Origin of the sequence: Beijerinckia sp. 28-YEA-48, from assembly GCF_900104955.1 — a bacterium.
In the GTDB taxonomy this organism is placed as follows: Bacteria; Pseudomonadota; Alphaproteobacteria; order Rhizobiales; family Beijerinckiaceae; genus Terripilifer.
In genome coordinates, this window is record NZ_FNSI01000001.1 from 5,699,519 (window position 1) to 5,755,680 (window position 56,162).

The window sequence follows — 56,162 nt, forward strand, 5'->3', positions numbered from 1 at the left end:
GGCTTGGCCGATTCCGGAATCTCGCGGACGAGATCGACGTGGAGCAGGCCGTTCGCAAGGGACGCGGCTTGGACATGAACGTGATCGGCGAGCTGGAAGCGTCGCTCGAAGCTGCGGGCGGCGATGCCGCGATACAGGACTTCGTTACGGTCGGCTTCGTTCTCGTTAGAGGCTTCGCGCGATACTTCACGCCCACCACGGATCGTCAGCGTGTTTTCCTTGGTCTCGATCGACAGATCGGCTTCGCTGAAGCCAGCGACGGCGACCGTGATCCGGAAGGCGTTTTCGCCGGTCCGTTCGATATTATAGGGGGGATAGGTCGCCACATTCTCCGCGCCGTTCACCTGATCGAGCAGGGAGAACAAACGGTCGAAACCGACGGTGGAGCGGTAGAGCGGCGAAAAATCAAAGTGACGCATGTGCATATCCTCGCTTGAGCGACATGAATAACGACAACAGATGCCCAGCCTCCTCGGCCAGCCTTTGGGCTAAACCCTTGGCAGAGCGGAGCACTGGTCGTTGCGTGTCCCGAATGGGCCCACGCAGACAAGAGGTGGGGTTACAAACTAGGCTTTGCAAGGCCGAAACGGGAAAATCCCCGTGGCCGAAGGGCGGCAAAGGCTTTGGCTATGCAGTTGCGAGGAGCGGTATTACGATGCCGCTCAGGTTTCAGCCGCGAGAAGAGCCATGACCAGTATCTACGATTTTTCCGCACGCACGCTCGCGGGCGCCGATGTTTCGATCGCGGACTATCGGGACAAAGTCCTGTTGATTGTGAACACCGCGAGCAAGTGTGGGTTCACCCCGCAATATGAAGGGCTGGAAACGCTTTATCGCGATCTGCGCGAGCGTGGGCTTGTCGTGCTTGGCTTCCCTTGCAACCAGTTTGGCGCGCAGGAGCCGGGCGACGCCGACGAGATCGCCAGCTTTTGCAAGCTTACCTACGATGTCGATTTCCCGATGTTCGCCAAGATCGATGTGAACGGCCCGACGGCCAGTCCGCTTTTCGAATGGCTGAAGAACGAGGCTCCGGGGCTGCTCGGCAGCAAGGCGATCAAATGGAATTTCACCAAGTTCCTGGTCAACCGCGAAGGTCAGGTCGTCGGCCGTTTCGCGCCGACCACCAAGCCCGACGGCATGCGCGCGGATATTGAAGCGCTGCTTTGAACATTGACGCTTCTCATTGACGCTTCTCTTGGCGTGCGGTAGCGGCGGAATGGGCGAGGATCGAACAGGAGTTCAGCGATGGCCGATGATGTAGCGCAGGCGAAAGGCCCGCTGGTCTGGCTCGATATGGATCAGAAGGCGCTGGATGATGCCTATGATCAAACGGTCTGGGCGGCGAACCAGAGCCTCGTGCAGCGTCGGCGCGAGGCGGCCGCCAACGCCGCTTATGCCCGCCTGGCGCCGCGCCGCATGTCTTATGGCGAAACGCAGATCGAAGGGTTCGACTTCTATTCCTGCGGCCGCAAGGGCGCGCCGATCCTCTGTTTCATCCACGGCGGCGCCTGGCGATCGGGTACGTCGCGTGACTTTGCGCAGCTCGCCGAGCCTTATCTCGCCATCGGCGCCCATGTCGCCATTCTCGATTTCGTCAGCATCGATGCTGTGCATGGTGAATTGCCGGTGATGGTGGATCAGGTGCGCCGCGCTGTCGCCCATATCTATCGCCATGCGGCGGACTTTGGCGGTGATCAGGCGAAGATTTTCGTCGCCGGCCATTCGTCTGGCGGTCATCTCACTGGCTGTGTCGTTACCACTGATTGGGAGGCATACGGCTTGCCGAGGCGGATCCTGGCCGGGGCGGTGCTGATGTCGGGCATGTACGATCTGGAGCCCGTGCGCCGTTCCAAGCGCTCGCTTTATGTCCGGTTCACCGACGAGAACGTGCAGGCGTTGAGCGCCATCCGCCATCTCGACAAGATCAATTGCCCGCTGATCCTGGCCTATGGCAGCGAGGAATCGCCGGAATTCCAGCGCCAGACCTGTGCCTTCCACGACGCGGTGCAAGCCGCCGGCAAGCCGGTCGAGCTGCTGGTGCTCGAGGGCACCAATCACTTCGAAATGGTCGAATCCCTGGCCAATCCTTACGGCTTCATCGGCCGGGCGGCGCTAGCCCAGGTAAGAACGGCGGCGCATTGACTAGCTTATTGGAACCGTCACATTTTGTGTGACTTGGTGTATGACTGGGCTGTGCACGGCTTGATTATGAACGGTTTTGCAGTGCACGGCTTGAATATGGTCCCGCGCCGATTGGTTCGTTGATGGAATTCATTCAAACGCCTGATAATCCGTGTCCGCCCGGTGGGGTGGTCGCCGCCGTGCCGGCGGTCGATGGCAAAGTTTTGCGCGTGGCGCGCTGGCACCCGGCCGGCAAGCCCGTCGGCACCGTGCTGGTGTGTACTGGCCGGGCCGAGTTTATCGAGAAATATTTCGAGGTTGTCGGCGAACTGCTGGCGCGCCAGCTGGTCGTGGTCGTGTTCGATTGGCGCGGCCAGGGCCTGTCGGGGCGCGATCTCGACAATTCACGCAAGGGTCATATCGATGACTTCTCGCTTTACGGCCGCGATCTCGATGCCCTGCAGGAGCAGGTGCTGGTGCCTTTCTGTCCGGAACCGTGGTTTGCCTTGGGCCATTCCATGGGCGGCGCCATTTTGATCGAACAAGCGCGGGCTGGCCGCTCGCCGTTCGAGCGCATGGTCGTCACCGCGCCGATGATCGATCTGCACGGCCTGCGGATGCCGCGCTTCACCCGGGCGTTGGCGAGCGTGCTCGATTTCGCTGGCTTCGGCGGCACGTTCATTCCCGGCGGCGGCAGCACCACTATTTTAACGCGGCCGTTCGAAGGCAATGCGCTGACCTCTGATCCCAGGCGTTATGCGCGTAGCGCCAATATCGTTGCTGCCGCCGGCCACATCGCCATCGGTGATCCGACGATCGGCTGGGTCGATGCGGCCTTTGAAATGATGCGCCGTTTCGCTGATCCGGAATATCCGCGTCGTACCTTGACCCCGACGCTCGTCATCTGCGCCGGTTCCGACAAGGTGGTGTCCGTGGCGGCGGTGGAGCGCTTCGGCAACCGGCTGAAGGCCGGGCATGTGGTCACCATTCCTCATTCGCGCCATGAAATTCTCATGGAGACCGATGCGATCCGGCAGCAGTTCTGGGCGGCCTTTGATGCGTTCATCCCTGGCACGCGCGACGAACTGGTTGCTCTGGTGTCGGCGCAGGGCGCCATCGAGAACGCGCGCGGTCCTGTCACCGCGCCGCAATTTTAGAGCAGACGCTGAGCTTTAAGCGTTCAGCCGCTTCAGCGCTTCGGCGTGCACGCGCTTGTCGCCGGCGGCGACAACGGCGCCGCCCTTGGTCGCCGGGCTGCCATCCCAAGTGGTGATGACACCGCCGGCGCCTTCGATGATCGGGATCAGCGCGACGATGTCATAGGGCTTGAGGCCGCTCTCGATAACGAGATCGATCTGGCCAGCGGCGAGCATGCAATAGGAATAGCAATCGCCGCCGTATCGCGACAGGCGCACGTCCTTTTCGACGCGGCGGAAGGCTTCGTCCGTGCCGGGCGCCAGCAGAGCTGGGTGGGTGGTCATCAACGTTGCGGTGGCGAGGCTTTCGCACGGGCGGGTCCGCAGCTTGCGCTCCACGGCCTGGCCATTGATGCCCAGACCGCGCCACAGCGCGCTCGAACCATCGCCGGAAAAGCGTTCGCGGGTGAAGGGCTGATGCATCAACCCGTAACAGGCATGACCCTTGACGGTGAGGCCGATCAGCGTGCCCCAGACAGGCATGCCGGAAATGAAGCTCTTGGTGCCGTCGATCGGATCGAGCACCCAGCAATATTCCGCATCGGCGCTTTGGATGCCGAATTCTTCGCCGATGATGCCATGATCGGGAAAGTTCTGCGTGATCACCCGGCGCATGACCGCTTCGGCGGCGCGGTCGGCTTCGGTCACGGGATCGAAGACGCCGCCGCTTGATTTGTCGGTGGCGTGAATGGTTGTGCGGAAGAAGGGCAAGATGGTCTCGCCGGACAGACGTGCGAGCTCATCGACGAATGCCGCCAGATCGACGGGTTTCATGCCTTCTCCATGGTGCGGCGCTTCATAGCGTTTCATAGTTTGGCGGGACCGCCAAACGCCATGAAGGCGCGTCAAAAACAAAGACCCAGAGCAAATCGCGTTTCGATCAAAACGAGATTTGCTTTGGGAGGGGAGGTTTTTGCACGTCGCCTGAGGGAAGGAAATACCCCTGCGATAGGCAAAACGGTATGGTGGACGCGGGTGGGGTATAAATCACATGACGCAGTCGACATCCGAGGGAACAAACGGGCCAAACGAGGTCCGTTCGGGCGCTATTCTACTGGTTTGCGTGCTGATCGGCGGCTATGTGATCAGCCAGTTTTTCCGCAATTCGATCACGGTCATCGCGCCCGATCTGGCCCGTGAGTTGGCGTTGGAAGCAACGACGCTGAGCCTGCTCGCCTCGGTCTATTACCTGTCCTTTGCTTTGGTGCAGATCCCGCTTGGCATGGCGATTGATCGTTACGGCGCGCGCATCGCGATGATCGTCACTTTGCTGGTACTGATCGTCGGCACGTTCTGGTTTGTCTTCGCGCGTGGGTATGGCGATCTGGTTGCGGCGCGGCTTGTCATCGGCATTGGCTGTTCCAGCCTGTTGATGGCACCGCTGGCGATCTATGCCGAGCGGTTCCCGCCACGGCAGTTCGCCACCATGGCTGGCATTCACATTGGCGCCGGCAATATCGGGACGCTGATGGCGACGGCGCCGCTGGCGCATGGCGCGGCGACCATCGGCTGGCGCGGTTCCTTCTTCATCGCCGGCCTGTTCGCCTGTCTGATGACGGTGCTGATCTATTGTTTTGTCACTGAAAGTTCCACGGCGCGGCAGCAGCGCCGGGCGCGCGCCGAATCCTTGCCGCAGCTCCTTGCTGGCATCGGTGCTGTGATGCGCATTCCCCATTTCTGGATGATCTTCTGTGTGGCGGCGATGACCTATCCGTCCTTCGCCGCCATCCTGGCGCTGTGGGCGGGCCCCTGGATGGCGCATGTCTATGACATGCCGCTCGAGACGCGTGGCGGCTACCTGTTGGCCCTGGTAGCGGCGCAGATCGTCGGTCTGTTCGCCTGGGGCGGGACGGATCGATTGTTTCGCAGCTATTCCATCCCGGTGGCGCTTGGCCTGGTGCTGGGTGCCGTGATGCTGGCGATTCCGGCCCTTTTTGCGCTGCCGCGTGGCTGGCTCCTGGCCTATTTGGTGTTGTGCGGGCTGGCCTTCGGCTTCTCGCCGGTGCTGACCGCCCATGGTCGATCGCTTTTTCCACAGGCGCTGATCGGCAGGGGCTTGGCGCTCATCAATATCGGCTCGATTGGCGGGGTTTTCATCCAGCAGATGGTGACCGGCCTGGTCATGGCTCAGTTCGAGACCCGATTGGTTGACGGCGCGCAGGTCTATCCGGAGGTCGCATACCGCACTGCATTCGGCGTTTTGGCCGCCGAAGTGGCGTTTGCTCTCCTGCTTTATTGGCGGGTTAAGGATACTCATCCCGACAGAATTGCCTGATATTGCTGGCTTTATATGACTATATGCGGCAGGGTGTCGCGGATGATCCGGGCTGTGCGTTTACACTTGATATTTTGCAGTGCACACGGCATATTATTGCAGTGCGGCAACGATGTTGTCGCCATGCCCTCCTTGGGCGTTTCCTCCCTAGACTTGGGGCCGCCGTGGCAACACTGCGGCCTCCTTTCGTTTTGGGCCCCATTCAGCGCCGCATATCGCAACATGAAATATGTTGCATAAACAGCACATGGCCCGCCTTGTTTAGGCTATGGCGAGGCTTCCTCTTGCTTTTTTGGTGAGAAAGTCCATATGTGAACGTGCAGCGCTTGTCGCTGCAATGCCCTCCTTGGGCGTTTCCTCCCTAGACTTGGGGCCGCCGTGGCGACACAGCGGCCTCCTTTCTTTTCTAGGGGTCTCTGTCTCTTCAATGATGTTTGCTTGGCCGGGATCCGGGCCCGAAGCCGCTTTGATTATGAAGCCGCTCTGATTATTCGGCGGCGGCCGCGCCACTAGCGCCGGCGGCGAGGAAAGCGGCGAAACGCTCCATCACTTTGGCAATGTCGCGTGACAGTGCGTCGAAATTGTCCGCACGTGCGATGCGCGCCTCATCCATGTAGAGGCCGCGATTGAATTCCACCTGCAAGGCATGGCGTGCCATGGACGGCGCGCCGTAATGCTCGGTGATATAGCCGCCGGCATAGGGCTTGTTGCGCAAGACCCGATAGCCGAGCAGCCGTAATTCGTAGTCGATACAGTCAATGAAGCCCGGATCGCAGCTTGTGCCATAGCGGTCGCCAAGCACGACGTCGGCCTTGCCGCCGTTTTCCGACGGCAGATTGGTGGACGGCATGGAGTGGCAATCGATCAGCACGGCCATGCCGAAACGCTTGCGTGTGCGCTCCATCAGACCCTTCAGGGCGGCGTGATACGGCCGATGCAGGGCCTCGATCCGGGCGATGGCCTCGGCCACCGGCAGGCGGCCGGAATAGATTTCCTGCGCTTCGCCAACGATGCGGGCAATGGTGCCAAGGCCGCCGGCGACACGGATCGAGCGGGTGTTGGCGTGGGAGGGCAGGCGCCCTTCGAACATGCGCGGATCCAGCTCGAATGGCTCGCGATTGACGTCGAGATAGGCGCGCGGGAACCGGGCGCGCAGCATGGGTGCGCCAATGCTCAAGGCTGGGACGAACAATTCATCGACAAAGGCGTCTTCGGACCGGCGCAGGCTTAAGGGATCGAGCCGGGTGGCCTTGAGAAAATCGGCCGGGTAGATATTGCCGGAATGGGGCGAGGAGAAAACCACTGGACAGGCTTCGACCTCGGGTTCGATGATATCGAACGGCGGGTCCAGTTCGGGCAGGCGCGGGCAAGGGGTGCCCTCGCTGGCGCCCTTCAATCCGTAACCATTGTCCCGATCGCTCATCGCCCGTTCTGATGTCCTGGCCATCTGTGGCTGTCACATATCGCCAATGTGCCAAGGCGTTAAAGCCGTGTCCATCGGTTCATGTGGATTTAATGCTGATAAGTTCCGCAAATTCGCCATGTTTCAGGTAGCGTTCACTGGCAATTAACCGAACCGACTTCTTATGGGAACAGGTTCCTGACGAGGCTCTGATGAACGAGATTCCTGCTGCCGCCACACGGATTTTGCTGGCGGAAGATGACAACGACATGCGCCGGTTTCTGGTGAAAGCGCTCCAGAACGCCGGTTTTAACGTGTCCTCCTATGACAATGGGCTGTCGGCCTATAACCGACTGCGCGAAGAGCCATTCGAACTGCTTTTGACCGATATCGTCATGCCGGAGATGGACGGTATCGAGCTGGCCCGCCGGGCGACTGAGCTCGATCCCGATATCAAGGTGATGTTCATCACCGGTTTTGCCGCCGTGGCGCTGAATCCCGACAATAATGCCCCTAAGGACGCCAAGGTCCTGTCCAAGCCGTTCCACCTCAAGGATCTCGTCAACGAGGTGCAGCGCCTGCTGGCGGCGTGAGGCATTCCGCGGAATACGCTCTGGCGGCCGTTGTCGCACCCGATGACGTGGCTGCCCGTGCTGGTCAGGCGATTCTGATCGAAGGTGGCAATGCACTTGAAGCTGCGGTGGCCACCGCGGCTGTCGCTGCCGTGACCTCTCCCCATCTGAATGCCCTGGGTGGTGACGCCGCCTGGCTGGTGCGCCCGGCGAGTGGGCGCATGCGCGCCATCGAGGCCGTGGGACTGACCGGCGCGAAAGCGTCGATCCATGCCTATCGCGATCTTGGACAAGAGACGATCCCGCGTTTCGGTCCGTTGGCGGCAGCTACTGTGCCCGGTCTTGTCGGCGCCTGGTCGTTTGCTCTCGAGATGGCGCAGGCGCTTGGCGGCAAGTTGCCGCTTGATCTGCTGCTGTCGACTGCGATCACTACCGCGCGGACCGGTGCGCTGGTGAGCCCTGGCGAAGTTGAAGCACGGCTCGATCCGGCTCTGATTGAACAGCCAGGATTTGCGTCGGCCTATCTGAGCGATGGCAAGCCGATGCCGGCTGGAGCGCTGCGCAAGGCCGAGGCTTTGGCCGCGACCCTGGAACAATTGTCTCGGGCTGGTCTGAAGGATTTCTATCGCGGCGATGTGGCGCGCGAACTGGCCGCCGATATGGAGCAGCTCGGCGTGCCGGTGACGCGCGCGGATTTGCGCTCCTTTCAGCCGCGTTGGCGTGAGCCATTGCAGGTGGCGACGCGGGCCGGGTCCGTGTTCACGCTGCCGCCGCCATCGTCAGGGATCGCGGCGCTTGTCGCCTTTGGCATCGCCGAGCGGCTGGGCATCGATCGTCTCGACAATTTCGCATTTTTCCATGGCCTGATCGAGAGCGCGAAACGCGGTTTAGCCGCGCGCGACAAAGCTTTTGTGGATTTCGACGGTGTCGAGGTCGATCACGATGCGATGCTGGCGCCAGACAGTCTGCAAGCGCAAGCCGAAGCCGTGTCGATGACGCGTGCTGCAGCGTTCCATCCCAATGTGTCGCTGCCATCACGGGCGGCAGTGATCGCGGTCACAGATATGAACGGGTTGACTGTCGTGCTGGCACAGTCTTGCGGCACGGCTTTCGGATCGGGCTGTGTGATGCCGCGCACCGGTGTGCTGCTGGCCAATGGCGCAGGTGCCTTCTCGATGACAGAGCGCGCGCCTTTCGCACTGGCGCCTGGCCTGCGGCCGCGCACGACCTTGGCGCCGATGATCGCTACCTTTAAAGGTGGGTGTGTCGCCGCGTTTGGTGCTGCGGGGAGCGAGGCGCAGCCGCAAGCGGGTGCGCAGATCCTCGCGCGTCTTGCCGCCGGTCTCTCAGCCGTGGAGGCTTGCGAAGCGCCGATCTGCACGGTGTTTCGTAAAACCGCCGAGGAGCCGGCCTTCGTGCATGTGGATGAGCGTTTCGATGGCTCTATCGCGCGGCGTCTACGCAGCGCCGGTCACGAGGTGATGGAAGTGCCGGATATCGGCGTTTCCAGTCTCACAGCTGTGCTGCGCGTCGGCAACAAGATCGAAGTCGCAGCGGACGGCGCAAGCGCTGGGATTTAAGCGGCGCCGAGGGTGGCACCAAAGAACATGGCGACGCCCATCAAGAGCACTAAGCAGGCAGCGCCGAATTCAAACAAGCGCATCAGGGTGATCGAGCGCGACGAGTCCGGATTGGCGTAGCGCAGGGCCAGATTCTTGGCGAGCACGGCGATGGCGGCCAGCGCGCCGGTGGTCAATGCGGTGCCAATCGACATGGCGAAAGCGGCGGCGATACCAGCAGTGAAGATGCCCTGCGCCAGCGCGAAGACGAGCACCAGAATAGCACCGGAGCAGGGCCGCGACCCGGCCGCGACCACGGTGAGCAGCGCTGTGCCCCAGGAGAAATTGTCGCCAAGGGTTTTGGGATCGGGCGCATGAAAATGGCCGCAGTGTTCGTCGTGCACATGCTCGGGATGGCCGTGGGGCGCTGGATGAAGTGCGATGTCGTGCGCATGATTGTGCGTATGCGCCGTGTGATCGTGATGATCATGTCCATGGTCGTGATGATGCGTATGGTGGTCATGCGCGTGATCGTGGTGAGCCGCCTCTGCCGGCGTCGCCTCGCGTTTCGCGCCTAGAACCGCGAGCAGGGCCGCGCCTTTGCGCCACACCAGCCAGAGGCCAAGCACGGCGATGCCGGCATAGCTCGCCAGTTCGACGAAATTGGCGGTTTGGCGCATCTGCTGCGAGGTGGCGTTGAGGATAAGAGCCAGGACGCCGACGATGGCGATGGCGACGAGGCCCTGAAGCACGGCAGCAAAGAAAGAGATGGCGATGCCCCGGCGCAGCGCGCGCTCGTTCGCCAGCATATAGGAAGCGACCACCGCCTTGCCGTGGCCAGGCCCGGCGGCGTGAAACACGCCATAAGCGAAACTAATGCCGAGCAGGGTCCATAGCGCCGAGCCATCCGTCTTGATGGCGCGCACGGTGCCCGACAACATGCGCTCAAACGCAATCTGTTGCGCCATGATCCAGCCCATGATGCCCGTCGCGCGACCGCCACCTTCGGAAATGCCGACATTGAACGGATTGCGCGCCGGCGTTTGGGCGAAGAGATCGTGCGCGCTGGCGATCGAGATCAAGCCGACGACGGCGACGATCGCACCGGCCAGCAGCAGGACATTGCGCAGAGCGGTGGAGAGAGGTGAACGGAGCAAGAGCGGCGCTTTCACAGGCACATCATGGACAGGCGACAATGGCACGGCTCGCCATTTTGAAGCCGAAGTCCTGGCCGGGAGAATCATTGGTGTTGGCCACCTCTTCGAGCCGCTTCTGATCGGCGGCGGACAGGCCTTGTGGCGTGTTGACGTTCAGCGAGCAGCCCGCCGGGGCGTTCTCCATCGTCACGGCGCGCTCCTTGTCGAAGTCGAAGGCGACGAAATAGGTCGGGTCTGTCACCTGCATAATCAGCGCCCGGCCGGTGGTGGTCGGGTGTTTCAGCGGCACGGTGAAACTCAAGGTGACAATCTTGTCCTTGTCGAGGGAGATGGAATAGTCGGTGGCGGGGGAAAAGTCGGACTGCTTTTTTCCGCCGACGCGCAGGAAGGTGAAGAACGAAGCCTCTTCCAACTGCTCGACATTGACCTTGGCGAGTTCCTTCAAATCGCTGGCGAGTTTGGCTGGGTCCGGCCCAAGCCCCTGGGTGGCGAAGGCGGAATACATGTCGTCGAAGGTCCAGCTGTGCCGGATCGCAGCGATCTTGCCGTCCTGGCCGAAGACGACGACGCTTTTGACGATCACGAAGACATGCGGATGGGCGCTGGCGCTGCCGGCGAGGGCCAAAACCGTTCCGATGGCTAGAAAGCCTGTCGCCCAGAGACGGCGCAGGTGGGAACTGAGGCGCACGCGCATTCCTTTCGGCTTGATGGGGCAGGCTGTGTCGTTTGCAGTTAAACGCCATAAAGACGCGTCAAAACAAAGATCCCAGGCTCTGGACCGCCCGTTCGACCGAAGGCCTGATCAAACCCTGGTGATCCAGTCTGGCGAATCGCACCATATTGTGGCGACTTCGGGATCTGATGATACCGCCACGGGTTGAAAATGCGTGGTATCCGTACATAAATCAAAGGGTATCAGGCGGCCGAAAACGGCCACGGGACGCAGGGAGATGTCGATGTCGGGAGCCAAAGCGGTTCTTGAACACGGGCCGGTCAGCAAAACCGCTGATGGCAGCGTCTCGCTGGACGATAAATACGATCTTGGCCAAAAGCAGATTTTCGTGTCCGGCACGCAGGCGGTCGTGCGCCTGTTACTGCTGCAGAAGCAGCGCGACCTCGCCGCCGGTCTTAACACCGCCGGTTTCGTCACCGGCTATCGCGGCTCGCCATTGGGCGCCATCGACCAGCAGATGCACCGCGCTGGCAAAGTGTTTGGCCCGCTCAACATTGTTTTCAAGCCGGGCCTCAATGAGGATCTGGCGGCTACGGCCATCTGGGGCTCGCAGCAGGCGGAAATGCGCGGCGAGGGCAAGTACGATGGTGTCTTCGCCATGTGGTACGCCAAAGGGCCCGGAGTCGATCGTTCAGGCGACGTCTTTCGCCATGCCAATCTGGCCGGTACGTCGAAGTTTGGCGGTGTCGTCGCGCTGATGGGCGATGATCATACGGCCGAGTCCTCGACCACGGCGCATCAGTCGGAATTTCATTTCCTCGATGTGATGATGCCGGTGCTCAATCCGGCCGGCGTGCAGGAAATTCTCGACTACGGCCTCTATGGCTGGGCGCTGAGCCGTTATGCCGGCGTCTGGGTCGGACTCAAATGCGTCAAGGACACAATCGAGTCGACCGCTTCGATTGATGCGTCGGCCGACCGGGTGAAGCCGGTGATCCCGACAGACTATCAATTGCCTGAAGGCGGCCTCAATATCCGGCCGCGCGATCCGGTGCTGGCACAGGAAGCGCGCCTGCAAGATTATAAGCGCGATGCCATCGTCGCCTGGCTGCGCGCCAACAAGCTCAACAAGATCATCACCAGCGGCGGCCCGAACGCCAAGATCGGCGTCATCACCACCGGTAAGTCCTACCTCGACGTGCGCCAGGCGATGGATGATCTGGGTATCGACGAGACGCGCGCCAATGATCTCGGCCTGCGGGTTTACAAAATTGCCTGTCCCTGGCCGATCGAGCCGGAAGGCCTGAAGGAATTCGCGCGTGGGCTCGACCTCATCATCGTGGTGGAGGAAAAGCGCTCGCTGATCGAAGTACAGGTGCGCGAGGAGCTTTACGGCACGGCGAACCAGCCGGTCTGCATCGGCAAACGCGATGAAACTGGCGCTTGGCTCTTCCCCGTGAAAGGCGCGCTCGATCCAAACGATGTCGCCATTACCATCGCTGACCGTCTGCTCAAATATGGCAACGATGCCGATCTGGCCAAACGGCTTGTCGATCTCAAGGCAGCGCAACGCATGCTGGCTGAGACGCCCGATGCGGCGCAGCGCATTCCGTATTTCTGCTCCGGCTGCCCGCACAATTCCTCGACCGTCGTGCCCGACGGCATGCGCGCCTATGCTGGCATCGGCTGCCACTACATGGTGCAGTGGATGGATCGTGGCACCGAAGGTTTCACCCAGATGGGCGGCGAAGGCGCCAACTGGATCGGCGAAGCGCCGTTCTCGACGCGCAACCATGTGTTCCAGAATCTTGGTGACGGCACCTACAATCATTCCGGCGTGATGGCGTTGCGCTGGGCTGTCGATACCGGCACCAACATCACCTATAAAATTCTCTTCAACGATGCGGTGGCGATGACCGGCGGCCAGGCGCATGAGGGCAATCTCTCGGTGCCGATGATCGCGCGCCAGGTGGCGGCTGAAGGCGTCAAGCGTATCGCCGTCGTCACGGATGAACCGGATAAATATGCCCCCGGCGAGAATTGGCCGGCCGGCATGACGATCCACAACCGGCTCGATCTCGAGAAAGTGCAGCGGGAGATGGCGGAAGAGCCTGGCTGCACTGTTTTGATCTTCGATCAGACCTGCGCGGCGGAAAAACGCCGGCGGCGTAAACGCGGCACCTTCCCCGATCCCGACAAGCGGGTGATGATCAACACGCTGGTATGCGAAGGCTGCGGCGATTGCGGCGTCAAATCCAATTGCGTGTCGGTGCAGCCGCTCGATACGGAGTTTGGCCGCAAGCGCACCATCGATCAATCTTCGTGCAATAAGGATTTCTCCTGCGTCAACGGCTTCTGCCCGTCCTTCGTGACGGTGCATGGAGCGCGGATAAAGAAGCTGGTGTCGTCAACGGCGCCGCTGCGCCAGGTTGATCCGTCGGGTACGTTGCCGGAACCGCAGCGGCCCGAATTGGGCAAAACCCCTTATGGCATCATGATCACGGGTGTCGGTGGCACCGGCGTCGTGACCATCGGCGCCATTCTCGGCATGGCGGCGCATATGGAGGGCAAGGGCTGCGGGCTGATCGATATGGCCGGCCTCGCCCAGAAGGGCGGCGCCGTTTACTGCCATGTGAAGTTGGCGGCCCATCCTGACGACATCCACGCCATCCGCGTCGCCGCTGGCCATGCTGATCTGGTGCTCGGTTGCGATCTCGTTGTCTCCGGCACCAAGAAGGTGCTGGCGGCGGTGCGGCCCGGCAAGACCGGTGTGGTGGTCAATACGGCGGAAGTCTATCCAGGCGACTTCACCCACAATGCCGACTATTTCCTGCCGACCGAACGTATCAAGCGCGCCATCCGCGATCATGGCGGCGCCGATCTGTCGTTTGTCGATGCGTCGAGTATCGCGACGCGCCTGCTCGGCAATTCCATCGCGGCCAATATGTTCATGCTCGGCTTTGCCTATCAGAAGGGCTTCGTGCCGTTGGCCGGCGCTTCTATCGAACAGGCGATCCGGCTCAACGGTGAAGCGGTGGACATGAATCTCGCCGCCTTCGCGCTCGGCCGCGATTATGCCCATGCGCCGCGCGCCATCGACGCGTTGCTGCCGGCCAAGGGCGATGCAAAAGACGGTGGCGCTGCTGAGGCTGAGACGCTTGACGTTCTCATCGCGCGCCGTGTCGCCTTCCTGACGGCCTATCAGAATGCCGCCTATGCGCGCCGCTATGAGACGGCGGTACGCGCGATCGAGAAGCTTGAGAAAACCAAGACACCCGGCAAGACCGGTCTTGCCGAGGCTGTGGCCCGCTATCTGTTCAAACTGATGGCGGTGAAGGACGAATATGAGGTGGCGCGGCTCTATACCGATGGCTCGTTTCAGAAGCAGTTGGCGGCGACTTTCGAAGGCGATCTGCGTCTCGAGTTCCATCTCGCCCCGCCGATCCTGGGGCGCAAGGATGCGGCGGGACACCCCCGTAAAACCACGTTCGGCCCGTGGATGATGACCGGCTTCCGTTTGCTCGCGGCGCTGAAGGGACTGCGCGGCACGGTCTTCGATGTGTTCGGCTACAGCACCGAGCGGCGGATGGAACAGCAGCTCATCGCCGACTATCTGGCATTGCTGGAAGAATTAGGCCCAGGCCTGACCTCGGCCAATCATGCCACCGCCGTGGCGCTCGCCAGCCTGCCCGAAAAAGTCCGTGGTTACGGCCATGTGAAGGACCGTCATGTTCTTGTCGTAAAACGTGAACAGGAAGTCCTGTTGCAGCGCTTTCGTGATCCGCAGAAGCCCCAGGCGCTGGCCGCCGAATAAGCCCATTCCCCAGCACTCTATTGTGGCGACGTCAGGCGCGGGCCGATGGATTTTTCTATCGGGTCAAATGTCGTTTGGCGGTTGACGGGTGCGCAATATGCTGGCACGGAGGCGCTGGATTTCGCTCTGTCCGCCTGTGCATCGCGCTCCATCGGGAGATGGCAGACAGAGGGTGTCCCTGCCAGAACCTGATGAGTAAACCACGGCTCGCTCCATGCCTGCCGAGAATGGGAAGAGCGGCATGCTGCGTGTCTACACTCGCGACAGCGATCACCTCGTTGCCCACTCCATCAATGTGAATGCCACAGAACAGCAGCCCTTTCCCGAGGGCGTGGCGCCCTGGCTCGATCTCCTTAATCCGACACCGGAAGAGGATCGCTATGTCGAGGCGGCGGTGGGCGTGTCGATCCCGACCCGCGAAGAAATGCAGGAGATCGAAGTCTCCTCCCGTCTCTATAACGAGAACGGCGCGGAATTCATGACGATGACCGCGGTGACGCGGATCGATACCGACGAACCGCAATTGACGCCGATCACCTTCGTTCTCAAGGGCTCGACCCTGGTGACGGTGCGTTATGCCGAGCCGCGTCCGTTCATGATGTTCGCCTTGCGGGTGCAGCGTGCCAATGCGGTATCCTGCGGTACCGGCGAGCAGGTGATGCTGAGCCTGATGGAGGCGCTCATCGACCGTATCGCTGACGCGCTGGAAAAGGTCGGCGCCAAGATCGATGCGATTTCGCGGGAAGTGTTCAAGCACGAGGATCCGCGCAAGAGAGCCTCGAAAACAGCGGACTTTCAGAAGATCATCGTCGATATCGGCCGGGAGGGCGATCTCGTGTCGATGGCGCGTGAAAGCCTGTTGTCGATGAACCGCGTGCTCACCTATCACACCGCTGTCACCGACGACAGCAAGCGCGCCCTCAAGGAAGTTCGCGGCCGGGTGCGCAGCTTGCAGCGCGACGTTAGCTCGCTGACCGACCATTCGACCTATCTGTCGACCAAGATCAATTTCCTGCTCGACGCCACGCTTGGCCTGATCAATCTCGAGCAGAACCAGATCATCAAAATCTTCTCGATCGCCGCCGTGGCGCTGATGCCGCCGACGCTGATCGCCTCGATCTACGGCATGAACTTCCGCAATCTGCCGGAGCTGCAGTTTGAGTACGGCTATCCCATGGCGATCGGACTGATGGTCGTCACCGCCATCCTGCCCGTCATTTTCTTCCGACGGCGCGGCTGGCTGTAAATTAGACTTCAATTCAGTTTTCTTGCAATTTCGCTAGCCGGTCCTGCAGGAAGCGGCGCACGGCGGGATCATGTTCGAGGCCGATGGCGCGGCCATAGGCCTGGCGGGCGGCGGCCGTATCGCCCGCCCGCAGGCATAGTTCCGCCCGGCCGGCCCAATAGGGCTGATAGCTTGCCAGGCGCGCATCCCCGGCCAGGGTATCGAGTTCCATCAGCGCCGCCCCAGCACCTGATGTTTCGGCCCGGGCCATGGCCCGATTGATGGCGACGACGGGCGAACCGGTCAGCGTCCACAGCACATCGTAGAGGGTGGCAATGGCCTCCCAGTCCGTCCGCCCGGTGAGCCGCCGTGCGGCATGGGCCGATTGGATCGCGGCTTCCGTTTGGTACCGGCCGGGGCGGGCGAGGCTGGCGGCCCGGTGCAGCAGCGCTTCGGCCTCGTCGATCCGCGCGCTGTTCCAGAGCATCGTGTCCTGGGCCGAGAGGGGGACATAGTTCCCCTCGGCATCGCGCCTGGCGCCCCGCCGCGCCTCCAGATGCAGCATCAGGGCGAGGAGGCCGAGGGCTTCGGGCTCATCGGGCAGGAGCTGGCAGATGAGTCGGCCGAGCCAGAGGCCTTCCGCTGCCAGTTCGCTAATCCTAGCGTTGGCGCCGGTGGGGTCGCTCCAGCCGCGGGCGAAGGCGAAATAGACCGCTTCCAGCACCGCATCGAGCCGCTCGGGCAGGTCCTCCTTCTGCGGTAGCTCAAAAGGGATGCCGGCCTGGGCGATCTTCTGTTTGGCGCGCACCAGGCGCTGGCTCATGGTTGCCGGCTGCACCAGAAAGACGGAGCCGATGGCCACCGCATCGAAGCCGAGCAGGGTTTGCAGGATGAGCGCGGCGCGTATGCCCGGGTCGATCGCCGGATGGGCGCAGGCGAACATCAACCAGAGACGGCGATCAGGTAGCGCGGCCGCCTGTTCATCGTCCGCCTCCTGCGTCAGCAGCAGCAGGTGATCGGCGGCCTGGTCGCGGGTTTTTCGCCGCCGCGCGCCGTCGATGAGGCGGCGGCGGCCAACAGCGAGCAGCCAGGCTTCCGGATTGTCGGGCACGCCGGACTTCGGCCAATCGCTCAAAGCGGCGGCGAAGGCCTCCGCCAAGGCGTCTTCGGCGGCGGCAATGTCGCGGTGACGGGCGGCGAGAAGGGCGACCAGCTTGCCGTAGCTACGGCGGGCGGCGGCTTCCGCCGCGCGCCGGGGATCTACGGATGGAGCTTGTGCGACCGCTTGCACGGCAGCTTACATGTTCATCAGCGGATTTGCCCAGATCGGGCGGACCTCCATCGTGCCGCTGCTGGCGGCCGGGCAGCGCGCCGCCCATTCGATGGCTTTGTCGAGATTGTCCACTTCGATCACATAGTAGCCAGCCAATTGCTCCTTGGTCTCCACATAGGGGCCATCGAGCACGACGGTCTTGCCGTCCTTGACGCGCACGGTGCTGGAGGTGGCGACGGGTTGCAGGCGCTCGCCACCGCGAATGATGCCGGCCGATTTCAGCGCTTCCGTATAGGCAACATAGGCGTTGTGGGTGCGCTCGATTTCAGCCTTCGGCGCCGTCTTGTAGAAATTCTCGTCGCCATAGATCATCAGCAGATATTGCATGTTCATCTCCTTGTACTTGCCGTTCACGGCCTGACATGGACATGACGCGTCGGGCGCCGGCATTTCGACAGGCGCTCTAAAAAAGCGCCAAAAAATTTCCGACCTATTTCGCGGCTTCCTTCACCGAGCAGCCGGGGCCCGTCTCAAGCTGTGGCAGGATGCCTTTGAACATCCGCTCCGCCAGCACGTTCGAGCCCTTCTGGGTGAAGTGGACGGTATCGTAAAAATAGTCGCTGTCCCATTGGCCGGCGAGGCCGGGCGTGGTGTCGATGAAAGGCGCGCCGGTGTCCTTGGCCACCTGTTGGGCGATGCGATTGTGTTCGTCGACCGCCGGGATGATGCGAGAGATCGGCATGAAGACGCGGCCGTAGAAGTCGATCACATCGCGCGGCGACTGATCGGTGATCACCATGCTGAGATTGGCGAGGACCGGAATGAAGCCCGCGCTATGCCCAAGCGCGACGAAGGCACGGTAGAGCTTGTCGTATTGATCGGAATAATGCGCTTTGCTGGCCACGTTGAAGGCTTCGACGCGCTTGACGTAGCGCAGCGTGTTGAAGCGGAACAGGACTTCGCCGATGAGCGGCGACGCCCGCAATTGCCAATGCGGCGGTTGCGGCAGCTGCGCCAGCAGCGGATCGACCAAGGCGAGATTGTTGAAACCGTGATAGCTGATGACCATGTCGGGCTTCAGCGGCACGATGAAGCGGCGTGTGCGTTCCAGGCTCGAGGGAAAGCTGTAGCCGACGACGCCGGCATTGATCACCTGTACCGGCCGCTGACAGACGAGGCGTTCGTCGATCAGGTTTTGCAGCACCTCTGGCCAGGCTTTCTGGCCATTGGCGGGCAGGGTGCCGAACGTGGGTGACTCGCCGATGGCGAAGATGCGCCAGTTGTTGCCTTTGTCGGCGGCGAAATCGGCGCCGCGAAACCCGAGATTGTTGATGCGGATGTCGCCGTCGAAGAATTTGCTGCGCGCGCCGGGACGGGGAATGAAAGGCAGCGTGCCCTCGGGATCGGGCTGCTCGATGTCGGCCTTGGCGCCGCGGTTGAATTCATCGGTGAAGCGCGACCACCAGGCCTGGAAGGCGGCGGGATCGGCCTGCGCCTGACGGAAGGAATAGGCGTTGATGGTCGGGCGCGTGATGGTCGTCTGCAAAGTGCGTGCGTAAATCAGATCGACCGCCGGCAGGGTCAGCGCGAACAGCGCCATGCCGATCTGCAGGGTGCGGATGACGCCGTTGCGGCAGAAGCGCAAATTATGGGTGGCGACGATCAGCGCGAAGGCGGTGAGGAGCAGCGCGGCGTAGAAAACGAGCGTGCGGCCGCTGTGGAACGAGACGTTGCAGGCCCAGCCGCCGGCGATGGCGAGTGCGAGACCGATGAGGCGCGCCGGCAGGGACTGCAACGGCGCAAGGGCCGTGCTGGTCCACACGGGCAGGGCGAGTTGCGGTTCGGGCCCACGGGCGCGCGCTTGATGATCGGGATAGTTCGGCCGCGCCGTCAGAATGATGCGCTCGAAGCCGAAGAAGAAGAATGTGCAGAAGACCAGCAGCGCGACCAGGTAAAGCGCCATCTGCACGGCGAGGTCGAGCTGCGTCACATGCGGGCGCAGCAGCAGGATCACGATCAGGTGGAACAGGTAGATCGTGTAGGAGACCTTGCCGAGATAATAGCAGGTGGGCGCGATCAGCGAGTCTTGGAAAGCCTTGCGATGGAAGGTTAGCGCAAAGATCAAGGTGCAGCCAAACAGCGCCGACGCGAAGGGATAGAGATGGCGGGCCGGGGTCGAGGTGTCGACGCTGGCGAGCCAGCCGATCCATAAGGCCAGCGCCGCCGTGCCCACAACGGCGAGGATTGACAGCACGGCATTGGCGAAACGGCCATACCAGCGTTCCAGCGCATCAAGAACGACATAGAGCAGGAAGCCGTAAGCGATAGCATCGAGGCGGAAGACGGTGACGCGGCGGATGGCGGCGTCCCAATCCTGCATGTGGCCGGCCGAGGTGCGGGCAATGATGAAGGCGATGGCCAACAGAATGACAGTGATGATGAAGCCGCGTTCGCGCAGGCCGATGAGACGCGCACCAATCACCAGAACGGCGAAGACGACATAAAACCATTCTTCGACCGATAGGCTCCAGGCGACGGCGAAATAGTCACGCGCCTCGGGCAGGGAGGAGAAGACATTCTGGACGTAGAAAACATAGCGGATGAAGGCGTTATTGAAGATGTTGCCGGAGATCACCGTGATGGCGACCAGCGCCACCAGATAGGGCGGGATGGTGCGCATCCAGCGGCGCACCAGGAAGATGCCGATGTCGGAGGAGCGTAGCGAGACGACGCAGGCGAGGATCTGTGGCGCCAGCACGAAACCGCTGAGGACGAAGAAGACTTCGACGGCGAGGATCGAGACCACCTGCATGGTCGGCCAATCTTGCGAGCCGAGCATGACATAATGCGGGATGGCGACGGCGAGCGCGGCGACGCCCCGCAGCAGATCCAGCGAAGCCAGCCGTCCGACCAGTGCCGAACTTTGAGTGGACGCCTTTGCCATCACCTCAGCCCTGCGGACCGCGATAAAGGAAGGGCACGTCTATCTGGCCCGTGGCAAAGGCGAAGGCGATGATGTGGATGACGAGGACAAGAACGACGGCGGGAAGCCAGCGGGAGCGGGTGGCGAGGAGGCTTGCGATCATCATCAGACGTTCTTGTGGAAATTCGCTTGTGGAACCCAGGGGCGTCTGCGGGTCAGACGCGCGCCCGTCTATATACCGCCCCCCGCCCCCAGGCTACGTTGGCGGTCATGTTTCAAACCGTCACCATGGCATTGGATTGGCTGGGCATTGTCGTCTTCGCGGTGACGGGCGCCTTGATGGCGTCGCGCAAGCAGATGGACATTGTCGGTTTCGTCCTGCTGGGGACAGTGACCGGCATCGGCGGTGGCACGTTCCGCGACGTGGTTCTGGGCACGCTGCCGGTGTTCTGGGTGCAGAACCCAGCCTATTTGCTGACCTGTGTGGTCGTTTCCTGCCTGGTGTTCTTCAGCGCCCATATTCCGCAGTCTCGCCAGCGCTTTCTCCTGTGGATCGACGCGATCGGTCTGGCGTTGTTTGCGGTCACGGGCGCCGAAAAGGCCCTACAGGCCGAGACGGGGCCGATTGTCGCGGTCGCCATGGGCGTGGTGACGGCGACCTTTGGCGGCATGATCCGCGACATTCTGGGCAATGAATCGCCGGTCATCCTGAGCCGGGAAATCTACGCCTCGGCGGCGCTTGCCGGGGCGCTGGCCTTTGTCGCGTTGACGGGCCTTGGCGTTCCGCGTGAGGCCGCGCTGGTGGGTGGCTTCGCCGTGGGTTTCAGCGTGCGCGCTGCGGCCCTCATCGGTGGCTGGTCGCTGCCGCGTTATCGGCCGCGGGGCTGATTTCGAACATCTCTGTCCAATTACGACTAAATCACTTGCAATTAAGTCAGCTCCATCTTACGTGATCGTATCTGTAATATAGATTTTATTACATACGGAGCGTGTGTTTATGCTGGACCTGTCTCGTCGGACTTTTGGTGCCCTTGTTGCCAGTTCCCTGCTGGCCGGCACCCTGTTGGCATCGGCCGCGCAGGCTCAGCAGGCCGTGCCGGTGCGTGTCGGCTATATTCCGATCCTGGGCGCCGCACCGATCTTCGTCGCCGAGGCGGAAGGCTATACGAAAGCCGCTGGCCTCGATCTGCGCTTCACCGTGTTTGAATCCGGCCCGAACATGATCCAGGCGCTGGCTTCCGGCACGCTCGATGTTTACGTGGCTGGCGTGGCACCGCTCGGCGTCGCCCGCTCCAAGGGGATCGACATTCGCGTCATCACCGCCACAGCTGTTGAGGAAATGACCGTCGCCGCCGGGCCGACCCTGGCGCCGTTCTTTGCGCCTGGTGTTTCCGCCGCCGATGCGTTCAAGGCGTTCCGGGCCAAGGTTGGCCGGCCGGCGAAGCTCGCCACCCAGCCGCCGGGCTCGGTGCCGCACACCACTTTGACCCATTGGCTGAACGTGGTCACCAAGACCGACAAGGCCGATGTGGAGGTGATCAACATGGGCATCGACGCGACGCAGCAGGCGCTGCTGGCGGGCGCTGTCGATGGCGCGACCATTCGCGAGCCGACGCCGGCGATCGTGCAGACGCGTGATCCGCGCATCAAGCTCGTGGCGCTGGGCGGCGACATGTTCCCCAAGCAGCCGGGTACGGTCGTTGCTGTCTCTGGCGCCTTCCTGGCCAAAAATCCGGCCGCCGTGCAGGCGATCGCCGATGGGGTCGTGAAAGCGATCGACTTGATCCAGAAGGATCTGAAGCGGGTCGCTCCGCACATCGGCGCGGCGCTCGGCAAGGGCATCGTCAGCGACGCGATCATCGAAAAGGCGCTGGCATCGCCGGCCACCAAATTCGTCGCCGATCCGGATTTCATCGCCGACGCGACCAAGCAGATGCAGGCCTATCAAGTGTCGATCGGGACGCTCGACAAGGACGTGCCGCTGGATGGCCTCTTCGATCGCTCCTTCTATCTGAAGGCGATCGGAAAATGATGCGCGCCTGGTTGCTGGTTGGGCTTTCAGTGTAGCTTGCAGTGTAGCCTGCACCGGCAAACCGGAATGAGATGATGAACAATACTGTGCTGTCGCGCGCGCTGCCGCTGATCGGGCTGCTGATGTTTCTTGGGATCTGGGAGGCCGTGCCGTTGCTCGGGCTGGCGCAGCGCGTGCTGTTGCCGACGCCGAGCGACCTGCCGGCCGCCTTTATGCGCGAACTCTCCAGCGGCATCTGGTTGAAGTCAGTCGGGCAAAGTTTGTTTCATTACGTGCTCGGCCTTGCTGTTGGCACCGGCGTAGGCGTTGGTCTTGGCATCGCGACGGGCATGTCGCGGGTGGCGGAAGGCCTGTTCGCCTGGGTCAGCCGGCTGTTGCGGCCGATCCCAGGCCTCGCCTGGGTGCCCTTTGCCATCATCTGGTTTGGCGTCAGTGAAGGCGGCGCTGTTTTCATTATCGCCATCGGCGTGTTCTGGATCGTCTATTTCGCCACCTTCGGCGCCATTCGCAGCGTCGATCGTGATCTTGTCGAAGTGGCGCAGGCCTTCGGCTTTCACGGACCGTTCGAGCGATTGTGGAAAGTGCTGCTGCCGGCTGCGACACCAGGCATTCTGGTCGGTGCGCGCACGGCGCTGGGCCAAGCGTGGATGGCCGTCGTTGCTGCCGAACTCTTTGGCGTTAGCGGTCTCGGCAGCCGGATGATGCAGGCGTCGAGCCTGCTCGCCACCGATATCGTCGTGGTCTACATGCTGACCATGGCAGCGCTCTACGGATTGATGGATACGGTCTTCATGCTGGTCCAGGGGAGGCTGCTGCAATGGAGGCCATAAATCCCGCTGATGCGGCGATCGACATTCGTGGTCTGCGTCTGTCCTTCCTGCAGGATGGTGAACAGACAGAAGTCTTGCGCGATCTCAACCTGACGGTACCGCACGGCTCTTTCGTCGTTTTGGTGGGTGCCTCCGGCGTCGGCAAGTCGACGTTGCTGCGTGTGTTGATGGGGCTCGCCAAGCCTTCAGCGGGTTCGGTTGCCGTCCATCCCGATCCCAAGGCCGAGCGACCGATGGCGCTGGTGTTTCAAGATTCACGTTTGCTGCCGTGGCGGCGCGTGGTGCGCAATGTCGAGTTCGGTCTGGAGAAAACATCGCTGTTGCGAGCAGAGCGCCGTGCGCGGGCGTTGGAAGTTCTGGCCCTCGTCGGCCTGGAGGAACTGGCCGATCGGTGGCCGTGGCAATTGTCGGGTGGTCAGCGGCAGCGCGTCGCCCTGGCGCGTGCGCTGGCTGTGCGTCCGTCGATCCTGCTGATGGACGAACCATTCTCGGCGCTCGACATCGCCACGCGCGAAGGCCTGCAGGACCAACTGATCCAGATCTGGCAGAAGATGAACAAGACCATCCTGTTCGTCACCCACGACATCGATGAAGCCGCTTATTTGGCCGATCGGATCGTGGCTTTGGCCGGCAAGCCTGGCGAGATCCGGGCCGACCGGGTCGTCACCGTGGCGCGCCCGCGTGCTCGCAATTCGCGCAGCCTGGCCGAAATCGTCGCGCTGGTGCGTGCCGACATCACCGGCGAGGCGGTTTCAGCCGACAATTGGGAGATCTAAGTCCTTGTTTGGATGATAAGTATGACAACGTCTTCGATGACGCTGTCCTGTTCATCCAAATGCCGTAGAGTCCTGGTGAAACTGTGAAGCCGCTGGAACGGAGTAGGACAATGACCAAGGTTGTTTACGAGGTGGTCGAACATGATGGCGGCTGGGCCTATAAGGTCGGCGATGTGCTGTCGGAGACCTATCCGACCCACAAGATGGCGCATGCTGCCGCCGCCGAGGCGGCTGGGCGGCAACAGGTCGCCGGCAAGACCGATGGCATTGAATACGAGGATGAGCGCGGCAAGTGGCATCAAGAGCTGGCCTCGGGGAACGATCGCCCGGAAACGAAGCTGGATGACAAGGGTTGAGGCGACCAGCAGGTTTAAACAACCTGACGCAGTCGACGGATCGACAAGAGCAGTTCTGATTGTCGATTTGTATTTGTCTTGAAGAAGACGCTCTTGAGATGCGTGCGCGCCGTTTGAACGCTTATTCGCATCGCATCAGCCGCAGCTTGTAGCGCCATGCCTTGCTCCAGGTGACTGACAAGCATGGCCTCCGTGGCTGTTAGGCCAAAGACGTTGCGCATCAGCATCGCCGGTGTCGGCTGAAAGGTTCGGCTGGGATCTGTGATCAATAAAATCGCTCGCGCCGAAGAGAACACGGCGCTCGCCATACCTTCGATGCGCATCCCCTCAACGATAAGAGGACCTTTGGCCGTCCGTTGCACGACAAGGCGCAAAGGGACGTCTTGGTGCGCGAGGCCAGCATTACCGCAGATTTGAGAGATGAGTGCTTTCAGGGACTGTGTATCTTCAGCTCGCTCACAGCTCACAATTCCATGTTTGAGTTTGAGCCCATCATCGATGATGTCTTCCGCTGCTTGATTGAGTTTTATGACCACGCCTGTGGTGTCCAAGAGCAGGCTGGGGCAGCGCAGTGATTGATAAGCGTCGATCATGCCGGAGGCATTGGCGAATGCGATATTCTTCGACAGCAGAGCAGCGGCCTCAATGTGAGGGCGCAACCGCATGAAGCTCTGCATCTTCTTGCGATCGACAAATCCATGCCGATCGCCGAAGTAAATCATAAGCGCAAGTTCTTCATCCGCCGTTGAGACGCCTATGCCGGCGGCCCAGTTTATTTGGAATCTTTGAAGGTAGCGGTAGTAGGGCGAGGTTTTGAGCTCGTCGCGATCGAGATAGTCCTGGTCGACGAAAAATCCGTTCCGGCGCATGAACGGCAAGCCTCGGACGCGTTCGTCGCGATGATTCCAGCCCTCGCGGAAATAGCCCTCAATGGCCTCCGCTATCGAGGAGGAATAGGGAATCACGGGGCGGGGGCTCTTGGTATGAATCAGCATGGCGCCGGTTGCGCCGGCAAAGGATGCGACGCGGGCCATCGCATCATTCCAAAGCATGGGATCAACCGCCGCATCGAGCAGGGACTGTGCGGCGTCGTCAAAGGAAGAGAATGATTGCGCCAATGCGATACCCCTCGTCGGCCTCACATTAGCACGCACCGATATCCGATCGGAGATGCGGCCCCAGATGATTCGGGGCGTAGTGTTGCTCACCATCGGGCGCGGGGATCAGAACGGAATCAGAACACACGCGGCAGCCGCTTGGCCGGCAGCCTGCTGACGTGCCGCTGAAACGCCAGTGCACCGCCAGCGCATTTCTGCGCCGGCCCTAAAAGGCATTTGAAATCAAAGAGTTCGTGGTGGGCGATACAGGGATCGAACCTGTGACCCCTTCCATGTCAAGGAAGTGCTCTCCCGCTGAGCTAATCGCCCGTTTCCACGGTTTGGCCGGCGAACCGGCGCGGAATGGCAGGGGTATAGGGGGTTGCCGCAGCGTACGCAAGGGAGTGATTGCTCGTCGGAGATGCTTCCTGTAGAAAACGCCCATTCAGACCTTTGGAGATGTAGCTTTGGCCGACCGTAAGCCGATCAACTGGCAGAACACGCTGACCGTGGTCAGCGTCGCGATCCTTGTTGGCACCGAGCTGGTCGGGATCTCCTGGGCGGCTGGTTGGGCTCTGGGCGGCATGTTCGGCCTGCCGCAAGTCGCCCGTTATGCCATCGAGATCACAGGCGGCCTCGTCGGCTTCATCGGCCTGTACTATTTCATCCGCGCCGCACTCAAGGTCGAGCCGATTCGCGGCTAAAGTCTTTTGTTCTGACGCATTTTCTTCACGCGTGCCGGTATTGGCTTCGCTTAAAGATGCTCAGTCCGCACACGGCTTCAGAATCACCACATCAGCCTGATCGGCGGCCGAGGCAACCGGCCGGCAGCCGTCTGTCGTGCACAGGGTCCAGCCCTGCGGCAGGGCATCGGAGCGGGACAGGCGGACTTCAGGCAGCGGTGGGACTGTTGGTTTCCAGCGCCAGAAGCGGCCGTCGAAGACCGATCCTTCCGGCGGCTCCATGCCAGCGCCCATGCCCTCGACGCGGGCTTCCACCAATTCCAGCGCACTCGGCGTCACATGCCAGGTCTCGATCCATTCGGTCTTCTGCACTGAATGTTGCCAGGACAAGGTGAAGGTCAGCGCGGCGATCTTGCTGAGAGTCGCGCCGCTGACGATGCACAGGTTGATGGCCATCGCTTCAGACGGTCGATGGCGCGGTCGCCGTCGGTTGGCGGGCCTTGAACAGACTCCAGGCCGTCAGCAGCGCGGTCAGCGTCAAGGCGAGGGTGTCGCTCCAGGGCAGAGGCGAGATGAAGGCGACGGCGGCGACCCCATGCAGGATGCGCTCGGGCCATGAGGTCCGGGCGAAATAAAAGCCGATGGCGGCGACGCCGGTGACGGTGATGACCAGCACCGCCTTGAAGCTGACATAAGCGACTTCGATCCAGTAGCCGTATTCAGCGGCGATGCGGCCACCGTCCTGCAGCATCAAGGAGGGCTCATAGACCGCCATGAAGGGAATGAGGAAGCCGGCGATGGCGATGCGGCAGGCCTGCCAGCCGATGGCGTCGGGCGAGGCTTTGGCGATGGGGGCTGCGGCCAGTGCCGCCAGCGCCACAGGCGGCGTCAGGTCAGCGATGATGCCGTAGTAGAAGACGAACATATGGCTGACGATCAGCGGCACGCCGAGCTTCAACAGCGCCGGTGCGGCGAGCGAAGCGGTGATGATATAGGTCGGGATCGTCGGCAGGCCGGTGCCGAGCACGAGCGAGGTGAACATCACCAAGAGCAGGCAGATGAACAGCGACTCACGCCCGAAGGAGACGATGTAATTGCCGAAGGTCGAGGCCGCGCCGGTGAGGGTCATGGTGCCGATGACGGTGCCGACGATGGCGCAGGCGAGGCCCACGGGCAGTGCTTGCCGCGATCCGTCTGCCAAAGCATCACGACACATGATCAAGGTGTCGCGGCCGCCGCGTGTGAACAGATTGAGCAGGATCAAGGTGCCAACGAGGGCAACGATGATCCAGACGCCGAATTTGAAGAGAGCAGCGGCAATTAGGCCGACGGCGATCCAGAAGGCGTAGCGCAGAGCGGTTTGAGAAATGTTTAGCGCGATGGCGCCGCCGAGAATCATGATGGCGGTCAGCGCCAGGCCGACCGAACCGGCAAAGAGCGGCGTGAAGCCATCCATCAACAAAACGACAAGCACGACCAGGGGCAGAGCGAGATGCCATTGCCGTTTCAACGCCTGCAACGGGCTCGGCAATTCGGAGCGCGGAATGCCCAGAAGCCCATGCTTGCCGGCTTCCAGATGCACCATCCAGAAGGCCGAGGCGAAATAGAGAATGGCGGGAATGATCGCCGCCTTGACGATCTCGACATAGGGCACGCCGATGTTTTCGGCCATGATGAAGGCAACCGCGCCCATCACCGGCGGCATGATCTGGCCGCCCATGGAGGCGGTGGCTTCGACGCCACCAGCGAACGTGGATCGATAGCCGAAGCGCTTCATCAGCGGGATGGTGAATTGGCCGACCGTGACCACATTGGCGACGCCGGAGCCCGAAATCGTGCCCATCATCGCTGAGGAAATGACGGCGACTTTCGCCGCGCCGCCGCGCGCCCAGCCGACAAGGCCCATGGCGACGTCATTGAAGAGCTGGATCATGCCGGCGCGCTCGAGGAAGGCGCCGAACAGGACGAAGAGGAAGATATAGGTGGCCGAAATGCCTGTGGGCGTGCCGTAAATGCCTTCGGTGCCGAAGTTCATCTGGTCGATGACCTGTTCGAGGCTATAGCCGCGATGATCGAACGGCACCGGCAGATATTGGCCCCACAGCGCATAGGCGAGGAAAGCTAGGCAGATCAGCGGCAGCGCCGCGCCCATCAGCATCCAGGAGACGACAAACAGGATGACCAGCGTGACCACGCCAACGACAAGATCGATCGGCAGCAGCTCACCGGCGCGATTGACGAGGTCGGTATAGAAAAACCAGTGATAGAGGCCGCAGGCGAAGGCGATGAGGCCGGCGGCCCAGCCGACATACCATGTGAGCCGATATTGGGTCTTGTGATTGGCGATCAGCGCCGCGCCAACCAGAGTGAGAAAGCCGACATGGACGGTGCGCAGCACCTGGGCTGGCAGGAAGGCATAGAGCGACGTCGCCACCTGGAAGGCGGCGAAAACGAAGGCGATCCAGAACAGGACTCGGCCCGAGACCCCGCCACCCCAGCCAGGCGGTAGGCCATGTTCAATCTCAAGCTCGGTGAGCGTGTGGGTCATGTTGGCTCGCCTATTTCGCGATGCCGCGTTCTTTCAGATATCGCTCGGCGCCGGGATGGAGGGGCACCGGCATGCCCTCCAGCGCCTTGTTGATGTCGATGTCCTTGGCGGCCGAGTGAGCGGCGCGCAGTTCGTCGAGATTCTCGAAGATCGACTTGGTCATTTCATAGACCGTGGCTTCTGGCAGATCGGACCGGGTGACGAGATAGTTGACGATGGCGGCCGTCTGCACGTCGTTGTCCTGGCCCGTATAAGTGCCTTTTGGAATGACGCTCTTGATATAGGGCGCGCCGGTCTTCTCGACGATGGCCGCGGGAATCTCGACGACATTGATCGGCACGGCGCTGGCGAGATCGCGGATGGCGGCGACGCCGAGCCCAGCCGATTGCAGGGTGGCGTCGAGCTGGCGGTTCTTCATCAGGTCGACGGATTCACCGAACGGCAAATATTCGACCCTGCCGAGATCTTTGTAGGTAATGCCGGCGGCTGCGAGGATGGCGCGTGCGTTCAGTTCCGTGCCGGATTTCGGCGCGCCGACGGACAAGCGCTTGCCCTTGAGGTCCGCCAGGGTCTTGATGCCGCTGTCCTGGGAGGCGACGATCTGGACGAAGTTTGGATAAATGGCGGCAATGCCGCGCAGCTTCGTTTGCTTCGTCTTGAAGCCGGCTTCCTCATTGCCTTCCCAGGCGAAGGCGAGGCTGTCGCCCAGCGTGAAGGCGATCTCGCCCTTGCCCTGTTGTAGCAGCACGAGATTTTCGACCGAGGCCTTGGTGGCTTGGACGGTGGGACGCGAGCCCTTCATCTTTTCCGAATAGATTTTCGAGATGGCGACGCCCATCGGGTAATAGACGCCGGACGTGCCGCCGGTGAGGATGCCGATGAAATCCTGAGCGCGGGCGGGCGTGCCGATGGCAAGCGCGCCCACCAGGCCGGCGAAGACGGCAGTGCGCGTCGCTTTGACGGAAAAGCTGAGCCCCATCTGTTTCTCCCTATGTATCTGTGTGGCCGCGCTTATCCGCGTCGCCTAGATCGTGAGCCGATTATTCACGCAATCGCGCCACGCTCAAGCCGATAACCGTATTTTTTCGGTGGTGTTAGTCCAAGGTCGCAAAGGCGAAGAGGGCGGGGCACGCTGGACTGTGCCAGCGTGGGCCCTTATGTCCAGCTCATGTCTGATCTTGCTGACGTCGATGTGGTCGTGGTTGGTGCCGGCGCGGCGGGTGTCGCGGCCGGCCATGCGCTGGCGAGGGCCGGCCTGCGCTTTGTCGTGCTGGAGGCTCGATCGCGTGTCGGCGGACGGGCCTGGAGCATCGATGGCTTTTCGCCCTATGGCCTTGATCTGGGCTGCGGTTGGCTGCATTCGGCCGATGACAATCCGCTTGTCGGCATCACCCGTTCGCTTGGCCTGACGGTCGATGAAACGACGCCACCCTGGCAGCGGGAGATGCCGGAACAGGGATTTCCGGCGGACGCACAGCGCGGCTTTCGTGACGCCCAAAACAGTTTTTACGAGCGGATGGAAGCCGAGGTGCACAAGGCCGGCGACAGACCGGCAGCTGAACTGCTCGAACCGGGGAATCGCTGGAACCCGCTGATCGATGCGATCAGTACCTACGTCAACGGTGTCGAGCTTGATCGCCTGTCGGTGCGCGATTTCGACAATTATCATGACAGTCGGCTCAATTATCGCGTCGTCGAGGGCTATGGCACATTGATCGCGCGCAGCGGCGCGGCTTTGCCGGTGATCACCGAATGTCCGGTCGAGACAATAGATCATTCCGGATCGCGGATTATCGTGACCTGTGCCAAGGGGCGCGTCAGTGCCCGTGCGGTCATCGTTACGGTGCCTACCAATCTTTTGGCGCGCGATGTCATCCGCTTCACGCCGGACCTGCCGGAAAAACGTGATGCGGCATCCGTCCTGCCGCTCGGGCTCGACGACAAATTGTTCCTGCGTGTCGACAAGGCGGAGGAGCTACCGGAAAATAGTCGCCAGTTTGGCGCGCTCGATCGCCGGGCGACGGGCGCCTATCATTATCGGCCCTTTGGTCTGCCGGTTATCGAAGGCTATTTTGGTGGCCAGTGCGCGCGCGATCTGGAGAAGGAAGGGCTCGCCGGCTTCACCGCTTTCGCCCGTGAGGAACTTGTCCGCATGCTTGGCTCGCAATGGCGTGATCGTCTGACGTCGATCGCGGTGAGCTCTTGGGAGCAAGATCCCTATGCGCTCGGCTCTTATTCGCATGCGCTGCCCGGCCATTGGGACAAGCGCGCGGTGCTGGCGCAGCCCGTCGATGATCGCCTGTTCTTCGCTGGTGAAGCGACATCACCGCATTATTTCTCCACCGCTCACGGCGCCCATGAGAGTGGCGAACGGGCTGCCGCCGAAGCCTTGCAGGCGCTCAATATTTCGGTAGCAGACCAGAATCGATAAGCCGCCGATGAAAGGCGAGAACGTCCTCGCGTTTCGGGCAATCGTAATAGCGGCCGCCACAGACGTTCATCAGCCGCAGGCGTTCGCGCCAGGATGCGGGCATCGGCAGGCGCGCCGCCTCGAGCAGGATGGCGCCGAGATAACCGACATCGACCACGTCGATATCAGGCAGCGGTGGTGGCGTATAATTGATGCCGTCGACGCCAAAATAGGTGGTCATCGCGGCTGAATCCGGCGCGAAATTCATGTCCTTCACATCGTCCTCGTCCTTGTAGCCATAAAGCTGGGCAACCGGCATGGCGTGGTGGTCGCCATATTGGACGATGAGGAAACGTTCGTTGGGGAAGCGGCGGGCGAGGTCCTGTTTTAGATGATCGTAGTCGAGACGCGCCATGGCGAGGCGACGCAGATATTCGTTGATCTGCGGTGGCGTGCCCGGCGCGCCGCCCGGCACCTCGATGTCAGGCTGGAAGGCGATGTCATAGGGCCAGTGCGCCGACATGGTCTGCAAATAGATGAAGAGCGGCTTGGGCGATTGCGCCACATGACGGCCGATCTCGGCAACCGCATTGTCAAAATAGAAGCGATCGGTTTCCCAATCGCTCTTGGCGCCCTGGGCCTTGCGATCGAAAATCTCCTCAATGCCGACGGTCTCGAAGAATTTGGCGTTGCCGAAGAAACCCTTGAAGGCTGGATAGAACATGACCGTGCGATAGCCGCAGGACGCCATGACCAAGGGCAGGGTGTCGCGCAGATGGCCGGCGGTAAAATATTGGATGAAGTGTTTCATGCCGCCGAAGAACTGGCTCGACAGGCCGAGCAGGACGGAGGATTCCGTCAGCCAGGAGCCGCCGCCAAATGTCTCGACGCGCATTTTGTGCATCTTGCCATCGAAGGATTTGAACAGCGCATCGACGGTTGGATCATATTTGATCTGCGGGAAAAGCGACGGCGGCCCGACGGATTCCTCGTGGATCAAGATCACATGCGGCGGTTTTTCCGACGGCGTACAAGCGCTGCGGGCGAAGGGGCGCGGGGCGCTCTGTGGCGCCGCCGCGATCAGACCGCCACGGCGGATCGCTTCAAAACTCTCATCGAAGGAAATCAGAAACGACGACCAATGCCAGTCAGGGAAATTGAATAGCATGTGGGGGCGTTCGCCCCGTGCCTGCGCCGTATAGAATGTGGCGCCGATCAGCAGCGCGCAGGCGGGCAGCGAGACTTTGCGTGCGATGGTGGCTGGTTCATACCGCCATGCGAGCCATGTGCCGATGACAAGGCTTGCAAGGCCGGCGATCGCGATGGCGAGTGCCCACGGGCGGCCTGACCACCATGTGGCGACCTCGCCCCAGTCGCCGACGTAATAGATAAAATCCCAGGCGTGTAGGACGAAGGTGGTGGCCTGGTATTTGGCGTAGGACGTGGCGTAGACGACCGTGATGAAGGCCGTGAGCGCAATGAGGGGCGCCAGCAGTCGGCGCGTCAAAACCACGAGCGCCGCATAGAGCGCGCCGGTCAGGGCTGTGGTGAAAATAAAATTGGCGAACGAGCCTTCGGCCTGACGGAAACGCCAGACCAACAATGCTCCGATGACGATTGTAGCCGCGATACGCGCCCAGAGAGGCAGGTATCGCGGCTGTGTTCTTGGCGAACCGGGGTCCGCCACCACGTTAGAATTCGACGACGCTGCGGATCGACGTGCCGGCATGCATCAGATCGAAGCCTTCGTTGATGCGCTCCAGCGGCAGTTTGTGGGTGATCAGGTCATCGATGTTGATGCGGCCATCCATGTACCAATCGACGATACGCGGCACGTCGGTGCGGCCACGAGCGCCGCCGAAGGCCGTGCCCTTCCAGACGCGGCCGGTGACGAGCTGGAACGGACGCGTGGCGATTTCCGCACCGGACGGCGCGACGCCGACGATGATCGACTGGCCCCAGCCGCGATGGCAGCATTCAAGGGCTTGGCGCATGGTGTTGACGTTGCCGATACATTCGAACGAATAGTCGGCGCCGCCCTTGGTGAGGTCGACCAGATAGGGCACGAGATCGCCGCCGACTTCCTTCGGGTTGACGAAGTCGGTCATGCCGAATTTGCGCGCCAGCTCGTTGCGGGCTGGATTGATGTCGACGCCGACAATCTGCTCGGCGCCGATCATGCGCAGGCCCTGAATGACGTTGAGGCCGATACCGCCGAGACCGAAGACGACGGCGCGACAGCCGACTTCCGCCTGCGCCGTCCACATCACCGCGCCGATGCCGGTGGTGACGCCACAGCCGATGTAGCAGACCTTGTCGAAGGGGGCGTCCTCACGGATTTTCGCCAGCGCGATTTCCGGCACGACGATGTGGTTGGCGAAGGTGGAGGTGCCCATGTAGTGCAGCACCGGCTCGCCGTCGCACTTGAAGCGCGAGGTGCCGTCGGGCATCACGCCCTTGCCCTGGGTGGTCCGGATGGCGGTGCAGAGATTGGTCTTGCGCGACAGACAGCTTTTGCACTGGCGGCATTCGGGCGTGTAGAGCGGAATGACATGGTCGCCCTTCTTCAGGGTGGTCACGCCAGCACCGACATCGACGACGATGCCCGCGCCCTCATGGCCGAGCACGCAGGGGAAAAGACCTTCCGGATCAGCGCCCGACAGGGTGAAATAGTCAGTGTGGCAGATGCCCGTCGCTTTGACTTCGACGAGGACCTCGCCGGCCTTCGGTCCTTCGAGATCGAGTTCAACGATTTCGAGCGGCTTTTTGGCGGCGAAAGCAACGGCGGCACGGGTTTTCATTCGGCATCTCCAGTGTCAGGTGGCGGCATATTGCCGGTTGTTCGCCTGAGGTAAAGAGGCAGCCTGGCTTCTGCTGCCGATGCTGGATTATTTCACGCGAATCAGCTGGCTGGGGTGGATAGTGCCCGTCGCGGGAACCAAGGATCACAGTCGCCTTGCGAGGATCACTGTCACCTTGATTGTCGCCGCCCGCCGGGACAGCATGAGCTAGGCTCGACTTTGTCAGGATCGGATATGGAAAAGGAACGGCTGGCGGCATTCAGCGACGGCGTGATCGCGATCATCATCACCATCATGGTGCTGGAATTAAAGGTGCCGCACGGCGCGGATTGGGCTGATCTGGCGAAACTGCTGCCCGTTTTCGTCAGTTATGTGTTGAGCTTCGTCTATGTGGCGATCTATTGGAACAACCATCATCACATGTTCCAGACCGTGCATCGCGTCAACGGCGCGGTGCTGTGGGCCAATACGCATCTGCTGTTCTGGTTGTCGCTGGTGCCCTTTACCACGGATTGGATGGGGGAAAACCATTTCGATCGTAATCCGGTGATGCTTTACGGCCTGTCGCTGCTGATGCCTGGCATCGCCTATTACATCTTGCAGCGCACCATCATCCGGCTTGAAGGCGAGGATTGCCTATTGGCGCGGGCGCTGGGTTCGAATTTCAAGGGTAAAATTTCGCCGGTGCTCTATCTGGCTGGCATTCTTGCGGGATTCATTCATCCGCTGCTTGCGGCCGCGATATATGCGCTCGTCGCGATCATGTGGCTTCTGCCGGATCGCCGGATCGAGCGTTTGCTGCTTGAGGAAGCGGCGGTGTCCAAGCCGGATTGAGCGCCGTCAACGCACCGGCGGGTGAACGAGCATTTTGCGCAACAGGCGCATGAGGGTGGCGCGTTCGGCCGATGAAAGGGGAGATAGGGTTGTCTCTTCGGACATTTTCGCCGCGTCGGAGAGCGTGGTGACCACCACTTCACCCTCCTTCGTCAGGCGGATGCGCATGCGCCGGGGATCGACGGGGTCGCGTTCGGCTTCGATCAGCTTCTTGGCTTTCAGCCGCGCCACCAGGCCATGGACATTGGCGGGTTCCATGGCGATGGCTTCGCCGATTTCGGCTTGGGAGAGGGAGCCGCGGCGGCGGACCGAGAAGAGGGCTGCGGCCTGCTGCGGTGTCACGTCAAAGTCACGGTAGAGGTAAGCCGAGGTTTCGCGCGCCTTATGATAGACGCGGCGCAGCAGATGGCCCACCGGCGCATGGGGCGCGAAATCAGGCTCAGTGTCGGAACCAGAGTGGCTGGCCGGCTTACTGGCGGTTCTGGCTTGGGAATCCTCGGAACTCATGGCCTGCCCATTATACAGCTGTGGCGGGCGATTTTTCTAGAATCGCCCGCCACAGTGTACTTCAAATTATCGTATTTCGCTGCTGATGCCGGCTCACACCGGGCAGGCGACCGCGTCTTCGTAGGCGCCGTGACCGGCTTTGTCTTCGCTGAAGATGTGGCGTTCCTCGACCCAGCGATGGGTATCTTCGTACATGGCGCGGGAATAGGGCTCGAACACGATGCGTTCGCCCGGTCCGAAGCGGCGCACGTCCACAAGCTTGGCATGCCGTTCCGGCAGTTCGTTGCTGTAGAAGTGGGTATATTGCTGGTGCATCAGGTCGATATCGGCCTGGGCGCGACGCAAGGCGCGGTAATATTTGCGCACGTCCTCAAGGTCGATGCCTTCGGGAATCATGCCGGAGATCATGAAGGTGTTGTCGATGATCTTCCGGTAGCCGAGCTGTTCCATGATGTAATACTGCATGCCGAACAGCGTCGCGGCGGGGGCAATACCGTTCAGGAGCTGGTCGACGCGGTCCGAGGGGCCGCCGCCGAACTTCAGCTTGATCTGATCGGCCGCCATGAATGGCTCGAGCGCCTGGATCGTGGTGTAGTGGCTGCCGGACTGATAGCCGACATGCACGTCCACGCCAGCCAGATCTTCGGGCTTGCGGATGGTGGAATTCGGCGGAACGAAAATGCCGCACGGCGACACCGAATAGGCTTCGCCCCAAAGGCGGCCGTGATCGGCGGAAGCGGCCATGTTGACGGTCCAATGGCAGGCGCAGCTGATCGAGGCGTCGCGGCCCTTCTCGAACGTCTGGAAAGCGCCGTTGAGATTGTCGGAGACTTGGTTGGCGCTGGCGGCGGCGGTCGAGGCCTTGAAGTTTTCCGGGGCATCCTTGGTCAGGAGATTGTGCTGGGTCAGCACATAATCGAGACCTTCATCGGTGAAATAGCCCTTGGAATCGGCAATCCATTCTTGCAGACGGCCATGCGTATTGACGACAAATTTGCTCATCCGAACCTCCCGATCTTTAGCGCAGGATGGTGACAGGCGGCGCGCCTTGAAGCACATCCCATGGCTATAGTTATGATCATAACTGTAATCCGAGTCAAGGGCTATTTGGCGGCTGTTCCCGGTGATTCCCTTTTACATCGCTGTTTGCCTTGCCAGGGCCGCGGTCGTTGGCGATAACGGGGACGTGATTTTCGATTTTGATTAGTTTTCAGGCGTGTGCAGGCATGATGCAGTTAAGCGGACGGACGACGGATCGTGGGCTTGCGGCGCAGGCCGGATTGGAGGCGCCGTTGAGCGTTGCTTCTGACCTCGGCGCCTTGCCGGAATGGAATCTCGACGATCTCTATCCTGGCATGGCCTCGCCAGCCTTCGCTGCCGATCTGGCGCGGGCGGAAGCGGAATGTCGGACCTTCGCTGGCAAGTGGAAAGGCGCGCTCGCTGGCATTGCCGCCGGCGAAAATGCCAGTGCTGGCCTAGCACAAGCGATCCGTGAATTCGAAGGGCTGGAGGATCTGCTGGGCCGCATCATGTCCTATGCGGGCCTGATCTATACCGGCAATACAAGCGATCCGGCGCGGGCCAAATTTTATGGCGATGCGCAGGAGAAGATCACCAACGCCTCCTCGGATCTGGTGTTTTTCTCTCTCGAACTCAATCGTATCGACGATGCGCAGCTCAATGCGGCGATGGCCTCGGGCCCGCTGGCGCATTATCGGCCTTGGCTGGAAGATGTCCGCCGCGAGAAGCCCTATCAGCTCGACGACAAGCTGGAACAGCTCTTCCACGAAAAAGCGATCAGCGGCCGCTCCGCCTGGAACCGCCTGTTCGACGAGACCATCGCTTCGCTGCGCTTCGACGTTGACGGACGCGAACTGTCGATCGAGCCGACGCTGGCTTTGATGCAGGATCCGCATGAGGACGTGCGCCATAAAGCTGCTGATGCGGTGGCGAAAACCCTGCAGCAGAATCTGCGCACCTTCGCGCTGATCACCAATACGCTTTCCAAGGACAAGGAAATCTCCGACCGTTGGCGCGGCTTTGTCGACGTGGCCGACGCGCGCCATCTGTCCAACCGGGTCGAGCGCGAGGTGGTCGATGCCCTGGTGGCGGCGGTCACCACGGCCTATCCGCGCTTGTCGCATCGCTATTACAAGCTGAAGGCGAAATGGTTTGGCCGTGAAACCCTGGCGCATTGGAACCGCAACGCGCCGCTGCCTGACGTGCCGACGCGCACCTATAAGTGGGAAGACGCGCGCGCCGTCGTGCTTGATGCCTATGGCGACTTCGCGCCGCGCATGGCCGATATCGCGCGCCGCTTCTTCGACGAGCGCTGGATCGATGCGCCGGTGCGCCCAGGCAAGTCGCCTGGCGCTTTCGCGCATCCGACCGTGCCGTCGGCGCATCCGTATGTGATGCTGAATTATCAGGGCAAGCCGCGCGACGTGATGACGCTTGCCCATGAGTTGGGCCACGGCGTGCATCAGGTACTGGCGGCGCCGAATGGTGCGCTGATGGCGCCGACGCCGCTGACATTGGCTGAAACCGCTTCCGTCTTCGGCGAAATGCTCACCTTCCGCAAATTGCTCGACGGCACGTCAGACCCGGTGCAGCGCCGGGCGATGCTGGCGGCGAAGGTCGAGGACATGCTCAACACCGTGGTGCGGCAGATCGCGTTCTATTCCTTCGAGCGCAAGCTGCATCTGGCGCGTCGTGAGGGCGAACTCACCGCCGACCAGATTTCAGAACTGTGGATGAGCGTGCAGGGCGAGAGCCTTGGTCCTGCCATCGAGCTGAAGGCTGGCTACGAAGTATTCTGGGCCTACATCCCGCATTTCGTCCACTCGCCGTTCTATGTTTACGCCTATGCGTTCGGCGATTGCCTGGTGAACTCGCTCTACGGCGTTTATCAGAATGCCGAACAGGGCTTCGCCGAGAAATACTTCGCCATGTTGGCGGCCGGCGGCACCAAACATCATTCCGAACTGCTGGTGCCGTTTGGCCTCGATGCCCGCGACCCTGCCTTCTGGCAGATCGGCCTGTCCATGATCGAAAAAATGATCGTGGAGCTGGAGGGTATGGAAGCCTGAAGTTTATGCCCGAATAAAACAAAAACTGGGGAGGATGCGCATGCTGCCAGCCGACGTGGATCCGGTCTCGCGTTGTCGTCTCCCCTTGGTCAAGCGCGAGGCGCTTGATGCCGAAGGGCAGGAGCACTTCGACACGAATGTCGATCCAAAGGGTGGTACCTTGCGCGGGTTGATCGGCCCTGGCGGCATCCAGCTGCATTCTCCGCATCTGGCGGTGCTGGCGCGACCGGTCAATCGCTATCTGCGGTTTGAGGCTGGTTTTAGCCCTTATCTGCGCGAAGTGGCGGTGCTGATCACCGCGCGCCAATGCGACAGCGCCTTCGAATGGGCGGCGCATGAACCGGAAGCCTTGAAGCAGGGCGTGTCCCAAGTGGTTATCGATGCCATCAAGTTCCGCCGTCCGACAGCGGGCCTGCCGGAGACCGATGCATTGATCATCGATCTCGGGCGTGAAATGTTCGGCCAACGTAAGGTTTCGTCGCAGACCTATGCGAAAGCCTTGGCGCGTTTTGGCGAGAAAGGCCTGGTCGATCTCGTCTCGCTGATGGGCAATTACGCCGCCACGGCGGCGTTGCTATGTGCCTTCGACATGCAGGTCGATGACGACACGACGGCTTTGCTGCCGGCGTGAACCCGCCCTCTTAGGATTGCTTCATCGCAACCCTGCCTGGATGACCAGCGGATAAGTCTTTTCCTGGAACTCGCGCATGCCTTCGGCGTAACGAGCCCAGGAGAGCAGAGTGCCGTCGAGGCCGATGTCAGACAGCATCTGCAGTTTGTCGACCACTTGTTCCTTGGTGCCGACGATCGGATAGCCGCCCCATCCGGCAACGAAATGTTCCTTGATCCAGGCGTAGGCCTCCTTAGGCAAAGTCTGGGCGTTGAGGCCCATGGTGTCGAGCAGATTGGAGGCAGCCTCCCAGTCGCCCTGTTCGTGCACATAGTGGTTGTAGAAGTCGCGCGCTTCCTTTTCAGTCTCGCCCTGCACCACATAGGCATAGCCCCAGATCTTGAGATCGCGGCCGTATTCTTGCCGGGCGAGGTCGCGATAGGCGGCGACCTGTTTACGCATTTCCTCTTTGTCGTGTGAGGTGAAGACGACGAAGGCGACGTCGCAATGTTTCGCGGCGTAATGGCGGCCGACTTCGGAACCGCCTGCATTCATGATCGGCGGATAGGGTTTGTGCAGGGGCTTGGGTGCGCACCAGCCAGCCTTGATCTGATAGTACTGGCCGTCGTGGTCGAATTCCTTGTCCTCGGTCCACAGTCGCTTGACGAGCTCGAGCCATTCGGCCGCCATCTTGTAGCGGTCTTCATGCGGCAGCTGCCCGCGGCCAAACATTTCTATTTCGGGCTTGAACCAGCCGGTGACGATGTTGAGCGCGAAACGGCCATTCGAGACATGGTCGATGGTGGTTCCCATTTTCGCGGCGAAGATCGGGTGGATGGTTGGCACATGGGTGGTGGCGAAGACGCCGGCTTTCTGTGTCGAGGCAGCGATTGCCGAAGCCCAGGAAAAGCTCTCAAATCCTTCGCCATTGAAATTGGTTGGACCGCCAAAGCCCTTCCAGCGACCAACCGGGACGAGCGCTTCGAAATCCATGGCTTCCCCGAGCTGGGCGAGTTCCAAGGTTTCGGGCCACCGCGCTTTGAGCACGCCATCGATCTTTGAAATGGCGCAGCCGCCGCTGAGATTGGAACAGAAGGTCCCGAGCTTCAGCTTGCGATCGTTGAACAGCGGATGTTGCGCAGCTTGCAGAGATTCCGTGCGGGCTTTCGCGATAACATTCATACCGATCCTCCCAGAGCGATGCTGACCTCAAGGGGGCAGGTTGCGCTGGGCTGGGAGAAGCGGTCAAGCCCTAGATCGGATCAGTTTCGGTCGCGGACCGTTGCGTCGTGCATGGCTGGGATGTGTTTCGATGCGACGAACATCGTCGCGCTGCAACACAGGTGCGAGCGCCAGGGCAATGCGCTGTGCCCACACCTGCGCACCCTCTGGTGTGGCGATCAGATCCTGTCGCACTTCGATGAGAATGTGAGCCAGACCGCGACGGGTGCCGAGATCATAGAGCGTGTCGCCAATCAAAGCGCCGTCATAGGGTTCGTTGTCGCCGATGGTGAGATCGGGCTGTTTCTCGAGTTCGCTGAGCAGAGGCTGAGCGATGCGGGCGTCGCCGTCCCACAACAGGCCGATCTGCCAGGGGCGCGGCGTGCCGCGCCAGATTGGCGTGAAGGAGTGGATCGAGATGATAGCGGGCGCAAGAGAGTTGATTCCTGCCCCGGTCATGGTGTCGAGACGGGTGGCGATGGCATCGCGGTAGGGGCGCCAATAGGCCAGGGTGCGTCGTTCGATTTCGGCATCGTCGATGTGGGCATTGCCGGGGATTAAAGCGCCGTCGGAAATGCGCATCACCAAGGTCGGATCGTCGGCGCCGCGATTGGGGTCGATCAGCAGGCGGGACGTGCGGCTCAGCACGGCCGGGGCTTGGAAATGGGCAGCGAGCGCACGCGTCACGTCGGCCGCGCCGATGTCCCAGGCGATGTGGCGGGCGAATTGCTCGGCCGGCAGGCCCAGCGAGCCATAGCCTGATGGCAGCGCATTGGACGCATGGTCGCAGATGAACAGGGCGGGAGCGCCCGGGTTCCCCACCACAAGCTCAACCGGGGTGGCAGCCGCCTCAGCGTCGGAAAGGCTCAAATCGACGTCTCCTTGGCCATCACGTCGGCCATCTTGCCGCCAGAATGGGGCTGGAAAGCAAAGACTGGTCCGTCGCCGTTGACAGTCGGCAACGGGGCCGGAAAAACAAGAGTCCTCCCGCTTTTACGCAAGCGGAACTGATTCGCCAGGGTCTTCATCAAGATGCGCCGTCTTCCTCTCCCGCCTTTGTTGACCCGGTTGCTGCCAGCGATCGCCGCGATGCTTGTCTTGGCCGTCATGAGCAGTGAGGCGCGGGCGGATTTTCGCCTCTGCAACAACGCCACGAGCCGGGTGAGCGTCGCCCTGTCATATACCGATGGTACCGGCTGGGTCACGGAAGGCTGGTGGAATCTAAAGAGCGGCTCCTGCGAGGTGCTGCTGCGCGGCAATCTGGCGGCGCAATTCTACTATGTCTATGCGATGGACGAGCGCGGCGGTGAATGGAAAGGCAAGGCATTCATGTGCACGCGCGATCGCGAGTTTCGCATCGAGGGCCGCGACAATTGCCTCGTGCGTGGCTTCGACCGCACCGGCTTCTTCGAAGTCGACACGGGAAAGGACGCGAAGAACTGGACCGTGCAATTGACCGATGCCAACCAGCCGGCATCAAAGTAGTTTCTTCGGGTGCGTTTCTCGTAACTTCTTGCCACTGATTTGCTAGCAGAACGGATGATCGGATGAGACGGCACCGCCGCGTCAAAATTCTGGCCACGCTTGGGCCTGCCTCGCAGGACCCAGCCATGGTCGAACGTTTGTTCCTGGCCGGCGCTGACGTGTTCCGCATCAATATGAGCCATGCCAGCCATGACGGCATGCGCGAGCGCATCGCCACCATCCGCGCCATCGAGAAGAAGCATCAGCGGCCGATTGGCATTCTCGTCGATCTGCAGGGGCCGAAACTGCGCTGCGGTGAGTTCAAGGATGGCAGCGTCGAACTCAACAAAGGCGATCGCATCGTCTTCGACAGCAAGAAAATACCGGGCGATGCGACGCGGGTGAACCTGCCGCATCCGGAAATTCTGCGCGCTTTGAAAGCCGGCGACACGGTTTTGATCGACGATGGCAAGATGCGCCTGCAAGTGGTCGAGGCCGAGCATAATCGGGCCGTGCTTGAAGCGCAGATCGCCGGGCGCCTGTCGAACCGCAAGGGCGTCAGCCTGCCCGATACGGAAATCCCTGTCTCGGCCATGACCGAGAAAGATCGTTCCGATCTCGAGGCAGCGCTGGAGGCCGGTGTCGACTGGATCGCCGTCTCCTTCGTGCAACGGCCGGACGATGTGGCGGAGGTCAAGAAGATCGCCCGCGGACGGGCGCTTGTGCTCGCCAAGATCGAAAAGCCGCAGGCGATCGCCAGGCTCGAAGAGATTATGGAGATCGCCGATGCGATCATGGTGGCGCGCGGCGATCTCGGTGTTGAAATGCCGGTCGAAAAAGTGCCGGGCCTGCAAAAGCGCATGAACCGCCTCGCCCGCCGTCTGGGCAAGCCAGTCGTCGTGGCGACGCAGATGTTGGAATCGATGATCACCACGCCAGTGCCGACGCGGGCCGAGGTGAGCGACGTGGCCACCGCCGTTTATGAGGGGGCGGATGCGGTGATGCTGTCGGCCGAAAGCGCCGCCGGCCAGTTCCCTATCGAAGCGGTGACGATGATGAACAAGATCGCCATCGAGGTGGAAAGCGATAGCGTCTATCGGGCGATCATCGCAGCACAGCGCAGCGAGCCCGAGGCGACGGGCGCCGACGCCATCGCTGTTGCGGCCCATGATGTGGCCGAGACGCTTGATCTCAAAGCCATCTGCGCCTGGTCATTTTCCGGCGCCACGGCGCTGCGCGTGGCGCGCGAGCGGCCGAAGCCGCCGGTCATTGCATTGACGCCCAATGCCGACACGGCGCGTCGGCTGGCGCTGGTGTGGGGCGTGCATCCGATCGTCACCAAGGATGCGAGCGATGTCGACGACATGGCCAAGCGCGCCTGCAAACTCGCCAATCGCGAAGGTTTCTCGAAAGAGGGCGACCGCATCATCGTTATCGCCGGTCTGCCGTTTGGCACGCCAGGCGCCACCAATATGCTGCGGATCGCTTTTACGGGCAGTGACAGCTGAGCTGTCACTGCTGTCACAATCATTTTTTGCGATCGAGCGCGGCCATCTGTTCCGCGCATACCGCTCACCAGCCGCCGCGCCTTTTGGGACGGCAGCTTCGGTGACGGCGAGATCGTCGTGCGCCAGCACGGGGCTTTACAACGGGCTCAATTACGGATAAATATCATCCTTAAGGATATTAAATATCCTTATTAAGCCGTTCAATTTCGTACCAGGAGATTTCCATGCCCCGTCTCAACTATGGCGCGCTTTCGCCGGACCAGCTCAAAAAATACCTCGAATTTTCGCAAGCCGCAGCCAAGGGGGCGATCGAACCCAAGCTCGTGCATCTGGTTGAACTTCGTGCTTCGCAGGTCAACGGCTGCGCCTTCTGCGTCGACATGCATGTCAAGCAGCTGAAGATCGCGGGCGAAAGCGAACTGCGCCTGCATCATGTGGTCATCTGGCGCGAGTCACCGCTGTTCAGCGCCCGCGAACGCGCCGCGCTTGAATGGGCGGAAACGGTGACGCAGCTGCCGCCTCACGGAATCTCGGATGCGGTTTATGAACGCGTGCGGGCCGAGTTTTCCGACAAGGAACTGTCCGACTTGACCTTGGTGGTCGTCGCCATCAATGGTTGGAACCGGATGAGCATTGCCTTCCAGAGCGTGCCGGGTTCGATGGACGCGGCCTATGGATTGACCAAAGCAGGATTGAGCGTTGCAGCTTAGAAACCAGGTCGAATGGGCCTTGCATTGTTGCTCTATCCTCGCCGGCTTGCCGGCGGGGTGCTACCTGTCGACCAAGGCACTAGCGGAATTGCACGGCGTGCCAAAGGAATATCTGTCCAAGGCCCTCCAGGGCTTGTCACAGGCCGGCCTTGTCGAAAGCACACTCGGTCCTTCGGGCGGCTATCGCCTGGCCAAGGCTCCGGCGCAGATCGCCTTTCTCGATATCGTCGAAGCGGTAGAGGGGAAGGCGTCCAGCTTCGTCTGCGATAATATCCGCTACAACAACCCATGCCTGCGCAAGGGCTATCGTTCCGATGGTGCCTGCGCCATCGCGCAGGTGATGTGGGATGCAGACCAGGCCTGGCGCGATAAGCTGCGTGCCGTCACTCTGGCAGACCTCGCCAAGAATTTGCGCAAGACCGTGCCCGCTGAAATCCTCGACAAGACCCAGGATTGGGTGTTGGAGCGCAGTTGAGGATCGCGTCGCAAAATCGCCGTCTTCTTAGGATGTTTACAGCTAACGGGTAGCCTCTGATCGCTCGTTTTCTGTCAGCCAATGGATGTGTGCCACAATGGATTTCAACCTCATCGCAATGCCCGCTCGCCTTGCCCTTGGGGAAATCCACATTCATGTCTGCCTCGATCACACTGTCCGCTCTCTCCTGGTCCGCATCTGACGGCCGTTCGCTTTTATCCAGCCTCGATCTGAGTTTTGGCGCGGACCGAACCGGTCTCGTCGGCCGCAACGGCGTCGGTAAAACCACGCTGCTGAAGCTCATAGCTGGAGAATTGCAGCCACAATCCGGTTCACTCGCTGTCAACGGCACGGTGCGCGTGCTGCGTCAAAGCGTGCAATTCAGTTCGGAAGAAACCGTCGCCGATCTCTTTGGTGTCTCTGCAGCGCTTCTGCTTTTACGTCGTGCGGAAAGCGGGGAAGCCGGCGTGGCCGAGATCGCGGAAGCGGACTGGACCCTGGAGTCCCGGGTGGCTTCGGCACTTGCCCGCTTCGATCTCGATACGGGCGCAGATGCGCCTTTGGTCAATTTGTCGGGTGGTCAGCGCACGCGCGCCGGCTTGGCCGCTCTCGTCTTTGCTGAGCCCGACTTTCTCCTGCTGGATGAGCCGACCAATAATCTCGATCGTGACGGACGTGAGGCTGTGATTGATCTTCTCGCCAATTGGCGATCGGGCGCTATTGTCGTCAGTCACGACCGTGAATTGCTTGAAGCGATGGATTCGATTGTCGAGCTGACCTCGCTCGGTGCAACGCGTTATGGCGGCAATTGGAGCGCCTACCGTCGCTTGAAAGCGCTCGATCTTGCGGCCGCGCAACATGATCTTGCCGATGCCGAGCGGCAGATGGTCGATCTGGCGCGGAAAACGCAAGTGATCAATGAGCGCAAGGCCCGCAAGGATGGCGTCGGCAGGAAGGCGAGCGCCAAAGACGACATGCCGCGCATTCTATTGGGCCGGCGCAAGGAGCGCAGCGAAACAACGAGCGGAGACAACGCACGCTTGGCCAAGCGACGGAGCGTGCAAGCGCACGAGGCTGTCGTCGATGCGCGTGCCCGCCTCGAAGTGTTGCAACCTTTGACGGTGACGCTGGCGCCGACGCATCTGCCGCGCGGGAAAATCGTCTTGAAGATGGATGCAGTTGCCTTTGGCTATGAACCGGACCGGCCTTTGATCCACGATCTTTCTTTCACGATCAGCGGCCCAGAGCGCCTGGCGATCGTGGGACCGAACGGCTCGGGCAAAACGACCGTGCTCGGACTCATCAGCGGCGCGCTACGCCCATGGTCCGGAACAGTGGAGATATCGACCGATTTCGTGCTGCTTGATCAGCAGGTGAGTGTTCTCGACCCATCCCTGTCGATCCGCGACAATTTCCGGCGGATCAATCCGCAGGCGGGGGAAAACGATTGTCGGGCGGCGCTGGCGCGCTTCATGTTCCGTGCCGATGCGGCGCTCCAAAAGGCTTCGACGCTCAGCGGTGGGCAATTATTGCGCGCCGGCCTGGCTTGCGTGCTGGGCGGCTCGACACCGCCTTCTCTGTTGATCCTCGATGAGCCGACAAATCACCTGGACATTGATGCGATCGAAGCCGTGGAGGCGGGCTTGCGCGCTTATGATGGCGCGCTGCTTGTCGTTAGCCACGACGAGACATTTCTCGACGCGATTGGAATTTCGCGGCGGCTGGATCTATCGGATCGGCTGGATGATTGAGCGCGCTCGGGGTTTATTTCAGCCGGTCGCGCACCTTGTCGATGCCTGCCTTGGCGCAGCCTTCGTCGAGGTTGAATCCGGGCGCGCCGCCGGCGCCCACGGCGCCGATGACCTCATCGCCGATTTTGATGACGACGCCACCGCCGGCCGGGAGCAGATGGGGCAGGGTGAAAAGGGCGGCGAATTCCGGTGACTTCTTTACTTGTTCGGCGAGTTTCGTCGTGTCGTTCTTGAATGTCGCGGCCGTATAGGCCTTGTGATAGGCGCTATCGAGCGTATGCACACCGGCGCGGTCGCCACGCAACAGCGCCTGTTGCGTGCCGTTGGCATCGACGACGACGGCTGTCTCCGCATAGCCCTGCCGGGCGCAACTCGCGACTGCTTCAGCGGCAATCTCGTTGGCCAGCGCAGCCGACAGGCGATGGGTGACCAGCACATCCTGGGTCTGCGCTTGCACCGGGCAGACTGCCGCCGCGAACAGGAGGCCTGCAAAGGCGGCCGTGCGGCGCATCAGCTTTGTGTCGATCATGGCGTGGATCATCCTTTTAGATTTTCGGTCCGCTCGACGGCCGCATTTTTTCGCGAGTACTGAGCACACAACTCTAGACACTGCGTTCGCAGGCTCGCAAGAGACGGTCGAGGACAGGCATCATTCCGCCCTATGCGATCTTTGTCAGGTCAATGGAATGACTTGCGCGCATTTGGCATCGTCGACGACTGACAGCCTTCTCTTCACACTGTCGTGAGCACTACGCAAAACGGGCACCACACGATGGCGTGTGATGCCCGTTGAGCGTTCGGTCGTGATGATCTTACTTGCTGACCTTCGCGGCGGTGACTTCGATCTCGACGAGCCAGCCTGGATTGACGAGGGCTGAGACACCCATGGTCGAGCGTGCCGGAAGATTGGGCTGGCTGCCGCCAAAGAATTTGCTGTAGCCCTGCGAGAAGCCTTTAAAATCCATCGGCGTCTTGTCGGTGTGGACCAGGTAAACCTGCATCTTCACCACGTCGCCCATGGTGAGACCATAGCCTTCCAGCGAAGCCTTGATCTTCTCCAATATGCTGACGGTCTGCGCTTCGACATCGCCATAGGCCTGCGGGCTACGCGGATCGGCATCCTTGTTGGCGATCGAGGGCACTTGGCCGGACAGGTAATAGGTCGTCACATTGCCGGAGACCTGCACGCTGGAGGCGATTGGCGCGTTGGGAACGGATTTTCTGATGACTTCGGCTTGTGCCGCGAGCGAGACAGTCAGTAACGCGGCGACGCAGGTGCCGAGAGCGAGCCGTGCAGCGGATTTCATCTCAATTGTCCTTCCAATTTTGTTTGCTCAGGTGATCTGAAGCCTGACGCTACTCGCCGTCAGGCTTCAGCGTCAATTCGTAGGTCTCGCTAGTTTGACGTCCTCGGCGGTGACAGCGTCGGTGTATTTGTTGCCGAAGCTGGTGCGCACATAGTTGACGACGGCCGCCACTTGTTCGTCGTTCAGCATGGCACGGAACGGCGGCATGCCTCTCAAGCCGTTGACGACCACTTCGACCGGATAGGCGCCGGCTTCGAGGTTCTTGTTGTTGGCCAGGGCTGGATAAATGCCCGCGCCGACGGCGCCTTTACCGCCTGGCATGTGGCAACCCTGGCAGACGGTGACATAGAGGTTGGGGCCATCCTTCGGGGCGAAGGCGAAGCCAGGCGGGCCGATCGTCGGCTTCAGATCCTGCGCTTGCGTCGTCGACAGCGCGAGCGGCAGTGCGAGCACGCCAAGGACCAAGGCGCGAACCGGGGAGAAAGAGAAACGGATCATGGGAACTCTCCTGTCACGCTTTGACGATGCGTTCATGCAGACGGGTGATGGCATCGAGCGCCGAGAGAATGGCACCCTCCTGCCACCAGTTCACATAGGAGACATGTTCGCCGGCGAGCACCATGCGTCCGTCGATCTGGCATATGTTGTTGTAGTGCTCCTTGCGCGACGCCGGGCTCCACATGCCGCCGCAGCCCAGTGTAAAGGGCATGCGATGCCAGGAGACGGCGACGCCGTTGTCGAATTCGCTCTTGTATTGCGGATGGATCTTGCTGCCGTGCTCCAACGCGAAAGCGATGCGCTCGGGCGCTGTCATGGACGCAAGCGCAAAGGAGTTGGCCTGCACGATCTGATAGGCGCCGAGCAACACGCCGGGGCCCTTGCTGCCAAAGTTGTCGCTGGGATAGGAGATCGTGTTGATCGGTAGGTTGGTGGAACTGATGCCACCATAGATCATCTCGTCCTGTTCCCAGAAACGCCGCTTGAACTGCAGACCCACTTTCACCGAGGTGACATAGGGCACGGCTTCGATGGCGGCCTTCATCTTGGCGCTGACGGTGGTGGGAATCTGGCTCAGGATGGACGCGGGAATGGTGCACACGCACCAGTCGGCCTGGACTTGTTTGGGCGCACCCTTGGCCTTTTGATCGACATAGGTGACGGTGACGCCACGCTCGTCCTGTTTGATCTCCGTCACTTTCGCATTGTAGCGGATGAGGCCGCCGAGTTGCTTGGCGAAGCCCTTGCCGATCATGTCCATGCCGCCGACCGGCTGCAGCATAGTGTTCTGGTGTTCGAACTGGAAGAAGTTGTTGAGATTGCGCCACAGTCCCGACTTGAGAAGGTCCTGCAGTTTCATCGGTTCGCTGGGCGTCGAGGGACCGGCAAGGCCGCCGCCGGGATATCTCTCGTAGCCACGGAGCGTGGCCGCGGCAGCGCTCTTCGTGTAGCGGTATTCGTTGTCGAGGCCGCCCCAGTTTCGCAATGCAGTAAGCAGGGTTTCTTTGTCTTCCTTCGAGACGCTCTCGTCGAGCTTGTCTTGCTGGGCCGACTTGGCGAGCAGGTCGGAGACATGGCCGCGCAGATCGGCGTCGATTTCACGAATGCGCTGCGGCTTGCCGCCGAAGGCGTTCGTTGAATGGAAATAGGCGTTGTGATTCAAGCAAGCGAAAGGCTCGAGCGCGACGCCGAGTTGCCGGCAATAGTCGATCACCGCATGATGATTGTAGGGAATGCGCCAGGGGCCAGGATTGAAATAGTGCCCCTTGGCGAAACCGCAGGTCTGCGTCTCGCCGCCGAGTTCGGTAATTTTGTCGCCGCCACGGATGCTCCAATTCCGGCCGCCGGGGCGTTCATTGTATTCGAGCACCGTCACCTTGTAGCCAGCCTTGCGCAGCTCATAAGCCGCTGTCAGGCCAGCAAGACCGGCGCCCAGAATAAGAACCGACGTCCCCTTCGGTGCGCCTTTCAAATTGGGTGATCCGCGATAGGTGGATTCGCCGGCAAGACCCATGCTGGTCATCGCCTGGTACATCGCCACGCTGCCGGCGGCCATGCCGACCATTGCGAGAAGATCGCGCCGGCTCATGCCGGAATCGTTCTGGGTTTCACTCCCCATCGTCATCAGCCTCCCTGCCCTTGACGTCCTATTCCGAAAATTTCGGAATGCCGACGGTGCACTGCACAAGGGGTGCAGCACATCGTTTCTTCAGCTTCAGCTAGGTTGAAGCGGCGCATTCGTGAGCGCAACCGGTGTTGTGGATCGAAGCCCATATCTGCCGTTGCTATTTCGGCATGAGTCAGTGGCAGACATACTGAGATGTGCGTGGGGCGCGTAGACGCGACTGCTTTGGTTCAGATCGCCATTATTGCGGTGGCTTACAGATCGAATTCGTGGCGCTGATCGGGAAGAAAAAGACCGTTCTGCTTCTAATTCATTGTGATCGGTGATCGCGAGCATCCACTGCAGAGGCTGTTTCTCGGTATGATCGCGGCGATGCTCGCCAGAGCTCCCTAGCGGTTTTCCGGTGGTAGAAATGCATAGTCTAGCGATGCGCACAGACAATGCGGCGATTGCCATTCGATATTCGGCAAATCAGCTTCGCTAAAATCGGATGGTCGCGGAAACGCAGACGCCAGGCGTGCCAACGAGCGGGGCGATGACCTGAGCACCCAGATGTGCTGTCGCGACTTACAAGCGCGGTATTTTCATTCGCTCTGTGACTTGCAGGATCGCTTGCACCACCGCGTCGGGATAGGCCCAGTGCGGCGAATGACCGATGCCGGGCAGTACGGTTAATGTGGCCCCTGGAATGTCCCTGGCGCAGCCGGCACTGTGTATGTGAGTGTAGACGATGCCGTCCTTATCACCTGTGACGATGATGGTGGGCACCGCGATGCTGCGATAACGCGGCGCTTGCCGTTTGACGAAATCTTCGATGACGGCGACATCCTGGGCATTGGCGCGAAAACTCGCCGGCCGCAAAACAAGGTCGATGCCGGTACGGCTGCGATAATCGCCAGGTATCATTTGCGGATGGAAGACAGCCGTTAACGAGGGGGCGATGAGAGCAAGGCCGATCGGCAAAGTGATCGTGTGGGAGAAAAGCGGGCCGATGAACGGCAACGCCGCGGCCGTATAATAAGCCGCGATACCGCCTGGCCAGGGGTGGCTGACGGGTGCGATGAGCACCAATCCTTGGGTGAAGCTGCGGTGATCAAGCGCCAGTTGCAGGGACAATACGCCGGCCAATGAATGACCGACGACGATGGCCTGCGTGACACCGATCTTTTCCGCCGCCGCGCGCAGCAACTGCGCCTGGCGCGCCGGTGAAGCATCGTCGGGGCCGCCGAGGCGCGCGCTTCGGCCCAGGCCTGGTCGGTCGACGCTGATCACGCGATAACCAAGCGCCGCTAATCTACCGGCCAGCGGTAGGCGCATGTCGGCCTCGTTGCCGCTGGCGCCGTGGAGTAGCAAGACCGCGCCCTTCGTGGCGCCTATGGCAGGCGTATCGGTGAAATGGATACGCGCTCCTTCCACGTCGACGAACTGGCCGCGTGCCGGATAAAGCGCATTGAGACGGCGCGTCTGCCAGCCAGTGAACAGGAAGAGCGCCAGCGAAACGGCGAGAAGAGCGGCAAGGACCAGCGCGAGTGCGGAAAGCATCTGCGATCAGAGATCGCGGCCGTCGATTTTCTGGCCGAGTTGTTCGACCAGTTTGCGCACGTCTTCCTGCTTTGGATAAATTTCAAGCGTCTTGCGCATCACGTCGAGCGCGCGCCGGTCGAAGCCATTGCTGTAAAGGATATAGCCGAGCGCGGAGAGGGCGCCGAAATGGCGCGGCTCGAGTACCAGCACCTGGCCGAGATCGGCGACGGCGCCCTGCACGTCATCGGCGCGGTAGCGCGCCGTGGCACGCTGGTTCCAAGCTTCGGCCCATTCCGGTTCGACCACCACCAGTTTGTCGAGCAATTCGGTGGCGGTCTTGAATTCACGCTGGCGCACCGAGCTGAGGGCGCGGCTCATCAACAGATCGGCGGTGTCGGATCCCGAGCGCAGGAAGACGCGCTCGATGGCGCCGGCGACGCCTTTGGCCTCCTCCTCGTCCTCGGCCTTGGCCAGTCGATCAAAGAGTTCGCTCAGGATGCGATCGCGGCCGCGCAGATTGGGGTCATTATGGGAAGGCAGTGTTGGCGCGGCTTGCGGCGCATTGCTTGGCGCCTGGGCTTGGGTTTGAGCCCGGACTTGGACTGGGGCGATAGCGAGCACCGCCAGCAACGCCATGATGGTAAAGGGACGTCGCAGCTTGGAGATCGCCGGCGCGCCAAGCGCGGCCATGGCTGTGTCAGAAGGTGCGGGAGGTAGGGCCTGGTGCATCTGTGCAAAGGTCTCCGAAATCACCGCGGTCAATCGTCCTGAGCGGGACAGTCCCTCTTCCACCCGAAACAGGGAGAAATCAGGGCCTTCAGGCTAGAGCGGCGTCCGACGGACGTCAAAGCCCTGTCTTTCACGATACCGATATTTGCGTGAAACGGGTATTGGCCGCACAAAAAGCGAAAACCCCGGCCGGGGCCGGGGTTTCGAGCAGATTTCCAAGAGACGGGCAGGACTTAGCCCTGACGTGCCTTGAAGCGCTTCTGCACCTTGTTGATGATATAAACGCGGCCCTTGCGGCGCACGAGCTGGTTGGCGCGATGGCGCGTACGCAGCGATTTCAAAGAGTTACGGACTTTCATAGCGGCCACCAAGGAGAATTTCAAAGAAAAGGCCGGGGCAACCCCGGCAATTCGTGACGGGCTTATGCCCCATTTCGTGCTGGCTATCAACCCGTTCTGTCGCCAAATCACATAGATGAATTGGATGACGGGCTTATTGCCAAGCTCGGGCGGCTCAGTTCGCCGGTGCTTTACACTGTCCGGAATAGCTGTCGCCATGGGCGGTCAGCACTTTCGCGTCGGTCTTCAGCACCATCTTGCCATCGGCCGCCCGCTCGGCCTTGAGGGCATACCAATCCTGGATCGGGTGCTGGTTGGGACCGAATTTGAACGGGCCGCGCACGGACGGGATGTTGGCTGCGAGCAGGGCCTTGCGGAAGGCGCTTGGATTGTCGCCGCCGGCCGGATCCTTGGCGAGGCCGGCGCCGATCAGGAGCGCCGCGTCGTAACCCTGTGCCGCGTAATAGGTGATCGGCCGATCGCCATATTTGGCGCGCCAGGCGGCGACGAAGGTTTTGTTGATTGGATTGTCGAAATCCTCATTCCAATGGCTGGTGACCTTCACGCCGATGGCTGCATCCCCCACCGCCTGAGCGATCGCCTGGTCGAGGGAGGCCGGGTGAACGACCATCGGGATTTCCTTGAGCAAGCCGGACTGCTGATACTGGCGCAGGAAGGCGATGCCGAGGCCACCCGGCTCGAACTCATAGACGACATCGGGCTTGGCAGCGCGAATCTGCGCCATCACCACCGCGAAGTCGGTTTGATCGAGGCCGGTATAGGCTTCGCCGACCACGGCGCCTTTGTAGAAGCGCTTGAAGGCTTCCATCGTCTCTTTGCCGGCCTGATAGTTCGGCGCGACGAGGAAGGCGCGCTTGTAGCCAAGCGATTGCGCCAGGGCGCCCGCACTTTCGCCCTGGCTGTCGTCTTGCCAGGAGCTGACGAAATAGTTCGGATGGCATTCCTTGCCGGCGAAGGTCGCCGACGCGGTGTTGGCGCTGACATAGATGGCATTGCTGTCGAGAATCTCCGGCACGGCCGCGAAGGCGACATTGGCGAAAACGACGCCGGTGAAGATCTTGATGCCTTGTTCCGACAGCATCTTGCTGGCGATCTGTTTGGCATTGCCGGGTTTCAGGCTGTCGTCTTCGACGACCAACTGCACGTTTCTGCCGCCGAGCGCGCCCTTGTTGAGATCGATGGCGAGTTGAAAGCCATCGCGAATGTCCTGGCCGAGATAGCCGGCGGGGCCCGAGAGCGTCGTGATCATGCCGACCTTCAATGGCGGCTGCTGCGCGCTGGCCGCGCTGACGCCCAGTGCCAGCAATGCAGTCGGTAGAATGCCCTTCAAACGCATTGTTTCGGTCCCCTCTTCGCATTGCGAGGCCGTTGCGGGCAGGCTGGAGGGGATGTGCCCGAGATCGCGGACACTACATGTTGTCCCTTCGCAGGGTTGCCCAGTCGCAAGACCTCGCATGCAAAACTTGGCGCAATCGCCGGCGCGGTAAATGGAAAACTCGTCATTCAGACATGAGGCGGGGGAATATCGGCCGCCGGGCGCATGATGTTGGTCCGATATGTCTCGGCTCGAAAGATCGGCCGCGGTGCGGCGCAAGGCGCCGATCAACAGCTGGGCCGCAGGGGAAAGGCGGACATGGCTGCGCGTGGTGATGCCGATCGGGCTCTCGGTCACTTCCAGGGTGACCGGCAAGATGGTGAGGCCGCCGCCAGCCACCTCCCGTCGCGCCACCGAGGCGGGAAGAACGCCAAGATAATCGGCGTCGATCAAGAGGGCACGGTTGGCCAGCAGCGACACCGATTCCACCGCGTGCGTCGGCGGTTCAAGTCCTTCTTCGCGGAAAGCCATGTCGATGAGGCGGCGCAGGCTCGTCTGCGCCGGGGGCAAAATCCATTCCCACCCAATGAGATCGGCGAGACTGACGGCGCGTCGCATGGTCAATGGATGGCCATGCCGGGCGACGACGCAGGCGATGTCGTCCATCAGCACTTCTTGCGTCACATTCAGACGGTCGCGCTGCTCGGAAAGGCGCCCCACCACCAGGTCGAGCTCGCCGGACCGTAGGGCCGGCAGCAGTACATCGTCGGTGGCTTCGACCAGTTTAACCACCAGTTTGGGCCGCTCCTTGCGCAGGCGCGCGATGGCTGTTGGCAGCAGTTCGGCGGAGGCCGACAGAAGCGTGCCGACAGCGACGCGACCGCCGGCGCCGTCGCGCAGATCGGCCAGATGTTCCTCTGCGTGCGCCAGTTGCGCGATGATGAGGCGCGCGTGAAACGCCAGCGCCTCGCCATAGACGGTTGTCACGACACCGCGATTGGTGCGATCGAACAGTCGCGTGCCGGTCAGCGCCTCGGTTTCCTGCAAGGCCTTGGTAACCGCCGACTGCGTCATGTTCAGCCGCTCGGCTGCACGGACGAGATTGCCTTCTTCCACAATGGCTACAACCATACGCAAGTGGCGAATGGTGAGCCGGCTGGCGAGTAATGTCATGGCAGCTCGCTTGTTTGGGTCGCGTTTATTGGGACACCTCTCGCTCTGATATTCCCGATGCTCATAGAAATTGCCAGAGAATTCACTTGTCCGATCCCGAGCTGACTGAAACCTTGGCAGTCTGCGAAATGCGGAAGTGCTTGTGGCAGTGGAGCAAAGTCGGACAATGGTGCAGCAAACCGGGGCAGGGCGTCGGGCGGAAATCGCCGGTGCGGGGATTGGCGGCCTGACGGCAGCAGCGGCGTTGGCGCAGCGTGGCTGGTCTGTCACCGTGCACGAGCGCGCGCCGACCCTGCGCACTTTCGGCGCCGGCATCTATATATGGAGCAATGGCCTGCGCGTGTTGAAAGCCATTGGCGCCTATGACCAGGCAACCGTCGGCGCGCATATCGGCCCAGTGTTCCACACCCGTGATCATCACGACGCAACCATGGAAGAGATTCCGATCAACGGTCCGGGCGGTGCGCGGCTCATCACGATTCTGCGCGAGACGCTGATCAATTCGTTGGTTGAGACGTGTCGCAGGAGTGGCGTCGAGATCCTTACGAACTCGGAAGTCACAGGTGCGACGCCAGACGGCGAATTGCTGCTCGCCGATGGTGCGAAGCGCAAGGCCGATCTGGTGGTCGGAGCCGATGGCGTCAACTCCAGAGTGCGCGATAGCCTCGATCTGTTGATGTATCGCAAACAGCTCGGTTACGGCGCCATCCGCATGCTGATCGCGCGCGACGATAGCGATGTGCGGCCTGAAGATCGTGACCGCTATATCGAGTATTTTACCGGTACGCGTCGCATTCTCTATACGCCAGCAAGTAGCACCGATCTTTATGTGGCGCTGTGCTGCGCCTCCGATGACAAGCAGGCCCTGCAAGTGCCTGCCGACCGCGCCTTGTGGACGGATTCCTTTCCGCATCTGGCGTCGCTGGTCGCGCGTTTCGGCGATGCGGGCCGCTGGGATGAATTTGAAGTGATCAAACTGAAGGCCTGGAGCAAGGGCCGCGTCGCGATCCTTGGCGACGCCGCTCATGCGATGCCGCCTTATCTCGGCCAAGGCGGCGGTTGTGCATTGATGAATGGTATCGGTCTGGCCGCAACTGTTGCTGGCGCGCCCGACGTGGCGAAGGCGCTGGTCGACTGGGAAGCACGCGAGCGGCCGATGACCGAACACACCCAAGATACGGCGGAATGTCTCGGGGACATGAACTTTTGGCCCGACGATGTGCGCTCGCAGGTGCTCAAGATTACCGGCCAGTGCCGCGAGATCGCCATGGAGCGGATGAAGACCGCCTTACATGCGCCAACCGCGACGGAAGCGCTTTGATTCACGCGGCCTGATGCGCCGCTCTTTCACTCAACTTGGAGTTCTCGCATGAAATCCGTCAAACTCGGCGCCAATACGTTTTCCTATGACGATGCCGGTGAGGGCGACGTCATTCTGTTGCTTTCGGGCTGGTGCCAGGATCATCGCCTGTTCAAGATGCTGGCGCCGGAACTGGCCAAGACCCATCGCGTCATTCGTCTTGATTGGCGCGGCCATGGCGACCATCGCGAACATGATGGCGACTTCACCACCGCCGATCAGGCGTCCGATGTCATCGCTTTTCTCGATCACATGAACATCGACAAAGCGGTGCCGCTGTCCACCTCCCATGGCGGCTGGGCCAATGTCGAAACCGCTGATCGGCTAGGTATAGCGCGGGTGCCGCGTGTCGTCGTGATCGACTGGATCCAGACGACACCG

General features: G+C 61.3%; 53 protein-coding genes, 1 tRNA gene and 1 pseudogene (2 of these 55 running past the window's edge). 25 read left to right on the plus strand and 30 right to left on the minus strand.

What is annotated here, in order from left to right:
• Positions 1-419: the 5' portion of an Hsp20 family protein gene (locus tag BLW50_RS26745; protein ID WP_090709776.1), read on the minus strand. Its footprint begins 61 nt before the window's first position; 419 of the gene's 480 nt are visible here — the first part of the coding sequence; its start codon is at positions 417-419; its stop codon lies beyond the left edge, outside the window.
• Between the two features lie 268 nt (positions 420-687).
• Between BLW50_RS26745 and BLW50_RS26750 the strand changes: the two genes are divergently transcribed.
• The 3 genes from BLW50_RS26750 to BLW50_RS26760 all read left to right on the plus strand — a co-directional run bounded on the left by BLW50_RS26750 (position 688) and on the right by BLW50_RS26760 (position 3,278).
• Entirely contained in the window at positions 688-1,167 is a 480-nt protein-coding gene (locus BLW50_RS26750) for a glutathione peroxidase (RefSeq protein ID WP_090708030.1), read from the plus strand.
• A gap of 78 nt (positions 1,168-1,245) precedes the next feature.
• Positions 1,246-2,142: an alpha/beta hydrolase gene (locus tag BLW50_RS26755; protein ID WP_090708033.1), complete on the plus strand. Its 897-nt coding sequence runs from the start codon at positions 1,246-1,248 to the stop codon at positions 2,140-2,142.
• 122 nt (positions 2,143-2,264) lie between these two features.
• Entirely contained in the window at positions 2,265-3,278 is a 1,014-nt protein-coding gene (locus tag BLW50_RS26760) for an alpha/beta fold hydrolase (RefSeq protein ID WP_090708036.1), read from the plus strand.
• A 15-nt stretch (positions 3,279-3,293) separates the two neighbouring features.
• On the opposite strand, the gene hisN is transcribed toward BLW50_RS26760, so the two are convergent.
• Positions 3,294-4,091 carry a histidinol-phosphatase gene (hisN, locus tag BLW50_RS26765; RefSeq protein ID WP_090709778.1) on the minus strand — a complete coding sequence of 266 codons (798 nt, stop codon included), beginning with the start codon at positions 4,089-4,091 and terminating at the stop codon, positions 3,294-3,296.
• A 217-nt stretch (positions 4,092-4,308) separates the two neighbouring features.
• Here hisN and BLW50_RS26770 point away from each other — a divergent pair, with 217 nt between their 5' ends.
• The gene (locus tag BLW50_RS26770) at positions 4,309-5,592 is read left to right on the plus strand and encodes an MFS transporter (protein WP_090708038.1); all 1,284 of its coding nucleotides are present in this window, start codon (positions 4,309-4,311) and stop codon (positions 5,590-5,592) included.
• Between the two features lie 487 nt (positions 5,593-6,079).
• Here the strand turns inward: BLW50_RS26770 and BLW50_RS26775 are convergent, their stop codons facing one another.
• Positions 6,080-7,039 carry an N-formylglutamate amidohydrolase gene (locus BLW50_RS26775; RefSeq protein ID WP_244544411.1) on the minus strand — a complete coding sequence of 320 codons (960 nt, stop codon included), beginning with the start codon at positions 7,037-7,039 and terminating at the stop codon, positions 6,080-6,082.
• Positions 7,040-7,206: 167 nt separating this feature from the next.
• Between BLW50_RS26775 and BLW50_RS26780 the strand changes: the two genes are divergently transcribed.
• Both BLW50_RS26780 and BLW50_RS26785 read left to right on the plus strand, forming a co-directional pair.
• Positions 7,207-7,587 (plus strand): cell cycle two-component system response regulator CpdR, encoded by a 381-nt coding sequence (locus BLW50_RS26780; protein WP_090708044.1) that lies wholly within the window; start codon positions 7,207-7,209, stop codon positions 7,585-7,587.
• The gene (locus BLW50_RS26785; RefSeq protein WP_090708046.1) at positions 7,584-9,146 is read left to right on the plus strand and encodes a gamma-glutamyltransferase; all 1,563 of its coding nucleotides are present in this window, start codon (positions 7,584-7,586) and stop codon (positions 9,144-9,146) included. Before BLW50_RS26780 ends, BLW50_RS26785 begins: the two co-directional genes overlap by 4 nt.
• Here the strand turns inward: BLW50_RS26785 and BLW50_RS26790 are convergent.
• Positions 9,143-10,282: a nickel/cobalt transporter gene (locus BLW50_RS26790; RefSeq protein WP_244544412.1), complete on the minus strand. Its 1,140-nt coding sequence runs from the start codon at positions 10,280-10,282 to the stop codon at positions 9,143-9,145. The two genes, BLW50_RS26785 and BLW50_RS26790, sit on opposite strands and share 4 nt — an antisense overlap.
• A gap of 22 nt (positions 10,283-10,304) precedes the next feature.
• Complete coding sequence (locus tag BLW50_RS26795; protein WP_244544413.1) at positions 10,305-10,970, minus strand: DUF1007 family protein; 666 nt, start codon at positions 10,968-10,970, stop codon at positions 10,305-10,307.
• Positions 10,971-11,238: 268 nt separating this feature from the next.
• On the opposite strand from BLW50_RS26795, the gene BLW50_RS26800 reads away from it, so the two are divergent.
• Both BLW50_RS26800 and corA read left to right on the plus strand, forming a co-directional pair.
• Entirely contained in the window at positions 11,239-14,769 is a 3,531-nt protein-coding gene (locus BLW50_RS26800; protein WP_090709780.1) for an indolepyruvate ferredoxin oxidoreductase family protein, read from the plus strand.
• 241 nt (positions 14,770-15,010) lie between these two features.
• On the plus strand, positions 15,011-16,015 hold the full coding sequence (gene corA, locus BLW50_RS26805; protein ID WP_090708053.1) for a magnesium/cobalt transporter CorA: 1,005 nt from the start codon (positions 15,011-15,013) through the stop codon (positions 16,013-16,015).
• A 13-nt stretch (positions 16,016-16,028) separates the two neighbouring features.
• Here corA and BLW50_RS26810 read toward each other — a convergent pair whose 3' ends face one another.
• From BLW50_RS26810 to BLW50_RS30785, 4 genes are all read right to left on the minus strand, one after another.
• Positions 16,029-17,285 carry an RNA polymerase sigma factor gene (locus tag BLW50_RS26810; RefSeq protein ID WP_090708055.1) on the minus strand — a complete coding sequence of 419 codons (1,257 nt, stop codon included), beginning with the start codon at positions 17,283-17,285 and terminating at the stop codon, positions 16,029-16,031.
• Positions 17,286-17,291: 6 nt separating this feature from the next.
• A complete protein-coding gene (locus BLW50_RS26815; RefSeq protein WP_090709782.1) occupies positions 17,292-17,654 on the minus strand; it encodes a YciI family protein in 363 nt (120 codons plus the stop codon).
• Positions 17,655-17,757: 103 nt separating this feature from the next.
• Entirely contained in the window at positions 17,758-20,211 is a 2,454-nt protein-coding gene (locus BLW50_RS26820; RefSeq protein WP_090708057.1) for an acyltransferase family protein, read from the minus strand.
• A 4-nt stretch (positions 20,212-20,215) separates the two neighbouring features.
• A complete protein-coding gene (locus BLW50_RS30785; RefSeq protein ID WP_170850367.1) occupies positions 20,216-20,356 on the minus strand; it encodes a hypothetical protein in 141 nt (46 codons plus the stop codon).
• Between the two features lie 104 nt (positions 20,357-20,460).
• Between BLW50_RS30785 and BLW50_RS26825 the strand changes: the two genes are divergently transcribed.
• The 5 genes from BLW50_RS26825 to BLW50_RS26845 all read left to right on the plus strand — a co-directional run bounded on the left by BLW50_RS26825 (position 20,461) and on the right by BLW50_RS26845 (position 24,184).
• A complete protein-coding gene (locus BLW50_RS26825; protein WP_090708059.1) occupies positions 20,461-21,078 on the plus strand; it encodes a trimeric intracellular cation channel family protein in 618 nt (205 codons plus the stop codon).
• A gap of 109 nt (positions 21,079-21,187) precedes the next feature.
• Entirely contained in the window at positions 21,188-22,222 is a 1,035-nt protein-coding gene (locus tag BLW50_RS26830; protein ID WP_090708061.1) for an ABC transporter substrate-binding protein, read from the plus strand.
• Positions 22,223-22,296: 74 nt separating this feature from the next.
• A complete protein-coding gene (locus BLW50_RS26835) occupies positions 22,297-23,052 on the plus strand; it encodes an ABC transporter permease (protein WP_090709784.1) in 756 nt (251 codons plus the stop codon).
• On the plus strand, positions 23,040-23,828 hold the full coding sequence (locus BLW50_RS26840; protein ID WP_090708063.1) for an ABC transporter ATP-binding protein: 789 nt from the start codon (positions 23,040-23,042) through the stop codon (positions 23,826-23,828). Before BLW50_RS26835 ends, BLW50_RS26840 begins: the two co-directional genes overlap by 13 nt.
• A gap of 110 nt (positions 23,829-23,938) precedes the next feature.
• Positions 23,939-24,184, plus strand: coding sequence for a DUF2188 domain-containing protein (locus BLW50_RS26845; protein WP_090708065.1), 246 nt, complete (start codon positions 23,939-23,941; stop codon positions 24,182-24,184).
• A 14-nt stretch (positions 24,185-24,198) separates the two neighbouring features.
• Here the strand turns inward: BLW50_RS26845 and BLW50_RS26850 are convergent, their stop codons facing one another.
• Together BLW50_RS26850 and BLW50_RS26855 are read right to left on the minus strand one after the other, a co-directional pair.
• Positions 24,199-25,302, minus strand: a complete 1,104-nt coding sequence (locus BLW50_RS26850) for a helix-turn-helix transcriptional regulator (RefSeq protein WP_090708067.1) — start codon at positions 25,300-25,302, stop codon at positions 24,199-24,201.
• 234 nt (positions 25,303-25,536) lie between these two features.
• Positions 25,537-25,611 (minus strand) — tRNA-Val (locus tag BLW50_RS26855).
• A 137-nt stretch (positions 25,612-25,748) separates the two neighbouring features.
• Here BLW50_RS26855 and BLW50_RS26860 point away from each other — a divergent pair.
• A complete protein-coding gene (locus tag BLW50_RS26860) occupies positions 25,749-25,985 on the plus strand; it encodes a hypothetical protein (RefSeq protein WP_090708069.1) in 237 nt (78 codons plus the stop codon).
• Positions 25,986-26,045: 60 nt separating this feature from the next.
• On the opposite strand, the gene BLW50_RS26865 is transcribed toward BLW50_RS26860, so the two are convergent.
• From BLW50_RS26865 to BLW50_RS26875, 3 genes are read right to left on the minus strand one after another with little or no spacing between them, the layout of a single operon-like run.
• Positions 26,046-26,420 (minus strand): DUF1850 domain-containing protein, encoded by a 375-nt coding sequence (locus BLW50_RS26865; RefSeq protein ID WP_090708071.1) that lies wholly within the window; start codon positions 26,418-26,420, stop codon positions 26,046-26,048.
• Between the two features lie 4 nt (positions 26,421-26,424).
• Positions 26,425-28,512: a TRAP transporter permease gene (locus BLW50_RS26870; protein WP_090708073.1), complete on the minus strand. Its 2,088-nt coding sequence runs from the start codon at positions 28,510-28,512 to the stop codon at positions 26,425-26,427.
• A 10-nt stretch (positions 28,513-28,522) separates the two neighbouring features.
• Positions 28,523-29,491: a TAXI family TRAP transporter solute-binding subunit gene (locus BLW50_RS26875; RefSeq protein ID WP_090708075.1), complete on the minus strand. Its 969-nt coding sequence runs from the start codon at positions 29,489-29,491 to the stop codon at positions 28,523-28,525.
• 168 nt (positions 29,492-29,659) lie between these two features.
• On the opposite strand from BLW50_RS26875, the gene BLW50_RS26880 reads away from it, so the two are divergent.
• Positions 29,660-30,943, plus strand: a complete 1,284-nt coding sequence (locus BLW50_RS26880; RefSeq protein WP_280141530.1) for a flavin monoamine oxidase family protein — start codon at positions 29,660-29,662, stop codon at positions 30,941-30,943.
• On the opposite strand, the gene BLW50_RS26885 is transcribed toward BLW50_RS26880, so the two are convergent.
• Together BLW50_RS26885 and BLW50_RS26890 are read right to left on the minus strand one after the other, a co-directional pair.
• Positions 30,912-32,522 carry a sulfatase-like hydrolase/transferase gene (locus tag BLW50_RS26885; protein ID WP_090708080.1) on the minus strand — a complete coding sequence of 537 codons (1,611 nt, stop codon included), beginning with the start codon at positions 32,520-32,522 and terminating at the stop codon, positions 30,912-30,914. The two genes, BLW50_RS26880 and BLW50_RS26885, sit on opposite strands and share 32 nt — an antisense overlap.
• Before the next feature lie 91 nt (positions 32,523-32,613).
• On the minus strand, positions 32,614-33,723 hold the full coding sequence (locus BLW50_RS26890) for an S-(hydroxymethyl)glutathione dehydrogenase/class III alcohol dehydrogenase (protein ID WP_090708082.1): 1,110 nt from the start codon (positions 33,721-33,723) through the stop codon (positions 32,614-32,616).
• Between the two features lie 234 nt (positions 33,724-33,957).
• On the opposite strand from BLW50_RS26890, the gene BLW50_RS26895 reads away from it, so the two are divergent.
• A complete protein-coding gene (locus BLW50_RS26895; RefSeq protein WP_090708084.1) occupies positions 33,958-34,557 on the plus strand; it encodes a TMEM175 family protein in 600 nt (199 codons plus the stop codon).
• A 6-nt stretch (positions 34,558-34,563) separates the two neighbouring features.
• Here the strand turns inward: BLW50_RS26895 and BLW50_RS26900 are convergent, their stop codons facing one another.
• A complete protein-coding gene (locus tag BLW50_RS26900) occupies positions 34,564-35,064 on the minus strand; it encodes a MarR family winged helix-turn-helix transcriptional regulator (RefSeq protein ID WP_090708087.1) in 501 nt (166 codons plus the stop codon).
• Positions 35,065-35,157: 93 nt separating this feature from the next.
• Positions 35,158-36,066 carry a substrate-binding domain-containing protein gene (locus BLW50_RS26905; RefSeq protein ID WP_090708089.1) on the minus strand — a complete coding sequence of 303 codons (909 nt, stop codon included), beginning with the start codon at positions 36,064-36,066 and terminating at the stop codon, positions 35,158-35,160.
• 227 nt (positions 36,067-36,293) lie between these two features.
• Here BLW50_RS26905 and BLW50_RS26910 point away from each other — a divergent pair, with 227 nt between their 5' ends.
• Both BLW50_RS26910 and BLW50_RS26915 read left to right on the plus strand, forming a co-directional pair.
• The gene (locus tag BLW50_RS26910; protein ID WP_090709786.1) at positions 36,294-38,153 is read left to right on the plus strand and encodes a M3 family oligoendopeptidase; all 1,860 of its coding nucleotides are present in this window, start codon (positions 36,294-36,296) and stop codon (positions 38,151-38,153) included.
• A gap of 40 nt (positions 38,154-38,193) precedes the next feature.
• Positions 38,194-38,784, plus strand: coding sequence for a carboxymuconolactone decarboxylase family protein (locus BLW50_RS26915; protein ID WP_139267761.1), 591 nt, complete (start codon positions 38,194-38,196; stop codon positions 38,782-38,784).
• Positions 38,785-38,805: 21 nt separating this feature from the next.
• Here the strand turns inward: BLW50_RS26915 and BLW50_RS26920 are convergent, their stop codons facing one another.
• The 3 genes from BLW50_RS26920 to BLW50_RS30790 all read right to left on the minus strand — a co-directional run bounded on the left by BLW50_RS26920 (position 38,806) and on the right by BLW50_RS30790 (position 41,015).
• Complete coding sequence (locus BLW50_RS26920) at positions 38,806-39,945, minus strand: LLM class flavin-dependent oxidoreductase (RefSeq protein ID WP_090708094.1); 1,140 nt, start codon at positions 39,943-39,945, stop codon at positions 38,806-38,808.
• Between the two features lie 63 nt (positions 39,946-40,008).
• Positions 40,009-40,854: an N-formylglutamate amidohydrolase gene (locus BLW50_RS26925; RefSeq protein WP_090708096.1), complete on the minus strand. Its 846-nt coding sequence runs from the start codon at positions 40,852-40,854 to the stop codon at positions 40,009-40,011.
• On the minus strand, positions 40,851-41,015 hold the full coding sequence (locus BLW50_RS30790; RefSeq protein WP_170850368.1) for a hypothetical protein: 165 nt from the start codon (positions 41,013-41,015) through the stop codon (positions 40,851-40,853). Before BLW50_RS30790 ends, BLW50_RS26925 begins: the two co-directional genes overlap by 4 nt.
• A 58-nt stretch (positions 41,016-41,073) precedes the next feature.
• Between BLW50_RS30790 and BLW50_RS26930 the strand changes: the two genes are divergently transcribed.
• The 5 genes from BLW50_RS26930 (at position 41,074) to BLW50_RS26950 (ending at position 45,892) form a co-directional block, all read left to right on the plus strand.
• Positions 41,074-41,469: a DUF1036 domain-containing protein gene (locus BLW50_RS26930; protein ID WP_090709789.1), complete on the plus strand. Its 396-nt coding sequence runs from the start codon at positions 41,074-41,076 to the stop codon at positions 41,467-41,469.
• Positions 41,470-41,531: 62 nt separating this feature from the next.
• The gene (gene pyk / locus BLW50_RS26935) at positions 41,532-42,956 is read left to right on the plus strand and encodes a pyruvate kinase (RefSeq protein WP_090708098.1); all 1,425 of its coding nucleotides are present in this window, start codon (positions 41,532-41,534) and stop codon (positions 42,954-42,956) included.
• 224 nt (positions 42,957-43,180) lie between these two features.
• Complete coding sequence (locus BLW50_RS26940; RefSeq protein WP_090708100.1) at positions 43,181-43,666, plus strand: carboxymuconolactone decarboxylase family protein; 486 nt, start codon at positions 43,181-43,183, stop codon at positions 43,664-43,666.
• Complete coding sequence (locus BLW50_RS26945; RefSeq protein WP_090708102.1) at positions 43,656-44,141, plus strand: RrF2 family transcriptional regulator; 486 nt, start codon at positions 43,656-43,658, stop codon at positions 44,139-44,141. The genes BLW50_RS26940 and BLW50_RS26945 overlap by 11 nt, the downstream gene beginning before the upstream one ends.
• A 155-nt stretch (positions 44,142-44,296) precedes the next feature.
• On the plus strand, positions 44,297-45,892 hold the full coding sequence (locus BLW50_RS26950) for an ABC-F family ATP-binding cassette domain-containing protein (RefSeq protein ID WP_090709792.1): 1,596 nt from the start codon (positions 44,297-44,299) through the stop codon (positions 45,890-45,892).
• 13 nt (positions 45,893-45,905) lie between these two features.
• On the opposite strand, the gene BLW50_RS26955 is transcribed toward BLW50_RS26950, so the two are convergent.
• The 9 genes and pseudogenes from BLW50_RS26955 to BLW50_RS26995 all read right to left on the minus strand — a co-directional run.
• Positions 45,906-46,421: a GlcG/HbpS family heme-binding protein gene (locus BLW50_RS26955; protein ID WP_210186136.1), complete on the minus strand. Its 516-nt coding sequence runs from the start codon at positions 46,419-46,421 to the stop codon at positions 45,906-45,908.
• Between the two features lie 283 nt (positions 46,422-46,704).
• On the minus strand, positions 46,705-47,199 hold the full coding sequence (locus BLW50_RS26960) for a RidA family protein (RefSeq protein ID WP_090708105.1): 495 nt from the start codon (positions 47,197-47,199) through the stop codon (positions 46,705-46,707).
• Positions 47,200-47,271: 72 nt separating this feature from the next.
• Positions 47,272-47,697 carry a c-type cytochrome gene (locus BLW50_RS26965; RefSeq protein WP_170850369.1) on the minus strand — a complete coding sequence of 142 codons (426 nt, stop codon included), beginning with the start codon at positions 47,695-47,697 and terminating at the stop codon, positions 47,272-47,274.
• Positions 47,698-47,710: 13 nt separating this feature from the next.
• Positions 47,711-49,315 (minus strand): flavin monoamine oxidase family protein, encoded by a 1,605-nt coding sequence (locus BLW50_RS26970; RefSeq protein ID WP_244544414.1) that lies wholly within the window; start codon positions 49,313-49,315, stop codon positions 47,711-47,713.
• A 573-nt stretch (positions 49,316-49,888) separates the two neighbouring features.
• A complete protein-coding gene (locus tag BLW50_RS26975) occupies positions 49,889-50,863 on the minus strand; it encodes an alpha/beta fold hydrolase (protein WP_090708111.1) in 975 nt (324 codons plus the stop codon).
• A 6-nt stretch (positions 50,864-50,869) separates the two neighbouring features.
• Positions 50,870-51,535 carry a tetratricopeptide repeat protein gene (locus tag BLW50_RS26980; RefSeq protein ID WP_090708113.1) on the minus strand — a complete coding sequence of 222 codons (666 nt, stop codon included), beginning with the start codon at positions 51,533-51,535 and terminating at the stop codon, positions 50,870-50,872.
• A 272-nt stretch (positions 51,536-51,807) separates the two neighbouring features.
• Positions 51,808-51,933: a type B 50S ribosomal protein L36 gene (ykgO, locus tag BLW50_RS26985; RefSeq protein WP_090708115.1), complete on the minus strand. Its 126-nt coding sequence runs from the start codon at positions 51,931-51,933 to the stop codon at positions 51,808-51,810.
• A gap of 154 nt (positions 51,934-52,087) precedes the next feature.
• Positions 52,088-53,269 (minus strand): ABC transporter substrate-binding protein, encoded by a 1,182-nt coding sequence (locus BLW50_RS26990; RefSeq protein ID WP_090709798.1) that lies wholly within the window; start codon positions 53,267-53,269, stop codon positions 52,088-52,090.
• 255 nt (positions 53,270-53,524) lie between these two features.
• Positions 53,525-54,421, minus strand: a pseudogene (locus tag BLW50_RS26995) (LysR substrate-binding domain-containing protein); the annotation flags it as partial.
• A gap of 166 nt (positions 54,422-54,587) precedes the next feature.
• Between BLW50_RS26995 and BLW50_RS27000 the strand changes: the two are divergent.
• Both BLW50_RS27000 and BLW50_RS27005 read left to right on the plus strand, forming a co-directional pair.
• Positions 54,588-55,742, plus strand: a complete 1,155-nt coding sequence (locus BLW50_RS27000) for an FAD-dependent oxidoreductase (RefSeq protein ID WP_090708118.1) — start codon at positions 54,588-54,590, stop codon at positions 55,740-55,742.
• 48 nt (positions 55,743-55,790) lie between these two features.
• Positions 55,791-56,162 carry the 5' portion of an alpha/beta fold hydrolase gene (locus BLW50_RS27005; RefSeq protein ID WP_090708120.1) on the plus strand. Its footprint extends 417 nt past the window's final position, so only the first 372 of its 789 coding nucleotides appear in the window; the start codon lies at positions 55,791-55,793; the stop codon falls past the right edge of the window.

Bases quoted from the DNA above. Each gene is read 5' to 3' on its own strand.
- BLW50_RS26980 (WP_090708113.1), bottom strand. From the start codon at position 51,535: ATGGCCGCGCTTGGCGCGCCGGCGATCTCCAAGCTGCGACGTCCCTTT.
- BLW50_RS26770 (WP_090708038.1), top strand. From the start codon at position 4,309: ATGACGCAGTCGACATCCGAGGGAACAAACGGGCCAAACGAGGTCCGT.
- BLW50_RS26970 (WP_244544414.1), bottom strand. From the start codon at position 49,315: ATGGGGAGTGAAACCCAGAACGATTCCGGCATGAGCCGGCGCGATCTT.
- BLW50_RS26800 (WP_090709780.1), top strand. From the start codon at position 11,239: ATGTCGGGAGCCAAAGCGGTTCTTGAACACGGGCCGGTCAGCAAAACC.
- BLW50_RS26840 (WP_090708063.1), top strand. From the start codon at position 23,040: ATGGAGGCCATAAATCCCGCTGATGCGGCGATCGACATTCGTGGTCTG.
- BLW50_RS26865 (WP_090708071.1), bottom strand. From the start codon at position 26,420: ATGGCCATCAACCTGTGCATCGTCAGCGGCGCGACTCTCAGCAAGATC.
- BLW50_RS26950 (WP_090709792.1), top strand. From the start codon at position 44,297: ATGTCTGCCTCGATCACACTGTCCGCTCTCTCCTGGTCCGCATCTGAC.
- BLW50_RS26775 (WP_244544411.1), bottom strand. From the start codon at position 7,039: ATGGCCAGGACATCAGAACGGGCGATGAGCGATCGGGACAATGGTTAC.
- BLW50_RS26895 (WP_090708084.1), top strand. From the start codon at position 33,958: ATGGAAAAGGAACGGCTGGCGGCATTCAGCGACGGCGTGATCGCGATC.
- BLW50_RS26905 (WP_090708089.1), bottom strand. From the start codon at position 36,066: ATGAGCAAATTTGTCGTCAATACGCATGGCCGTCTGCAAGAATGGATT.
- BLW50_RS26835 (WP_090709784.1), top strand. From the start codon at position 22,297: ATGAACAATACTGTGCTGTCGCGCGCGCTGCCGCTGATCGGGCTGCTG.
- BLW50_RS26915 (WP_139267761.1), top strand. From the start codon at position 38,194: ATGCTGCCAGCCGACGTGGATCCGGTCTCGCGTTGTCGTCTCCCCTTG.
- BLW50_RS26760 (WP_090708036.1), top strand. From the start codon at position 2,265: ATGGAATTCATTCAAACGCCTGATAATCCGTGTCCGCCCGGTGGGGTG.
- BLW50_RS26830 (WP_090708061.1), top strand. From the start codon at position 21,188: ATGCTGGACCTGTCTCGTCGGACTTTTGGTGCCCTTGTTGCCAGTTCC.
- BLW50_RS27000 (WP_090708118.1), top strand. From the start codon at position 54,588: ATGGTGCAGCAAACCGGGGCAGGGCGTCGGGCGGAAATCGCCGGTGCG.
- hisN (WP_090709778.1), bottom strand. From the start codon at position 4,091: ATGAAACCCGTCGATCTGGCGGCATTCGTCGATGAGCTCGCACGTCTG.
- BLW50_RS26870 (WP_090708073.1), bottom strand. From the start codon at position 28,512: ATGACCCACACGCTCACCGAGCTTGAGATTGAACATGGCCTACCGCCT.
- BLW50_RS26900 (WP_090708087.1), bottom strand. From the start codon at position 35,064: ATGAGTTCCGAGGATTCCCAAGCCAGAACCGCCAGTAAGCCGGCCAGC.
- corA (WP_090708053.1), top strand. From the start codon at position 15,011: ATGCTGCGTGTCTACACTCGCGACAGCGATCACCTCGTTGCCCACTCC.
- ykgO (WP_090708115.1), bottom strand. From the start codon at position 51,933: ATGAAAGTCCGTAACTCTTTGAAATCGCTGCGTACGCGCCATCGCGCC.
- BLW50_RS26755 (WP_090708033.1), top strand. From the start codon at position 1,246: ATGGCCGATGATGTAGCGCAGGCGAAAGGCCCGCTGGTCTGGCTCGAT.
- BLW50_RS26920 (WP_090708094.1), bottom strand. From the start codon at position 39,945: ATGAATGTTATCGCGAAAGCCCGCACGGAATCTCTGCAAGCTGCGCAA.
- BLW50_RS30785 (WP_170850367.1), bottom strand. From the start codon at position 20,356: ATGATGATCGCAAGCCTCCTCGCCACCCGCTCCCGCTGGCTTCCCGCC.
- BLW50_RS26890 (WP_090708082.1), bottom strand. From the start codon at position 33,723: ATGAAAACCCGTGCCGCCGTTGCTTTCGCCGCCAAAAAGCCGCTCGAA.
- BLW50_RS26960 (WP_090708105.1), bottom strand. From the start codon at position 47,199: ATGAAATCCGCTGCACGGCTCGCTCTCGGCACCTGCGTCGCCGCGTTA.
- BLW50_RS26975 (WP_090708111.1), bottom strand. From the start codon at position 50,863: ATGCTTTCCGCACTCGCGCTGGTCCTTGCCGCTCTTCTCGCCGTTTCG.
- BLW50_RS26965 (WP_170850369.1), bottom strand. From the start codon at position 47,697: ATGATCCGTTTCTCTTTCTCCCCGGTTCGCGCCTTGGTCCTTGGCGTG.
- BLW50_RS26940 (WP_090708100.1), top strand. From the start codon at position 43,181: ATGCCCCGTCTCAACTATGGCGCGCTTTCGCCGGACCAGCTCAAAAAA.
- BLW50_RS26910 (WP_090709786.1), top strand. From the start codon at position 36,294: ATGCAGTTAAGCGGACGGACGACGGATCGTGGGCTTGCGGCGCAGGCC.
- BLW50_RS26825 (WP_090708059.1), top strand. From the start codon at position 20,461: ATGTTTCAAACCGTCACCATGGCATTGGATTGGCTGGGCATTGTCGTC.
- BLW50_RS26820 (WP_090708057.1), bottom strand. From the start codon at position 20,211: ATGGCAAAGGCGTCCACTCAAAGTTCGGCACTGGTCGGACGGCTGGCT.
- BLW50_RS26875 (WP_090708075.1), bottom strand. From the start codon at position 29,491: ATGGGGCTCAGCTTTTCCGTCAAAGCGACGCGCACTGCCGTCTTCGCC.
- BLW50_RS26750 (WP_090708030.1), top strand. From the start codon at position 688: ATGACCAGTATCTACGATTTTTCCGCACGCACGCTCGCGGGCGCCGAT.
- BLW50_RS26990 (WP_090709798.1), bottom strand. From the start codon at position 53,269: ATGCGTTTGAAGGGCATTCTACCGACTGCATTGCTGGCACTGGGCGTC.
- BLW50_RS26780 (WP_090708044.1), top strand. From the start codon at position 7,207: ATGAACGAGATTCCTGCTGCCGCCACACGGATTTTGCTGGCGGAAGAT.
- BLW50_RS26930 (WP_090709789.1), top strand. From the start codon at position 41,074: ATGCTTGTCTTGGCCGTCATGAGCAGTGAGGCGCGGGCGGATTTTCGC.
- pyk (WP_090708098.1), top strand. From the start codon at position 41,532: ATGAGACGGCACCGCCGCGTCAAAATTCTGGCCACGCTTGGGCCTGCC.
- BLW50_RS26815 (WP_090709782.1), bottom strand. From the start codon at position 17,654: ATGCAATATCTGCTGATGATCTATGGCGACGAGAATTTCTACAAGACG.
- BLW50_RS26955 (WP_210186136.1), bottom strand. From the start codon at position 46,421: ATGATCGACACAAAGCTGATGCGCCGCACGGCCGCCTTTGCAGGCCTC.
- BLW50_RS26845 (WP_090708065.1), top strand. From the start codon at position 23,939: ATGACCAAGGTTGTTTACGAGGTGGTCGAACATGATGGCGGCTGGGCC.